Annotated in this window: 45 protein-coding genes and 2 pseudogenes (1 of these 47 running past the window's edge); 20 read left to right on the top strand and 27 right to left on the bottom strand. The window is 72.4% G+C overall.

Going from position 1 to position 57,671, the window contains the following annotated elements:
* Nucleotides 1-168 precede the first annotated feature (168 nt).
* From OF852_RS10645 to OF852_RS10635, 3 genes and pseudogenes are all read right to left on the bottom strand, one after another.
* A complete protein-coding gene (locus OF852_RS10645; protein WP_271119134.1) occupies nucleotides 169-498 on the bottom strand; it encodes a chorismate mutase in 330 nt (109 codons plus the stop codon).
* A 63-nt stretch (nucleotides 499-561) separates the two neighbouring features.
* Nucleotides 562-1,902, bottom strand: a complete 1,341-nt coding sequence (locus tag OF852_RS10640; RefSeq protein WP_271119133.1) for an FtsX-like permease family protein — start codon at nucleotides 1,900-1,902, stop codon at nucleotides 562-564.
* Nucleotides 1,899-2,468 (bottom strand): annotated as a pseudogene (locus tag OF852_RS10635) (ABC transporter ATP-binding protein); the annotation flags it as partial. The pseudogene OF852_RS10635 and the gene OF852_RS10640, both read right to left, overlap by 4 nt.
* A 275-nt stretch (nucleotides 2,469-2,743) precedes the next feature.
* Here OF852_RS10635 and OF852_RS10630 point away from each other — a divergent pair.
* The 12 genes and pseudogenes from OF852_RS10630 to OF852_RS10580 all read left to right on the top strand — a co-directional run bounded on the left by OF852_RS10630 (nucleotide 2,744) and on the right by OF852_RS10580 (nucleotide 13,510).
* On the top strand, nucleotides 2,744-4,291 hold the full coding sequence (locus OF852_RS10630) for a serine/threonine-protein kinase (RefSeq protein ID WP_271119132.1): 1,548 nt from the start codon (nucleotides 2,744-2,746) through the stop codon (nucleotides 4,289-4,291).
* A gap of 37 nt (nucleotides 4,292-4,328) precedes the next feature.
* Entirely contained in the window at nucleotides 4,329-4,454 is a 126-nt protein-coding gene (locus OF852_RS10625; protein WP_271119131.1) for a hypothetical protein, read from the top strand.
* A gap of 99 nt (nucleotides 4,455-4,553) precedes the next feature.
* Nucleotides 4,554-6,338 carry a DEAD/DEAH box helicase gene (locus tag OF852_RS10620; RefSeq protein WP_271119130.1) on the top strand — a complete coding sequence of 595 codons (1,785 nt, stop codon included), beginning with the start codon at nucleotides 4,554-4,556 and terminating at the stop codon, nucleotides 6,336-6,338.
* On the top strand, nucleotides 6,331-6,558 hold the full coding sequence (locus tag OF852_RS10615) for a hypothetical protein (protein WP_271119129.1): 228 nt from the start codon (nucleotides 6,331-6,333) through the stop codon (nucleotides 6,556-6,558). The genes OF852_RS10620 and OF852_RS10615 overlap by 8 nt, the downstream gene beginning before the upstream one ends.
* Nucleotides 6,555-7,061, top strand: coding sequence for a hypothetical protein (locus OF852_RS10610; RefSeq protein WP_271119128.1), 507 nt, complete (start codon nucleotides 6,555-6,557; stop codon nucleotides 7,059-7,061). Before OF852_RS10615 ends, OF852_RS10610 begins: the two co-directional genes overlap by 4 nt.
* Nucleotides 7,062-7,067: 6 nt before the next feature.
* The gene (locus OF852_RS10605) at nucleotides 7,068-8,396 is read left to right on the top strand and encodes a hypothetical protein (protein WP_271119127.1); all 1,329 of its coding nucleotides are present in this window, start codon (nucleotides 7,068-7,070) and stop codon (nucleotides 8,394-8,396) included.
* A 4-nt stretch (nucleotides 8,397-8,400) separates the two neighbouring features.
* Complete coding sequence (locus OF852_RS10600) at nucleotides 8,401-9,186, top strand: recombinase family protein (RefSeq protein WP_271119126.1); 786 nt, start codon at nucleotides 8,401-8,403, stop codon at nucleotides 9,184-9,186.
* A 93-nt stretch (nucleotides 9,187-9,279) separates the two neighbouring features.
* Nucleotides 9,280-9,399, top strand: a pseudogene (locus OF852_RS14035) (hypothetical protein); the annotation flags it as partial.
* A 30-nt stretch (nucleotides 9,400-9,429) separates the two neighbouring features.
* A complete protein-coding gene (locus OF852_RS10595; RefSeq protein WP_271119125.1) occupies nucleotides 9,430-9,849 on the top strand; it encodes a hypothetical protein in 420 nt (139 codons plus the stop codon).
* A 75-nt stretch (nucleotides 9,850-9,924) separates the two neighbouring features.
* Nucleotides 9,925-11,211, top strand: coding sequence for a recombinase family protein (locus OF852_RS10590; protein WP_333781474.1), 1,287 nt, complete (start codon nucleotides 9,925-9,927; stop codon nucleotides 11,209-11,211).
* 120 nt (nucleotides 11,212-11,331) lie between these two features.
* The gene (locus tag OF852_RS10585; RefSeq protein ID WP_271119124.1) at nucleotides 11,332-12,417 is read left to right on the top strand and encodes a helix-turn-helix domain-containing protein; all 1,086 of its coding nucleotides are present in this window, start codon (nucleotides 11,332-11,334) and stop codon (nucleotides 12,415-12,417) included.
* Nucleotides 12,418-12,487: 70 nt separating this feature from the next.
* Nucleotides 12,488-13,510: a hypothetical protein gene (locus OF852_RS10580; protein ID WP_271119123.1), complete on the top strand. Its 1,023-nt coding sequence runs from the start codon at nucleotides 12,488-12,490 to the stop codon at nucleotides 13,508-13,510.
* Here OF852_RS10580 and OF852_RS10575 read toward each other — a convergent pair.
* From OF852_RS10575 to OF852_RS10555, 5 genes are all read right to left on the bottom strand, one after another.
* Nucleotides 13,500-14,102 carry a hypothetical protein gene (locus tag OF852_RS10575; protein ID WP_271119122.1) on the bottom strand — a complete coding sequence of 201 codons (603 nt, stop codon included), beginning with the start codon at nucleotides 14,100-14,102 and terminating at the stop codon, nucleotides 13,500-13,502. The two genes, OF852_RS10580 and OF852_RS10575, sit on opposite strands and share 11 nt — an antisense overlap.
* A complete protein-coding gene (locus OF852_RS10570; RefSeq protein WP_271119121.1) occupies nucleotides 14,099-14,449 on the bottom strand; it encodes a hypothetical protein in 351 nt (116 codons plus the stop codon). Before OF852_RS10570 ends, OF852_RS10575 begins: the two co-directional genes overlap by 4 nt.
* Before the next feature lie 59 nt (nucleotides 14,450-14,508).
* A complete protein-coding gene (locus OF852_RS14030) occupies nucleotides 14,509-14,706 on the bottom strand; it encodes an ATP-binding cassette domain-containing protein (protein ID WP_442908623.1) in 198 nt (65 codons plus the stop codon).
* Nucleotides 14,707-14,851: 145 nt separating this feature from the next.
* Complete coding sequence (locus OF852_RS10560) at nucleotides 14,852-15,505, bottom strand: GNAT family N-acetyltransferase (protein ID WP_271119120.1); 654 nt, start codon at nucleotides 15,503-15,505, stop codon at nucleotides 14,852-14,854.
* Nucleotides 15,506-15,625: 120 nt separating this feature from the next.
* Nucleotides 15,626-16,912, bottom strand: coding sequence for an adenylosuccinate synthase (locus tag OF852_RS10555; RefSeq protein ID WP_271119119.1), 1,287 nt, complete (start codon nucleotides 16,910-16,912; stop codon nucleotides 15,626-15,628).
* Nucleotides 16,913-17,002: 90 nt separating this feature from the next.
* On the opposite strand from OF852_RS10555, the gene OF852_RS10550 reads away from it, so the two are divergent.
* Genes OF852_RS10550 through OF852_RS10540 form a run of 3 tightly spaced genes read left to right on the top strand, consistent with a single transcriptional unit; the run spans nucleotide 17,003 to nucleotide 20,314 of the window.
* The gene (locus tag OF852_RS10550; RefSeq protein WP_271119118.1) at nucleotides 17,003-17,698 is read left to right on the top strand and encodes a TetR/AcrR family transcriptional regulator; all 696 of its coding nucleotides are present in this window, start codon (nucleotides 17,003-17,005) and stop codon (nucleotides 17,696-17,698) included.
* Nucleotides 17,695-18,360, top strand: coding sequence for a hypothetical protein (locus OF852_RS10545; protein ID WP_271119117.1), 666 nt, complete (start codon nucleotides 17,695-17,697; stop codon nucleotides 18,358-18,360). The genes OF852_RS10550 and OF852_RS10545 overlap by 4 nt, the downstream gene beginning before the upstream one ends.
* 52 nt (nucleotides 18,361-18,412) lie before the next feature.
* On the top strand, nucleotides 18,413-20,314 hold the full coding sequence (locus OF852_RS10540; RefSeq protein WP_271119116.1) for a YhgE/Pip domain-containing protein: 1,902 nt from the start codon (nucleotides 18,413-18,415) through the stop codon (nucleotides 20,312-20,314).
* A 310-nt stretch (nucleotides 20,315-20,624) separates the two neighbouring features.
* Here the strand turns inward: OF852_RS10540 and OF852_RS10535 are convergent, their stop codons facing one another.
* The 6 genes from OF852_RS10535 to OF852_RS10510 all read right to left on the bottom strand — a co-directional run bounded on the left by OF852_RS10535 (nucleotide 20,625) and on the right by OF852_RS10510 (nucleotide 38,021).
* Complete coding sequence (locus tag OF852_RS10535) at nucleotides 20,625-21,110, bottom strand: hypothetical protein (protein WP_271119115.1); 486 nt, start codon at nucleotides 21,108-21,110, stop codon at nucleotides 20,625-20,627.
* Entirely contained in the window at nucleotides 21,107-35,314 is a 14,208-nt protein-coding gene (locus OF852_RS10530) for a DUF7507 domain-containing protein (RefSeq protein ID WP_271119114.1), read from the bottom strand. The genes OF852_RS10535 and OF852_RS10530 overlap by 4 nt, the downstream gene beginning before the upstream one ends.
* Nucleotides 35,315-35,604: 290 nt before the next feature.
* A complete protein-coding gene (locus tag OF852_RS10525; protein WP_271119113.1) occupies nucleotides 35,605-36,249 on the bottom strand; it encodes a TrmH family RNA methyltransferase in 645 nt (214 codons plus the stop codon).
* The gene (locus OF852_RS10520; protein ID WP_271119112.1) at nucleotides 36,246-36,704 is read right to left on the bottom strand and encodes a hypothetical protein; all 459 of its coding nucleotides are present in this window, start codon (nucleotides 36,702-36,704) and stop codon (nucleotides 36,246-36,248) included. Before OF852_RS10520 ends, OF852_RS10525 begins: the two co-directional genes overlap by 4 nt.
* Before the next feature lie 5 nt (nucleotides 36,705-36,709).
* Entirely contained in the window at nucleotides 36,710-37,114 is a 405-nt protein-coding gene (locus OF852_RS10515) for a hypothetical protein (RefSeq protein WP_271119111.1), read from the bottom strand.
* 130 nt (nucleotides 37,115-37,244) lie between these two features.
* Nucleotides 37,245-38,021 carry a nucleotidyltransferase domain-containing protein gene (locus tag OF852_RS10510; RefSeq protein ID WP_271119110.1) on the bottom strand — a complete coding sequence of 259 codons (777 nt, stop codon included), beginning with the start codon at nucleotides 38,019-38,021 and terminating at the stop codon, nucleotides 37,245-37,247.
* A gap of 145 nt (nucleotides 38,022-38,166) precedes the next feature.
* Between OF852_RS10510 and OF852_RS10505 the strand changes: the two genes are divergently transcribed.
* A complete protein-coding gene (locus OF852_RS10505) occupies nucleotides 38,167-38,967 on the top strand; it encodes an HAD-IIA family hydrolase (protein ID WP_271119109.1) in 801 nt (266 codons plus the stop codon).
* Here OF852_RS10505 and OF852_RS10500 read toward each other — a convergent pair whose 3' ends face one another.
* From OF852_RS10500 to OF852_RS10490, 3 genes are all read right to left on the bottom strand, one after another.
* Entirely contained in the window at nucleotides 38,968-40,212 is a 1,245-nt protein-coding gene (locus OF852_RS10500) for a hypothetical protein (protein ID WP_271119108.1), read from the bottom strand.
* A complete protein-coding gene (gene pyrE, locus OF852_RS10495) occupies nucleotides 40,209-40,763 on the bottom strand; it encodes an orotate phosphoribosyltransferase (RefSeq protein ID WP_271119107.1) in 555 nt (184 codons plus the stop codon). Before pyrE ends, OF852_RS10500 begins: the two co-directional genes overlap by 4 nt.
* Nucleotides 40,764-40,864: 101 nt before the next feature.
* A complete protein-coding gene (locus OF852_RS10490) occupies nucleotides 40,865-42,796 on the bottom strand; it encodes an adenylyl cyclase (RefSeq protein WP_271119106.1) in 1,932 nt (643 codons plus the stop codon).
* Between the two features lie 304 nt (nucleotides 42,797-43,100).
* Here OF852_RS10490 and OF852_RS10485 point away from each other — a divergent pair, with 304 nt between their 5' ends.
* On the top strand, nucleotides 43,101-43,940 hold the full coding sequence (locus tag OF852_RS10485) for an exodeoxyribonuclease III (protein WP_271119105.1): 840 nt from the start codon (nucleotides 43,101-43,103) through the stop codon (nucleotides 43,938-43,940).
* A gap of 17 nt (nucleotides 43,941-43,957) precedes the next feature.
* Complete coding sequence (locus tag OF852_RS10480) at nucleotides 43,958-44,368, top strand: hypothetical protein (protein ID WP_271119104.1); 411 nt, start codon at nucleotides 43,958-43,960, stop codon at nucleotides 44,366-44,368.
* Here OF852_RS10480 and OF852_RS10475 read toward each other — a convergent pair whose 3' ends face one another.
* From OF852_RS10475 to OF852_RS10435, 9 genes are all read right to left on the bottom strand, one after another.
* Nucleotides 44,369-46,411 carry a hypothetical protein gene (locus OF852_RS10475; RefSeq protein WP_271119103.1) on the bottom strand — a complete coding sequence of 681 codons (2,043 nt, stop codon included), beginning with the start codon at nucleotides 46,409-46,411 and terminating at the stop codon, nucleotides 44,369-44,371. It abuts the gene before it with no gap.
* Nucleotides 46,412-46,447: 36 nt separating this feature from the next.
* Nucleotides 46,448-47,509 (bottom strand): glycoside hydrolase family 130 protein, encoded by a 1,062-nt coding sequence (locus OF852_RS10470; RefSeq protein ID WP_271119102.1) that lies wholly within the window; start codon nucleotides 47,507-47,509, stop codon nucleotides 46,448-46,450.
* A 2-nt stretch (nucleotides 47,510-47,511) separates the two neighbouring features.
* Complete coding sequence (locus OF852_RS10465; RefSeq protein WP_271121163.1) at nucleotides 47,512-48,345, bottom strand: carbohydrate ABC transporter permease; 834 nt, start codon at nucleotides 48,343-48,345, stop codon at nucleotides 47,512-47,514.
* 62 nt (nucleotides 48,346-48,407) lie between these two features.
* A complete protein-coding gene (locus OF852_RS10460; RefSeq protein WP_271119101.1) occupies nucleotides 48,408-49,346 on the bottom strand; it encodes a carbohydrate ABC transporter permease in 939 nt (312 codons plus the stop codon).
* A gap of 7 nt (nucleotides 49,347-49,353) precedes the next feature.
* Nucleotides 49,354-50,655 (bottom strand): extracellular solute-binding protein, encoded by a 1,302-nt coding sequence (locus OF852_RS10455; protein ID WP_271119100.1) that lies wholly within the window; start codon nucleotides 50,653-50,655, stop codon nucleotides 49,354-49,356.
* A 30-nt stretch (nucleotides 50,656-50,685) separates the two neighbouring features.
* Nucleotides 50,686-51,708, bottom strand: coding sequence for a LacI family DNA-binding transcriptional regulator (locus OF852_RS10450; RefSeq protein WP_271119099.1), 1,023 nt, complete (start codon nucleotides 51,706-51,708; stop codon nucleotides 50,686-50,688).
* A 108-nt stretch (nucleotides 51,709-51,816) separates the two neighbouring features.
* Nucleotides 51,817-52,746, bottom strand: coding sequence for an AEC family transporter (locus OF852_RS10445; protein WP_271121162.1), 930 nt, complete (start codon nucleotides 52,744-52,746; stop codon nucleotides 51,817-51,819).
* Nucleotides 52,747-52,891: 145 nt separating this feature from the next.
* Nucleotides 52,892-54,649 (bottom strand): ATP-binding cassette domain-containing protein, encoded by a 1,758-nt coding sequence (locus OF852_RS10440; protein WP_271119098.1) that lies wholly within the window; start codon nucleotides 54,647-54,649, stop codon nucleotides 52,892-52,894.
* On the bottom strand, nucleotides 54,646-56,295 hold the full coding sequence (locus OF852_RS10435) for an ABC transporter transmembrane domain-containing protein (RefSeq protein ID WP_271119097.1): 1,650 nt from the start codon (nucleotides 56,293-56,295) through the stop codon (nucleotides 54,646-54,648). Before OF852_RS10435 ends, OF852_RS10440 begins: the two co-directional genes overlap by 4 nt.
* A 224-nt stretch (nucleotides 56,296-56,519) precedes the next feature.
* Here OF852_RS10435 and OF852_RS10430 point away from each other — a divergent pair, with 224 nt between their 5' ends.
* Nucleotides 56,520-56,876 carry a hypothetical protein gene (locus tag OF852_RS10430; protein WP_271119096.1) on the top strand — a complete coding sequence of 119 codons (357 nt, stop codon included), beginning with the start codon at nucleotides 56,520-56,522 and terminating at the stop codon, nucleotides 56,874-56,876.
* A 6-nt stretch (nucleotides 56,877-56,882) separates the two neighbouring features.
* On the opposite strand, the gene OF852_RS10425 is transcribed toward OF852_RS10430, so the two are convergent.
* Complete coding sequence (locus tag OF852_RS10425) at nucleotides 56,883-57,311, bottom strand: Lrp/AsnC family transcriptional regulator (protein ID WP_271119095.1); 429 nt, start codon at nucleotides 57,309-57,311, stop codon at nucleotides 56,883-56,885.
* 125 nt (nucleotides 57,312-57,436) lie between these two features.
* Here OF852_RS10425 and OF852_RS10420 point away from each other — a divergent pair, with 125 nt between their 5' ends.
* Nucleotides 57,437-57,671 carry the 5' portion of an arginase family protein gene (locus tag OF852_RS10420; protein WP_271119094.1) on the top strand. The gene runs 587 nt beyond the window's last position, so 235 of the gene's 822 nt are visible here — the first part of the coding sequence; the start codon lies at nucleotides 57,437-57,439; its stop codon lies beyond the right edge, outside the window.

Genomic DNA, 57,671 nt, shown 5'->3' with positions numbered 1-57,671 from the left:
TTTCGGAAGGGGACGGGGGATGCGGGGTCTGCCCCGGGCATCGCCACTTCCGAAATGCAGGACGGGGAGACGCCAGGTGCCGTCATCGCGGTCGCGACGGGCCGTCTCGGGCGGGTTCATCCTGCATTTCGGAAGGGGTGAGAAGGGGAGAGGCCCCCGGAGCGGCGGCTAGGCCTCCGGCTGCTCCGCCGCGAGGCGCTCGTGGTGGTGGATGACCTCCGCGACCACGAAGTTGAACCACTTCTCGGCGAAGGCCGGGTCGAGCTGCGCCGCCTCCGCGAGCGAGCGGAGCCGCGCGATCTGCACGCGCTCGCGGTCCGGATCGCTCGGCGGGAGGCCGTGAGTCGCCTTGAGGAGGCCGACCCGCTGCGTGAACCTGAAGCGCTCCGCGAGGAGGTGCACGAGGGCCGCGTCGATGTTGTCGATGCTCGAGCGGATGTCGAGGAGCTGCGCGCGGGCGGCGTCCTGCTCGGCGGTGGTGGGGTCCTGCGCTGCCATGCACCGACTGTATCGGGCGGGTGCGCCAGGACGCGTCGGCTGCGGCGGCTGCGGCGGCGCTCCTCAGCCGGCGGAGGCGACGGTCGCCCGCAGCAGCGGCCGCGTGGCGCGGATCGCTCCCACCACGAGCAGGACCCCGACGCCGATCGACGACACCACGAGCAGCAGCGTGCCCGTGTTGAAGATGAGCGCGATCCCGGCGAGCGGGAACACGACGATCGCCGCCGAGGCCGCCGCCCAGACGGAGGTCGCGAGCAGCGGGACGAGGACCGCCCCACGCCGCGCCGCATCCGCCGTCGACAGGGGCACCCCCATGCGGTCGAGGCTCACGTTGAGCTCGCGCCGGTCGAGGATGCCGGCCGCCTGGTTGACGCCCACCGAGCACGCCACCGTGAGGAACGCGCCGACGACCGTCACGATGACGCCCGTCCGGATGTCGACGAGCAGCATCCCGCCCTCCGGATCGCTCGGGTCGATGCCGCCCGCCAGCTCGAGCACGGCGACGCCGATGCCCGTGAACACGGCCGTGAACGTCGCCATCGCGACGCCCGAGACCTGACGCCAGGCGTCCTTCGGGGAGTCGAGGATGCGGCGGGCCGCGAGCAGGCGGGCCGGCGTCGAGGCACGGCGGAGGCGGACGCGCGCGACGATCCGCAGCATCCACGGCCCCACCAGATCGAGCACGGCGAGCGTCGCCGCGAAGGCGCCGATGCCGACCGTCATCGCGGCCCCCGACACGAGCCCGCCGATCATGCTCGTCGCCGTGACCGCGAGCGCCAGCACCGCGAGGCCGACGACCGCGACCGGCCAGCTCGAGCGCTCGGCGTCGCTCCGCATCCGCACGCCCAGGGGCGACAGCGACACGCGCCGGAGGCCGAGCATGGCGCTCGCGAGGCCGACGACCGACACCCCGAGCACCACGAGCGTCGCGATCCCCGGGTGCAGGATGACGGCCTCTGCCGTGAGCGGCGCGCCGCGGAAGTGGATGAGGCCGATCGCGGGCGTCAGCGCCAGCGCGCCCGCCCAGCCGAGCAGCCCGCCGATGAGCGCCTGCGCGCCCGTCTCGAGGACGGTGATCGCGGAGACCGTGCCGGTGCTCGCGCCGAGGAGGCGCAGTGTGGCGAGCCGGTCGTCGCGGCGGCGCGTCGCGAGCCGTGCGGCGGAGGCGCCGAGCGACAGCAGCGGGACGACGAGGATCGCGAGCGCGAGGGCCGCGAGGAAGGCGTAGATGACGCGCTCGTCCCCGGCGCCGTCCCCGGCGCCGCCGCCCCAGAAGGCCTGGGCGCCGCCGAGCACCGTCATGATGAGCGTCGTCGTCACCGCGAAGGCGGCGACGGGGAGGACGGCGAGGCCGAGCGATCCGCGCCCCGGCCGCCCCAGCATCCAGGCCAGGCGGGCGATCACGCCGACACCTCGTCGAGGATGCGGCCGTCGGCCATGTGCACGGTGCGGTCGCAGCGCGCCGCGACCGCCGCGTCGTGGGTGACGACGACGAGCGTTCGCCCGTCGCCGGTGGTGGCGCCGAGCAGCGCGTCCATGACCTCGCCCGAGGTGCGCGAGTCGAGCGCGCCCGTCGGCTCGTCGGCGAAGACGACGCCGGCGCCGGTCACCTGGGCTCGCGCGATGGCGACGCGCTGCGCCTGGCCGCCGGAGAGCTGGCCGATGCGCCGATCCTCCATGCCGCCGAGACCGAGGCGGGCGAGCCACTCGCCGCCGCGGCGCTCCGCCTCGGCACGGCGGATGCCGGTCACCATGAGCGCGAGGGCGACGTTCTCGATCGCGGTGAGCTCGGGCACGAGGAAGCCCTGCTGGAAGACGAAACCGAAGGCCTCGCGACGCAGGCGCGAGCGCTCGCGGTCGGAGAGGGAGGCGACGTCCGGCACCTGCGCGCCGGGGAGGGCGAGGCGGATGCCGCCCGCGTCGGGCACCGTGATGCCGGCGAGCGCGTGGAGCAGGGTGGTCTTCGCTGCAATTCCCCCTACATTTTTCCCCCAGAAGTACTGCTTGATCTGGGTTTATGTGGCTCCGCCCGGCCGCATGGACGCTTGCTTTACGCCTCCACTCGCCTCCGCGCGAGCCCACTGAACGGGCGCGGCAGCGAGCCCTCCGCCCACGGGCCAACGACCTGGTTCGGGCAATCACCCGTGAGCTTCGACTCGATTCACTAATAGTTGATCATAACCAAACCATTTCCGTGATATACTTGTCATATGGACAACAATTTCGATCATGGGAGGAGCGGAGCATGAGGCTCGGCGGACTGAGCGAGGTCGCGGAAGAACTGGGAGTGACGCCCCAGCGGATCGCCGCGCTGCGCCAGCGACCCGACTTCCCGGATGCGGTCGGTGAGATCGCTCAAGGCCCCATTTGGGATCTGGACGTCGTCAAGGCCTGGAACGGATCCGGCCTGCGGCAGAGGAAAGCCGGACGCCCGAAGTCCGACCTCACCGTCCGGACCCTGGGTGGACGGTTCATCCTCGAACTTCCGGCGATCGGAAGCGGCGGATTCGCCGACGTCTTCCGCGCAACCGACCGGAAGACCGGGAACCTCGTTGCGGTCAAGGTCCTGCGGGACACGGCAACCGTGGACCCGGAGGCGATCAGCCGCTTCAAGCGAGAACTACGGCTGCTGGAAGGGCTTACCCATCCCAACGTGATCTCCGTGATCGCGCAGGGCGAGACCGACGAGCAGGACGTCTGGTACGCGATGCCGTTGGCGCAGGGCAGCCTGGCCGACTTCATCGAGAAGGTCGACGGCAACCCACCACTGATCGTGGACATCATGCGCCAGATCTGCGCCGGACTCACATACATCCACAGCAACGGCGTCTACCACCGCGATCTGAAGCCGGCGAACGTGCTCCGTCTCGAGAGCGGGGAATGGGCCGTCTCCGACTTCGGCCTGGCGGTTGAGGCCGAGCGGGGCACCACACCTCTGACATCGACGCTCCGGGCAGGCATGGGCTCCTGGGTCTACGCGGCCCCCGAGCAGTGGGCGCGAGCGCGCAGCGCCGATCACCGCTCGGACGTCTACAGCCTCGGCAAGATCCTGCAGGAACTCGTGACCCAGGAGTACCCGGTGAACACCGAGATGGCGGCAGGGCCCCTGCGACCCGTCGTCGAGCGCGCCACCGCGAACAACCCTGCCAGCCGGTACGGTTCTGTCGCCGAGTTCCTCGAGGCCGTCGAGCGTTCGCTCGGCACTCACCAGGAGTACGAGAACTGGGAATCCCGCGAACAGACCGCTGAACGGCTCCGCGACCGGATGCTGAGCCCGTCAACGACACCGGCCGATCTGATCGAGATGCTCGAGTGGGCCACTCTTCTCGACGAATCCGACGAGGACGACATGAAGGCGCTCAGCCGCGTGCTGCCGTGGTGCACCTCGTCGTCCATCGAGTTCCTCTGGAACCGGGACCGTGGCGCGTTCCGTCGTCTGTTCGAGCGGTTCACCGACTACGTCAAGCGCACGGGCTTCTCGTTCGAGTACTGCGACGTGCTCGCGAACTTCATGCGCCGCGCCGTCGATGTCACCGGCGACTCCAGCATCCTGCGCATGGCGGTCGCTGCCCTCGCCGTCCTTGGCCCGGACCACAACCGTTGGCACGTGCGGGACGTGCTGGTCTCGGTCCTGCAGGACGTCAAGTCGGAAGAGATGTCGATGGCCGCCATCGAAGGGTTGCGCTCGGTGAGCCGCAGCCAGGTCGCCTGGTCGATCACCGACTTCACCGTTCGCACGCTGCCGCCGGCGATCCGGATCGGCATCGCCGACTGGATAAGCGAGGCCAGCTGATGACCCTCGCACGACCTCAAGGAAAGAGGTGACAGACATGCCCAAGGGAAGACCGGCCGCGTCACGCGGCCACGCGCGCAGCGCCGTCTCGGGACGCTTCGTGAAGCTCAGCTACGCGAAGCGCAACCCGAGAACGACGGTGGTCCACAAGAACAAGAGCTGAGCGGCTGAGACTTCGCGTGAACCAAGCGGGGCCGCCTTGGCGGGCGGTCCCGCTCCCAGCATAAACACCAACCCATCACCATCATGTTCGGAGCAGTAAGTGAAGACCGACCAGTACGTCGTCGCGCACCCCACGGTTGCCGGCAATCCCGAGCTGCGCGAGCCGCAGATCCTCGCCTATGAGGCGATCGAAAACCACGACTTTCAAGCTGCCGACGGCCGCGAGGTGTCGGTCGTCCTGCCAGTCGGGTGCGGCAAGTCCGGACTCCTCGCCCTTGCGCCCTTCGCCGTGAAGTCGAGGCGCACGCTACTGGTTGCGCCGAACCTGAAGATCGCCGACCAGCTGCTTGGCGACCTCACACCGAGCAACCCGAACTACTTCTACACGAAGCGGAAGGTTCTCGACCGCGAGGCGTTCCCTGAGCCCGCGGAGATTCGCGGGGCCTCGAGCAACGTCGGCGACCTTGAGGAAGCCGACATCGTCGTCACGAATATCCAGCAGTTGCAGCGCGAGAACAACAAGTGGCTCGCGAAGCTCCCCAGCGACTTCTTTGACCTGATCCTCTTCGACGAGGGCCACCACAACGTCGCCGAGAGCTGGGACGTGCTGCGACGCAAGTTCCCCGATGCGCGAATCCTGAACGTGAGCGCGACCCCGGCTCGAGCAGACGGGAAAGTGATGACCGGCGAGGTCATCTACAGCTACCCGATCTCCAAGGCCGTCGAGAAGGGGTACGTCAAGCGCATCAACGGATACCGACTGAACCCGACGACGCTGCACTACGTTCGCCACGAGGGAGACGCCGAGGTCGAGGTCTCTCTGGATGAGGTGCGCCGTCTCGGCGAGGAGGATGCCGGCTTCCGACGCAGCATCGTCAGCTCCGAGGCCACCCTCACCACGATCGCCGAAGCATCCATCCGCAAGCTTCAGGAGATGCGAGAGGCCACCGGACAGCCCCGCCTGAAGATCATCGCCTCCGCTCTCAACATGGAGCACTGCAAGCAGGTCGTCGCGAAGTACCGCGAACTGGGGATGCGTGCCGACTTCGTCCATAGCCAGCTCGCGGAGAAGGCGAACGAACGGATCCACGAGAAGCTCGACAACCACGAGCTCGACGTCATCGTGCAGGTGCGGAAGCTTGGCGAAGGCTTCGATCACCCGTACCTCAGCGTCGCCGCGGTGTTCAGCATCTTCAGCAACCTTGGCCCGTTCATGCAGTTCGTCGGCCGCATCATGCGTACCATCCCCGGCGTAGACCCCTTCGACACCGTCAACGACGGAGTGGTGGTCTTCCATGTTGGAGGCAACATCACCGGGGTCTGGACGGACTTCCAGCAGTTCGCCGAAGCGGACCAGGCGTTCTTCGCCAACCTGATCGACGAAGACCTCATCGAACCCACCCCGACCCGCGAACCCTGCCCCGGAGGCAACGGCGGAGGCGGCAGCCTCCCAGTGATCACCGCTCAAGACGATGTCCTGCTCGAGAGCCTCACCCTGCTCACCGCCGACCCCAAGGTCGCAGCGGCGCTCGCAGTCCTGAAAGATGCCGGTATCAGCACGGGTGAGCAGTTCGACCGCCTGCAGCGGATCACCCCCACCAAGCAGGCGTCCCGTAAGGCGAAGCGGGCGCTTCTCGACGAGCTCGTGAAGACCGCCGTCGGCAAACTCCTCGCCAAGCACAGCCTCAAGCACGCCGGCCGCGACTTCGATAGGACCCGTGAGAACTTCAAGGTCGTGAAGTCCGCGATCGACCTCCGGATCAGGAAGACGGTCCCCAGCGGCGCAACCACCCGCAGCGAGTACTCCGCCGCAGACCTGGACCATCTCATCAACGAACTGCCGAAGATCGTCGACAGCGTGGAAGAGGAGCTGCGTCATGGGTAGCCAACGATCTCTGCTCAAGTCGCTCACTGCCGGTGTCGCCGGCAAGAAGCACTACTGCAAAGGGAACAAGCGCCACGTCCTCCTCAAGGGCGACCGGATCTTGGTGATCAAGATCGAACGCGACAACTTTCACTACTGCCTCGACTGCGGGCTCAAGTTCATCGCCACCGCCCGGAAAGACCTCGCCGCGCTTGAGACCGACCTGCAGGCCACCTTATGACATTCGACCCCCACCCGACAGCCTGGACCTTCGCGCTCGACCAACGAGCCACGCACTCGTCAATCGTCGCGACCGGCAATGAGTCAGGCCCGATCTTCATGACCCCTGAGACGGTGTCAGTACACGCCCAAACCTTCGCGCGCACGACGAGCACCCCCGCCGATGTAGCCGCGCTCCTTCAACTGTCCGTCGACCTGCTCGGAACGAGCGTTATCCACTACGAGTTCGCGGCCCTCGCGATGGAGAAGAGTTTGCAGGCTGTCGAGGCCGCTCTTCGTTACCGTTTCACCGCGGGCAAGAACACCACATTCAGCCGACTAGTTGCACGCTTCGAACGAGAGACTGACCCTGAGCCCGATGTAGTGGAGACGCTGACGTTTGCCCGAGAGTTGAGGAACATGGCTGCGCACCCGATGACTGCCCCAGCCTTTCCGATCGTCGTTACCGTTTCCTCCGTTCGCCGCTCCCACGACCTCGTGGCTGAGATCTTTCCTGAGCTCTGAGGTGCCATGAACGTCGTCCTTTATCGCGTCGCGGACAGCGCCGAGCTGGATGCCTTCCACCGGCGCGCTCAGTCGTCGGAACGCATGACCGTCGCCCTGCGTCGGGATGAAGTTCCTGGTGCCGGCAGCGTGCGGCTATGCATCGTGCTCGCTGACTCGGATGCGATGGAGTACTCCGACTGGGGCGCCGCCCCGTCGCCTGGGGCTTACATCGTGGGTGCCGGCGTCATGCGACCCGCGGGTCGCGCCACTACCGTGCAGACACGGTATGCATTCGATCCGCTGATCATGTTCGACTTCTTGCTCGATGTCGATGAACTGCGAGCAGAGATCGATCTCACGACAGACCAGAAGCGCGTCTTCGAGGAGGGGCTCGACGGTCGACTCCTGTCGCCGAAAACCTCGCAGCGGGTTTGGGACGGACTTCTTCGAATCGCGGAGCCCACCCGCGCGAGGCTGAGGTTCTTGTCTGATTCCGTTCGTCCCTTCACGCCCCCAAGCGCTGCAGAAGGGCGCATCCTTCTCCAGGAACGCGACGCTGTGATGGTCGCCACGGAGATTTTCGGAGGCAGCACCAATCTTCGAGGGGGCCTGCGATACATGTCGCGGGAGACCTCCTCGGCCCCCTTTCTCGCCCGGCTTGCGGATGCTCATCAGCTTGAAGACCAAGTGATCGATAAGGACGCCCGGAACTTCCTGGACTGGGTTGGCCTCGAGACAGAGCACGCAGCGGCGATGACCTTTCATAGCGGGCAGCGGACGCTGACTGTGGTGAACGCAAACAAAGGTCCGATCGAAAAGGCAACCGGCGCCGATCTCATCTACTACAACCACTCGAACGAATCGTTCGTGCTCGTCCAGTACAAGATGATGGAGCACCGCGCCGCCGAGTGGGTCTACTACCCCGACCAACAATTCGAGCTCGAGCGCCAGCGGCTTGTCGCAGTGGAGTCGATCCATCAGCAGGCCGCATTCGACTCGTCGAACCACTTGAACTACCGGCTGGGCGCACCCGTCACCTACTTCAAGTTCTGCCGCCGAAATGCGGCATTCGACGTAAACGATCTCAAGCTGATGCCGGGCAGCTACGTGCCCACCGACTATGTTCAATCGCTCATGGCGTCCATGCACGGCGAAAGAGGCGCCGCCCGCATCGTAGAAGGACCACTCAAGGCGAGATCTCTGGGCAACACATCCTTCGCTGCGCTGGTCAGCACGGGACTTATCGGGACACGCGGAACGGCAACCGACGACCTTGTATCCGTCGTCCAAAGCGCTCTCGACGCTGGCCGTAGCATCGTCATCGGGGTAGAGACCGGGGCACCGGACTCATGATCACGTGAACGACTTGAACCCGGACAGGGCGGAACGGGCCGCTGCGGCGGTGTATCTGCGGATCTCGCAGGATCGCGCCGGGGTCCGTGGCGGGGTGCTGCGCCAGCAGGAGGACTGCCTGGCCTTGGCGGCGCGGTTGGGTTTCGATGATCCGCCGGTATTCATCGACAACGACGTCTCGGCATTCGACGGGGGCCGGCGCCCCGGCTATGACGCCCTCATCGCGCAGGTGGAGGGCGGTGTTACGCACATCGTGGTGTGGCATGTCGATCGCCTCTACCGGCAGCCGCGTGAGCTGGAGAGCCTCATCGATCTGGTCGAGCATCACCCGGTGCGGATCGAGTCGGTGCAAGGAGGCGGGTTCGATCTGAACACGAACGAGGGCCGGCTGATGGCCAGGCAGCTCGTCGCGATCGCCGCCTACGAGTCCGGACACAAGTCCGATCGGGTCAAACGCGCGAACCAGCGTCTCGCGGAGCAGGGCCGCTGGCATGGGCCGTCCCGCTACGGCTACGGGCCGGGCGGGGTGCTCATCCCGGAGCAGGCGGCGGTGATCCGGCAGATGGCCGACCGCTTCCTCGCCGGCGAGTCGATCCGGTCGATCACCGCCTGGCTGAACCGCTCACAGATCCCGCCGCTGCGCGCCGGGAGCGGCACGTCGGGGCTGTGGCACCCTTACACGGTGCGCAGCCTGCTGGCCTCCGCGCGCATCTCCGGGCAGCGCGCGTACTCCCCCGGCACCCGCGCGGATCCCGCCGGCGGGCGGGAAATCCTCGGTCCTGGTGATTGAGAGCCGATCATCACCCCGGAAGAGACGGCGCGGATTCGTGCGATCCTCGCCGACCCGGCCCGGCGCCGCACCACGACGGCGCGGCCGAGCCTGTTGGGCGGGATCGCACGGTGCGGCAAGTGCGGTGCAGGCCTGACCATCGCCGGCCACACATCCGCCCCCGGCGCGAACCCAACCCTCCGATACGTCTGCCAGAAGGACCCTTCTCATCCGGAACGGGGCGGTCTGAGCATCAGCGCCCCGTTGCTTGACGACGAGGTCACCAGGCGCATCCTCCACCGGCTCGGGCGGCCCCGGGCTGCCTCCGACACCTCGCCGATCAGTGTGCTGCTGGAACAGATCGTGGGGATCAACCAGCGGATCGCGTTGCTCGAGGAAGATCACGTCGCAAGGCGCATCACCTCAAGTGAACGCGTGGTCGGGCAACGCGCGGCAGAGGAAGCGCTGCAAGCGGCACACCACCAGCTCGCAGCCGCCGGCGCCGTCGCGCTGCGGACCGTGCCGGTCGGCGATCCTGCCGGCCTGGATTCCTGGTGGCGGCGTCTTGACGTAGCCGATCGACGTGAGGTGATCACAACGCTGATCCGCAAGCTCACCATCGCGCCTGGCCGCCCGGGTCGCGGCTTCGACCCTGCCCGGATCCGCATCACCTACACGTCCTGACCTCGCGCCGCCACGCACCCTCGCGTCCCACAGCGGAGTGGCGGCCAGGAGTGCGCTGCGGCACCGGAGCCTACCATCCAGCCCGAGACCGCCCTGATCTACCTGCGAATCTCTGCCACCAGCGAGCACGCGTCCATCCAGCAACAGCGCGAGGATTGCACCGCCCTCGCCGCCCGCCTCGGCTATACCCGCACGATCGAGTTCGTCGACGAAGCCGTCTCCGCCTACGGGGAGCGAGCCCGTCCCGGCTACCAGCAGCTCTTGCAACGGATCGGGGACGCGCAGGCGGTGACCGTGATCGTCTGGCATCTCGACCGGCTCTACTGGCGCCCGAACGAGCTCGAGCAGCTCCTGGACCTGCTCGACACCAGCCCGGTCCGGATCGAGGCCGTCCAGGGCGGCTCGTTCGACCTGAACCGGCACGAAGGGCGACTGTTCGCGCGGCAGCTCGTCGCGTTCGCGAACTACGAGTCCGCCCACCGAGGCGCTCGCGTCGCCCGTGCCCAGCAGCAGCGAGCCGGAAGCGGGCTGCTGCACGGCGGAAGCCACTCCGGCTACCGGAACGACGGCACGCTCGAGCCGCTCCAGTCCGGGATTGTGCGCCGAATCGTCGACGACTACCTCATCGGCCTCTCCCACACCGCGATCGCTCACGAGTTGGCCGGGGACGGCGTGCCGGCCCCGCGAGCGGACCGCTGGAATGCCACAACCATCGTCGCGATCCTCTCCAGCGACCGGCTCCATCACCGGCGCTTCCAGCGCCCGGCCGCGAAACCCATCGACGCGGCCTGGGAGCGGCTCATCTCCGACGAGGAGTCGGCGCTCGTCCAGCTGGGACTACTTCTCCCGCCGCGCGATGCCGGCCGCTTGTCGACCAGCCTGCTGGGCGGCATCCTGCGCTGCCGACGATGCGGTCGGCGGATGGTCGCTGGGGTGACCCGCTTCGGACGCCGGATCTACGGCTGTCGCACCGCGACCGCGAGATGTCCCGGCCCGTCCTTCGACGCCGACCTGCTGGACGCCCAGGTCGCCGCCGTCACGCTGGAGCAGTACACGATCGCGGCCGCGCCGTGCCTATCTTCTCCTCGCGATCTGCTTCCCGCCGTTCGTCTTGCGCACCAACGGCTCTCTGCTCTCGCTGCCGCCTTCGGCACCGGACATCTCGATCACTCCGCGTACCTCGCAGCGCGCGAGCCACTTGAGCGAGCGCTGCTCGATGGCGCGCTCGCGTTCACCGCGTACCGCCGGGCCCGAATCTTCGGCCTCGAGGCGATTGACTTCCATCATCGATGGGCGGCATCACTGCCGTTCCGGCGGGCGGTCATCTGTGGGTTCCTGCCGACCCAACCGCCTGGCGCTTGATGGTGCGGCCAGAGCTGAATTCCCTGGCCGCCATCGCCGCTCGTCAAAGTCAGTGGCATTGCCCGTGTCACAACTCCCGGCAAATCTTGCGTCTGCTATTCTTGTGGCGGAAGGAGAGCCATGGCCGGGATGCAGTCGATGGTTACCCTCCTCCGCGAGGCGCGGGGGTGGACGCAGACGGAGCTCGCTGAGCGGGCGACGATGAGCCAGGCCGTCATCTCGAAGGTGGAGACGGGAGCGATCGAGCTCGACCCCGAGCGCCTGCAGCGCCTGGCTGAGGCACTCGACTGCCGTCCCGAGTCGCTGGAGCACAACGCAGCCCTGCCTTCGATCGAGATCACCTGCCTGCACCGCCGTCGGGCCAGCACGATGAGCGTGAGCACGATGAAGCGCATCGAGGCCGTGACGCACCTGTCGCGGATCAGTGTCGAAGGGCTTCTCGATGGCATCGAGCTCGCGCCAGCGCGGACACTCGAGCGCATCGAAGTGCTACCGGGCCGTGGGCCCGCCGAAGTCGCCCGCGAGCTTCGGTATCGATGGAATGTGCCGTCGGGCCCCATCGCGAACCTGATCGGCCTCGTCGAGTCGGCGGGCGTGGTGGTGGTGTTCCGCTCGTTCGGCACCACGGGACAAGACGCGGTCAGCACCTGGCCGCAGGATTCGCAACGGCCCCCGATGATGCTCGTCAACGCCGATCTCTCCGCCGATCGGTTGCGGTTCACGGTGGCGCACGAGCTCGGCCACCTCGCTATGCACGCGCTTCCGGTCGATAGCCAGGAGGCCGAGGCGAACATATTCGCCGGTGAGTTCCTGGCTCCGGCCGGCGAGATCCGAGAGAAGCTGGAAGGGCTGACGACCAGTGACTTCCGGCGCTTGATGGCATTGAAGACCCAGTGGGGCATGTCGATGGCTGCGCTCATTCGGCGGGCCCACGATCTGGAGACGATCAGCGACCGGCAGTACCGCGAGTTTCAGGTCCGGCTCGGAAAGCTCGGCTGGCGCACCAGCGAGCCAGGGGATGTCGCCCGGGAGAACCCCTCGGTTGTCGACAAGATCATCGCGTTGCAGCGCAGCGAGCACGACTACTCCGACGACGATCTCGCTCGCCTCGCGGGCATGACGGAGGCCGCGTTCCGGCGGCACTACCTCGCAGCACCCGAATTTGCCGCCACCCGCCCCCCGCTCAGATTGGCCCTCGATGAGTAACCCGACTCTTCTTCGACGCCCGGTCCCCCCGTCGCTGCGCCCGGCGGCAGGGATCGGTGAGTCGTTCTTCGTGCACGCCCCCAACGCCCGCGTCCGGGCAGTCGCGCAGCTGTGTGCGGCCGAGACTGTCGGCGCGATCTACACCATGCCCGTCGGCAAGTCCCGCGACACCACACTCGAGAAGACCCTTGCCACGCACCGTGAGATCGCCGGGGAGTCCGCCACTGCGCTTGCCGACGCGAACCGGTACTACGGCACCAACCGCGTCTCGGCCAGCGCTCCCTTGAGCCTCGAGTGGCTGCAGCGGCAGTGGGACGCCGGGATCCCCTGGGCCATCACCGACAGCGGCTACGTCGACCGCAATGCCGACGACGACCTGACGGCGCTGTTCGCCGGTGGCGACGAGCTGGCTCGGAAGGCCACGGGCCGGTTCTTCCTCGCCATCCCGGCGGACAAACATTGGGTCACCACCCGCGCAGCAGACCTGCGGGCCGCCGTCGAAGCTCACGGCATCCCGGTGATCTACCTCTTCGGATCCACCGGTGACCCGCTGGCCTCCAAGAAGGCCGTGGATGGCCTGCTCTACCTTCTCGATTCCGCAGTGCCGTCCGCGATCATGCGCACCGACCAGGCCGCGATCGGCGCGCTGGCCGGCAATGCCGTGTTCGGAGCGATGGGGACCAACACCAGCCTCCGCCACATCTACCCGCCCAGGCCCGGCGGCGGGTTCCGGACCACTGGCTTCCCCTCCGCATTCCTGCCGCGGGGACTCAGCTTCCACCGCACGGATACGCTCAGCCGCGCAATCGCGCTCAGCCCCGACGAGCTGCACTGGCTCTGCTCCTGCGACCGGTGCGGCGGCATGCGGCTGGATTCGATACTCGACGAGACCCATGCCTTCACCCACAGCCTGCTCTCCCTGACCGAGGTCGCTCGACACGTCCTGTCCGGCGGCGACCGCGAAAAGAGCCTGGCGTCCTGGAGCTCCATGTGCAGGAGCGCGCAGTTCACCCACATCGACATCGAGACGACCACGGGGATGAAGTGGGACTACCCGGACTTCCTCGGCGCCTGGGGTGGCGTCACGCCGTAGAGGTCGGAAGAGAGTCCGTCTTCATCGCCCAGTCGAACAGCTGCTCCTCGTAGAAGCGTCGCCAGACGGGAGACATTGCCGATCCTCTGCGGATGCCGGCATCCCCGTCGACGAGAACCTGCAGCTCTTCTTCCAACGAGACCACCGCGGTCCCTTGAAGATCGAACTCCGCCAACGCCAGCGACGATGCCGCCGCCCAGCGCGGTGTCATCGCCACAGTCCGCCCCATCGACCGCAGCCCCGCTAGTTCTTCGCGCGCCTGCGACAGGGGCGCAACACCGATGAACCCCACCATGGAAAGAACGCTCGGGTAGTCCCTGCACCAGCCCGAGCGACTCAGCACCTCACCGACCGCGGCGGGATGCAGGAGCGGACTCAACCCGCGGTCGAGCCGCATCCACAGAGAATCCGACCGCCACTCCACGACCGGAAACACCAAAGCCCCGGCAAAGCGGGTGAGCGGCAGCGTCTCACCCGGCCCGACCACGTTCGAGACGACGCTCCGAGCGGCCTCGGCGAGATCGATCGATCGCCACCTTCGTGCGGCCGTCGACGTCCACGACGTCTTGCGAAGTTGATGAACCGTCGTCACGGGTCCACCCGCTCCGCTGACCGTGCCACCTCAAAAGTCTGGCGCGGCGACATCATCTCAAGCACCGTCCTGTCCTCTCGAGCACGTACGTAGACCGACCGATCTGAATCCAGGTTCAACACGGTCATCAGTGAGGTAGGTAGGACCAGCTGGCCGACGGATGAAACCGAGGCGCTGAAGCCCTGCCCGACGCCCATGGCGGTGATCAAGATCGTCTCGCGAGCGCCCTCGTCCGCCGACAACGCTACCTTCACGGGCGGCTCGAGCCCGACCGAGCGCAGAAGCGCACGCGGCAGACCGACGATCCTCCGCGAGCTCACCTGCCTCGGACCGGTAACCAGGGACATCCCACGATCGTCTCATCTATCTTAACTTTAAGACAATGTGAACTCGGACGATAGTGGCGTCATTTGTCACACGTGGTCTTGCCGGAGCCGGAGGCGCCCATGATCGCGAGGGACTCGCCGGCCGCGACGTCCAGGTTCACGCCCGCGAGCGCGGTCGTCATGCCGTAGCGCTTCGCGAGGCCGCGGGCCGCGAGCACGACGGGGCGGGGGCCGCCGGCGGCCGCGGCGGGCTGGACGGAGGTCTGGTGGTCGGTCATGCCCCCAGCTTCCGCCGGGCTGACGGGACGGGGCGTCGGCCGCGGGGGCGAACCGGGTCATCCGGGGGGATGACGCGGGCATCGAGACGGTCCGTGGAGCGGCTCAGACGAGCGGGCTCGGCGCTGACCGCCGGGCGGCGGCGTCTCAGCCGCGGGACGGCCCGGGCTCGCGGAAGGCGACCGCCGCCTCCCCGTGCCGGGCCAGCCGCGCCTCGAGGCCGGCGCGCAGCTCGGGCCACTCCTCGACGACGATCGAGAAGATCGCGGCGTCGCGCCAGCTGCCGTCGGCACGCAGCTGGTCGCGGCGGCGGATGCCCTCGAAGTGCGCGCCGAGACCCGCGATCGCGGCGCGGGAGCGGCTGTTGAGCGCGTCGGCCTGCAGCTTCACGCGGCCGAAGCCGTGCGCGAAGGCGTGGCCGAGGATGAGCAGTTTCGCCTCGGCGTTGACCTGGGTTCCCCAGACGCGCGGGTCGTAGGCGGTCCAGCCGAGGTGGGCGCGCTCGCGCCGGGTGTCGAAGTCGCTGAGGCTCGAGGTGCCGACGATCTCGCCGTCGTGCTCGCCGCCGTGGAGGCGCACGACGAAGGGGCGCCCGTGCTCGAGCGGAAGGTAGGCCGGCAGCCAGGAGCGGAAGGCGGCCTCGTCGGCGGGGAGGCCGGCGGGCCCGCCGCCCCAGCCGCCCGCGAAGACCTCGGGGCGCCCGAGCGCCGCCCAGAGGCCGGGCAGGTGCTCGGCGCGGTACGGCTCGAGCCGCACCCAGCGCCCCTCGAGCGCCTGCTCCTCGGGAACCCTCGCCGTCATCCCGTGCCCTCCTTCCGCCATAGACATGTCTACTGCACCGGGGAGGGCGGGATGCGGCTGTCCACGGGTCGGTTCGGGTGTCCGTACGGGAGCGGCGCGGAGCGCGGGCGGCGTGCCCGCTCAGTCGAGGAGGTCGTGCCGGACGACGATCGCGTCGCGACCCGGGCCGACGCCGATCGCCGACATGCGCGAGCCCGACATCTCCTCGAGCGCGAGCACGTAGCGCTGCGCCGCCGCGGGCAGGTCGCCGAACTCGCGGACGCCCGTGATGTCCTCGCTCCAGCCCTCGAGCTCCTCGTAGATCGGGGTCGCGTGGTGGAAGTCCGACTGCGAGACCGGGACCTCCTCGTGGCGCACGCCGTCGACGTCGTAGGCGACGCAGACGGGGATGCGCTCGAGGCCGGTGAGGACGTCGAGCTTCGTGAGCACGAAGTCGGTGACGCCGTTGATGCGCGCCGTGTAGCGGGCGATGGGGGCGTCGTACCAGCCGGTGCGGCGCGGGCGGCCGGTCGTGGTGCCGAACTCGAACCCGGCGGAGCGGAGGAACTCTCCCGAGTCGTCGAAGAGCTCGGTCGGGAAGGGCCCCGCGCCGACGCGCGTCGTGTACGCCTTGACGACCGCGATCACCCGGTCGAAGCGGTTGGGGGCGACGCCGGAGCCGGTGGAGGCGCCGCCGCTCGTCGCGTTCGAGGAGGTGACGAAGGGGTAGGTGCCGTGGTCCACGTCGAGCATGGTCGCCTGGCCGCCCTCGAAGAGCACGATCTTGCCGGCATCCAGCGCCCGGTTGAGCTCGAGCGAGGTGTCGGCGACCATGGGGCGCAGCCGGTCGACGTAGGAGAGCAGGTCGTCGACGATCTCCTCGGCCTGGATGGCGCGGCGGTTGTAGATCTTGACGAGCAGGTGGTTCTTGCTCTCGAGGGCGCCCTCGACCTTCTGGCGGAGGATGTTCTCGTCGAAGAGGTCCTGGATGCGGATGCCGACCCGGTTGATCTTGTCGGCGTAGGTGGGCCCGATCCCGCGGCCGGTGGTGCCGATCTGGCGCTTCCCGAGGAAGCGTTCGGTGACCTTGTCGAGGGTTCGGTGGTAGCCGGTGATGACGTGCGCGTTGGCGCTCACGAGCAGCCGGGAGGTGTCGATGCCCCGGGCGTTCAGCGCGGTCAGCTCGTCGAAGAGCACCTCGATGTCGACGACGACGCCGTTCGCGATGACGGGGGTGACGCCGGGGGTCAGGATGCCGGAGGGCAGCAGGTGCAGGGCGTACTTCTCGTCGCCGATGACGACGGTGTGCCCGGCGTTGTTGCCGCCGTTGAACTTGACGACGTAGTCGGTGCGGCTGCCGAGCAGGTCGGTCGCCTTGCCTTTGCCTTCGTCGCCCCACTGGGCGCCGATGAGGACGATCGCGGGCATGGCGTCTCCCTTTCAATCGGGACGGGATTGCACCCGATCCTATCGGGTCCCAATCTTGCACAACGCTGTGCAATTTCGTATCATCGTGACATGACCGCGCCTCGAGCCCCGCATCACGGCCGCGCCCCGCGACGCGACGCCGCCCTCAACCGGGAGTCGATCCTCGACGCCGCGCGCGCCCTCCTCGGGCACGACCCCGCCGCATCCCTCGAGGCCATCGCCGCCGAGGCCGGGCTCAGCCGCCGCAGCGTCTACGGCCACTTCGCGAGCCGCGACGCCCTCCTCGAGGAGCTCACGGTGCGCGGCACCGAGCGCGTGCTCACGGCGGTCGCGGCCGTCGACGACGAGGACCCGGTCGTCCGCATCGCGCTCATCGCCGCCGCCGCGTGGGACGACATCGAGCACGTCCGCGCCATGACCCTCGCGACCGTGCGCAGCCCGCGCGCCGCCCTCGTCGACGACCGCCTGGGCCCCCTCCGCGCGCGCCTCGTCGAGACGATCGAGGAGGGTCGGGATGCCGGATCGATCCGCGCGGACGTCGCCCCCGAGCGACTCGCCCGACTCCTCGTCGCCGTCGTGCTCGACGTCTTCACCGAGTCCGCGACGAGCCCGCTCGACCGCGACGCCGGCCGCGAGCTCGTCGTCGCCATGACGCTCTCCACGATCGGCCTCAGCGCGCGCGAGGCCGCCGAGGTCGTCGCGCGCCGACCCGAGCTCACCGCGCCCCGCCCGCACGTCGACCCGCTCTGGCCGCCGACCGAGGCGATCCAGGTCGTGCGCTCGTGAGGGTCCGGCTGCGCGGCGCCGGCATCGGGCGCGGCCCCGCCGCCGCCCTGCCGCCCGTGGATGCGCTCCTGCGCCCCGGCGCACCCGTCGCGATCGCGGTCGAGGGCCCCGAGCGGGCGCAGCTGCTCTCGCTCCTGCTCGGGGGCCGCATCCCGGCGGACGTCGGCGAGGTGCTCGTCGACGAGCCGGCGGGCACGGCCGGGCGCGGTGCCGCCGCCGCCCTCCGCCGTCGCGTCGCCGTCGTCGACGCGCCCGCCGCCTCCGAGCCCGGCCCCGGCATCCCGCTCGGCGTCGTCGTCGCCGAGGAGCTCGCCTTCGCGGGGCGGCCCGCCGGCCGCCGGCACGTGCGGGCGCTGCTCGCCGAGCACGGGCTCGAGTCCTGGCGCCGCGCGCGCACGGCCGCCGTCCCGGCCGCCGCGCGCATCCGCCTCCTCACCGCGCTCGCCGCCCGGCGGCCCGGCGTCGAGGCGCTCGTCCTCTGCTCGCCCGAGCGGCACGGCGGCGATCCCGCCGACTGGCTGCCGCACCTCCTCGACCTCGCTCGCGACGGCCTCGCCATCGCGATCGCCACCGACGCCCCCACCGCCGCCGCCCTCCGCGGGCTCGGCGCCGAAGGCGCACTCGAGCCCGCCGGCACCCCGCCGCCGCTCTTCGAGCTCTGACCGCACCGGCCGCCGACCGCGGCCCCCGCATCCATCCCGCACCGGAGACCCCATGCGATTCCTCACCGCCGTGCGCGCCGAGCTGGCGCGCCTCACCGCCACCCGCATCGGCGTGGCCGCGCTCGTCGCGCTCATGACGATCCCCGTCGCCTACGGCGGCCTCTACCTGTGGGGCAACCACGACCCCTACGGCGCGCTCGACCGGGTGCCGGCGGGCATCGTCGTCGAGGACCGCGGCGCGAGCATCGACGGCGAACAGCGGGAGCTGGGGCGGGATGCCGCCGACGCGGTCATCGACGACGCCTCCTTCGGCTGGCGCGAGCTCGGCAGCGCCGCCCAGGCGCGCGCGGCCGTCCGCGACGGGGAGGTCGACTTCGCGCTCGTGTTCCCGCGCGACTTCTCCGCCGACCTCGCCTCCGCCTCGGGCGACGAGCCGGCGACGGCGCAGCTCGGGCTCCTCACCTCCGACACGAACAGCGCGCTCTCGACGACGCTCGCCGAGCAGGCGGCGCGCTCGGTGCGCGAGGAGGTCACGGCCGAGCTCGGGCGCGAGGCGTCGCTGACCCTCCTCGACGGGGTCGCGCAGCTGCGCGAGGGGCTCGTCGACGCCGCCGACGGCGCCGGCGAGCTCGCGGGCGGGGCGGCCTCGCTCGAGGACGGGACGGGATCGCTCGCGAGCGGCACCGCCTCCCTCGCCTCGGGCGCCGGTCGGCTCTCGGGCGGTCTCCGTGAGCTGCGCGACGGCACGCGCGAGCTGCCCGCGCAGACCGCGCGACTCGCCTCCGGCGTCCACGAGGTGCGCGGCGCGGTCGACGAGGCGGCGGCCGCGGTCGAACGCCTCGAGGGCGTCGTCGGCGAGGCGTCGAGCGCGGCGGATGCGGCGCGCGCGGACCTCGTCGCCGCCCTGGACGCGGCGGGCGTCCCGGCGGAGCAGCAGGCGCCGATCCTCGCGCGGCTCGACGGCCTCCGGCAGGCGGCCGCCGGCGCCGCGGGCGAGGCGCAGACGGCGGCCGCCCGACTTCCCGAGCTGCAGCGCGGTGCGGCCGAGCTCGACGACGGCGCCGCGCGCCTCGCCGCCGCGAGCCCGGCGCTCGCGAGCGGCATCGCGGAGGCCTCGACGGGGGCGGATGCGCTCGCGAGCGGCGCGGGGACGGCCGCCTCGGGCGCCGCCCGGCTCGACGACGGCGCCGGCGAGCTCGTCTCGGGCGCGCGGGAGCTGCGCGACGGCCTCCGGGACGGCGTCGAGGAGACGCCCGCCACGACGGCCGCGGAGCGGACCGCGAGCGCCGACGCGATCGCCGAGCCCGTCGAGGTCGCACAGGACGCCCTCACCGAGGCCGCCGACTACGGCGCGGGCCTCGCGCCCTTCTTCATCAGCCTCGCCGCCTGGATCGGCATCTACGCGCTGTTCCTGCTCGTCCGCCCGCTCTCGCGCCGCGCGCTCACCGCGGGACGGCATCCCGTCTCCACCGCGCTCGCCGGCTGGGCGACGCCGGCCGCGCTGGGCGCGATCCAGATGCTCGGGCTGTTCCTCGTCGTCGTGCTGGCGCTCGGCCTCGCCCCCGCGAACCCGCTCGGGATGCTCGGCTTCATGGTGCTCGTCTCGGCCGCCTTCGCGGCGATCGTGCTCGCCCTCAACGTGCTGCTCGGGAGCGTCGGCCAGTTCCTCGGCCTGGTGCTCATGATCCTGCAGCTCGTGACGGCGGGCGGCACCTTCCCCTGGCAGACGCTGCCGGAGCCGCTCGCGGCCCTCCACCAGGTGCTGCCGATGGCGCACGCGGTGGACGGGCTCCGCATCCTCGTCTACGGCGGGGATGCGGCGGCCCTGCCCGGCGCGATCCTCCCGATCGCGGGCTGGCTGGTCGCGGGGCTCGCGCTCGCGGCGGCGGGCGCCGCGCGGCAGAGCCGCACCCGGCTCCTCCGGGAGCTGCGGCCCTCGCCGCTCGGCGGCTGAGCCGCCGGCCCGGCGCGGCCCGCCGTGCCGCGTCTCGGAGAGACCCGGTCCGGCGACGCTTCCGGGTGCCACACAGGCTCGGATCTCCGAGTCCCGGGACGGGCGCGGGGTGGATGCGGGGCGCGACCGCCCAGGCTTGCGGCCGCGGTGGACCGGGACTCGGAGATCCGCGCCCGGAGGCGCTTCCGGCGGCCGCACGGGGCCGGATCTCCGAGTCCCGGGACGGACGAGTGCCTGCGCACGCAGACGAGCGCGCCGCCCGTCGGGGATGCGGCGCGCTCGTCGTGCGGTCGGCGTGCGGTGCGGCGGCTCAGCCGTCCGAGCCGTCGCCGTTGCCGGCGTCGTCGCCGGCCCCGGCCTCGTAGCGCTCGACGCGCGGCACGCAGCTGAGGTCGTCCTCCGCGATGTCGACCGACTCGGACCAGTCGTCGCTCGCGCCCGCCGCGACGCCGTCGACGTCGATCTGGGTGAGGCCGCGGGTGTCGCCCGCGGCGTCGAGGAGCGAGATGTAGATCCGGTAGTCGGAGGTGCTCGTCGCCGAGTTCGTCACGGTGCCGCCGAGCGACCACTTGTCGCCCTGACGCTCGCAGGTCGCGATCTCGAGGTCCTCCAGCGCACCCACGAGGCCCTCCCCCGAGCCGGGCGCGTCGTCGATGTCGGTGACCCCCGCGGGCTTGTCGGCGGAGGCGCTCGGGGTGGGCTCGGGCTCGGGGGAGCCGGTGCAGCCCGCGAGCGAAAGGGCGAGCGCTCCGGCGGCCGCGGCGGAGGCGAGGAGCGGGGTGCGGCGGGGGATCATGCAGTCTCCTTCCGGCGTCGGCGGGTGCCGACGACGATGATCACGAGTCCAGAGAGTAGGAGCGCCAGCGCCGAGAGCCCTGAGAGGGCGGCGTCGGTGCCGGTGCTCGCGAGCCCGCCCGGCGTGGTGGGCGTCGTCGGGTCGGCCGGGCCGGGCACGACGGGCATCGCGGGCAGCGCGATCGGCGCCTGCGCCTCGTCGGTCACCGTGGTGGCGCCGCCGTCGGCGAAGCCGATCGCCTGCGAGGTCCCGGGCACCATCCTCCCCGCGTCCTCGGCGATGATCGCGTAGTACGCGACCGCCGTGACGGACTGCCCGGGGGCGAGGACGCCGAGCTCGCCCGGCCAGTCGAGATACTCGAACGCCCCGAGCCGCGGGTGGTCGTCGGCCACGCGCACGCCGGTCAGCGTCCGATCGCCGGTGTTGGTGATGACGTAGGTGTACTGGAGGCGGTCGCCCGGGAAGCCGGCCCGGCCGTCCGCGATCCTCACCGACATGACGATGCCGATCGCGGGGCGGTTCGGCACCGCGACGGTCGCCGAGTCGGTGTCGCCGACGGTGCCGCCGACGGAGGCCGGCGGGGCCCCGGTGACGGAGGCCGTGTTGGCGATGCTGCCCGCGTCGACGTCGGCGGCGGTGACCGTGTAGGTCGCCGTGCCGATGACCCGAGCGCCCGGGGCGAGGACGCCCGCGACGGCGGTCGGCCAGGTGACCTGGAGGCCGTCGAGCCCGGGCAGCGGGTCGGCCAGCTCGACGCCCGTGAGCGTCACGTTGCCCGTGTTCTCGGCGACGAGCCGGTAGGCGATGACCGTGCCCTCGCGTGCCGGCGCGGTGTGGCTCCGCGTCTTCTCGAGCTCGACGGCCGCACGCTGGACGAGGTCGACCGAGCCGCTCGCCGCATCCTGCGGGGCCCCGCCGCCGCGTGCCGTGGAGGTGACGACCGCGTCGGAGGCGACGGTGCCGGCGTCGAGGTCGTCCTGCGTGAGGACGTACGTCGCGGTCCCGCGGACCTCCCGGCCCGGGGCCAGGGTGCCCTCGGCGCCCGTGCCCCAGTCGACGACGATGCCGCTCAGGCGCTGCTGCTCGTCCGCGACGCGGACGTCGTCGAGCGTGACGGTGCCGGTGTTCTTCACCGTGAAGGCGTAGCTGACGCGGTCGCCCACCTTGCCCGTCGAGCCGCTCGGGAGCGTCTGCGTCTTCGTCAGCGTGATCGCCGGAGCCCGGGTCGCGAGCGGGACCGTGATGGAGGCCGCGGCCTGCGTCACGGGCGTGCCGCCGAAGCCGCTCGCGTCCGCCGTCGCCGAGTTCGCGATGCTGCCGCGATCGATATCCGCCTGGGTGACCCGGTAGACCGCGGTCGCCGTCACATCCTGCCCGGGCGCGAGCACGCCCTCGGCGTCGGTCGGCCACCGGCCCATCTCGAGGGCGCCGAGGTCCTCCATCGTGTCGGCCATGCGGGCATCCCGCACGGTCGCCTCGCCCGTGTTGGCGAGCGTGAGCGTGAAGGTCACGCGGTCGCCCGCCTTCGCGCCCGTCGCCGGCTCGGCCGTCTTGGTGAGGCCGATGCGGCTCACGGGCGCGTCGAGCGGCACGGTCTCGGTCGTGGGACCGCCGGTGACGAGCCCGCCGCCCGGCGCGCGGCCGGTGCCGCGCAGCTCGTTGACGACGCGTCCGGCATCCACCTCGGCCTGCGTGACGCGGTGGGTGCCGCGCACGGTGAGCGTGCCGTTCGGGTCGAGCTGGCCCTCGACGCCCGACCAGGTGAGGGTCGGGTCCTCGAGGCCGACGACGCTCGCGCGGTACGCCGGGTCCGTGAGCGTCACGTTGCCGGTGTTGCGGAGCACGAACTCGAACTCGACCGGGTCGCCGAGCTTGCCGGCGAACAGCGGGTCGGTGGTCGCCCTCTGCGAGACCGCGATCGCGGGGGCCGCGGCGGCGGGCACGAGCCGGTAGCGGTTCGACTCCTGCGTCACGGTCGCGCCGCCCGGGGTGCGCGCGGTGGCGCTCACCCAGTTCACGACCGAGCCGCGGTCCACGTCCGTCTGCGTGAGGCGGTACGTCGCGGTCGCGGTCGCGACCGCGCGCGGGGCGAGGGATGCGGCGCCGGCCGGGTAGACGACGGTCGGCTTGCTCGCGCCCGCCAGCTGCTCGGTGAGGTCGATCGCGGAGAGCGACACGTTGCCGGTGTTCTCGATCCGGAAGGTCCAGCGCACCTGGTCGCCGGCGACGCCGGTGCCGGGCGCGACGACCGAGCCGGACTTCGCGACCGTGTACGCGGGCGCCGCCGCGGCCGTGGCGATCCGCGACTGCGGCGAGACGGCGAGCTGGTCGTCGCCGCGCGCGTCCGTCGCGGCGACGGTCGCGGTGTTGAGCACCTCGCCCGCGTCGACGTCCTTCTGCGCGATCTGGTACGAGGCGGTCGCGACCGCGGAGCGGCCCGGCGGGATGACGCCCTCGACGCCCTCCGGCCAGGTGATGCGCGGGACGGTGAGGCCGTCGAGCGCGTCCGTGAGCTCGACCTCGCGGAGCGTGAGCGTGCCCTCGTTGAACATCTCGATCCGGTAGTCGATCGTGTCCCCGACGCGGTCCGCCCCGGCGACGCGGAGCGCGCCCGTCTTCTCGACGCGGAGCGAACTCGATCCGGCGAGCGGCACCGTGGCGGGGGCGCTCGCGGTCGCGTCGGCGCCCACCGGGGGCGTGCCGGTCGCGGTGACGAGGCTCGACACGGAGCCGGCGTCGACGTCGGCCTGCGTGACCGTGTAGGTCGCGGTGATGGTCGCCTCGGCTCCCGGCGCGAGGCGCGGCGGCGTGCCGCCCGGGTACACCGGGCTGCCAACGCCGGCCGTCGCATCCTCGACCGTCGTCGGGTCGAGGGTCACGTTGCCCTCGTTCTTCACGAGGTAGGTGAAGGTGACGATCGAGCCCTCGCGGCCGTCGCCGCTCGTGACGGCACCGGAGGCGCGGACCGAGATCGCGGGCGCGGCGGCGCGCGTCGGGACGCTCGTCTCGGCCGTGTTGCTCGTGACCGAGTCGGGTCCGCGCGCGGGGACGCCCGTGGCGACGACGCGGTTGGGCACGCTGCCGCGGTCGACGTCCGCCTGGGTGATGGTCGTCGTGCCGCGGTAGGTGACGGTCGCGCCCGCCGCGAGGGTGCCGGGGATGCCGCCCTGCCAGGTGACGGACTCGTCCGTGAGGGCGAGGCCGCGATCCACGTCCATCGCGCTAACGGTCACATTGGAGTCGTTGCGGACCGTGATCGTCCACTCGACGGTGTCGCCGACGATGCCCGTGCCGGAGCGGACGCCCCGGATGGCGGCGGCGAGCTGCGTCGAGGGCTCGACCGTCGGGATGACGATCTCATCCGAGTACGCGTCGACGCGGGTCGCGGGGGTGAGGTCCGGCGAGGAGTACCCCGCGACGTGCGCCCTGTTCTCGATCTGGCCCGCGTCGATGTCCTCGGGCTGGATCGTGTACTGCGCGGTGCCGACGACGACGCCGCCGACCGGCACGTAGCCGGGGCGCGCCGGGTCCGGCCAGACGACCGTGAGCGGGCCGAGGTGCGGCATGGGGTCGACGAGGCGGCCGCCGTAGAGCGACACGTTGCCGGTGTTCGTCACCTCGAGGCGGTAGTCGACCTCGTCGCCGACGCGGCCCCGACCGCCGGCGGCGTAGGCGCCGGTCTTGACGACGTCGAGCGCGCGCTGCGGCGTGATCTCGACGCGCGCGGTCGCCTCGTCGTCGACGTCGTCGCCGCGCGGCGGGGTGCCGACGACGCCGACCGCGCTGATCGCCTCGCCCGCATCGGCCTGCGCCTGCGTGAGGATCGTGCGCGCGGTGACCGTCACCTCGGTGCCCGGCGCGAGGCGGAACGGCCTCGCGGGGTCGGGCCAGGCGCTGTACTCGAGCTCGCCCGACAGCGGGAGCCGCTCGGTGATCTCGAGACCCGTGAGGGTCGTCGTGCCGGTGTTGCGGACGATGTAGGTCCAGACGAGGGCATCGCCCGCACGCCCGGTCGCACCGGGCGCGAGGGTGCCGCGGTCGGTGACGGCGATGGACGCCGTCTGGCCGACGACGCTCGTCACGACCGTGTCGGAGCCCTCCGCCGTCGCGTCGCCGCCGGGCGCCGCGCGGACGCCCACCGCGGTCGCGTCGACCGTGTTCACGACCTCGCCGGCATCCACGTCCGCCTGCGTGACGCGGTAGGTGGTGTCGACGTACAGCGTCTGGCCGGGGCGCAGGGTCTCGTCGGTCACGCCGTCGGGCCAGGTGGTCACGAGGTCGGTGCGTCCGGGCAGGACGTCGCGCACGTCGATGTCGCCGACCGTGACGTTGCCCGTGTTCTGCACCGCGATCCGGTAGGAGATCGTCTGGCCGAGGGTCGCGCCGCCGGCAGGTGTCGAGGCCTTCGAGACGGCGATCGCGGGGCGCGCCGCGGCGACGGTCGTGCGCACCTCGCTCGTCGACCACTCCATGAGGTCGCCGACCGGCGGCTTGCCCCGCGCGACGGCGGTGTTCGCGATGTAGCCGCGGTCGAGGTCGGCCTGCGTCACGCGGTACTCGGCGGTCGCCGTGAGGCGGGCGCCGGGCTCGAGGGTGCCGGGGGTGCCGGGCCACTGCATGTCGGGCGCCGTGACGCCGACGAGCTGGTCCTCGAGGTCGACGAGCGTGAGCGTCACGTTGCCGGTGTTCTCGACCGCGAACTCGTAGTCGACGAGCGAGCCCAGCTCGCCGCTGCCGGCGCTCGTGCCCTCCTTGACGACCGTCGCCGCGGGACGGGCCGCGATCGTGACGCCGTCCGCGTCCTGGACCACGAGGGTCGCGCCGCGCGGCGGCGTGCCGCGGCCGACGACCGCGCTGCGCACGCTCCCGCGGTCGACATCGGCCTGCGTCAGGCGGTACTGCGCCGTGCCGGTGACGGTCGCGCCCGGGGCGAGCTGCCCGGCCGGCTGCCCGGCCGGCCAGGTGTAGGCCACGCCGTCGACCATGGGCAGCTGGTCGGCGAGGGTGACGCCCGTGAGCGTCACGTTGCCCTCGTTGGTGAGCGTGTACTCCCAGGTGACGAGGTCGCCCTGCTCGCTCGCGCCGTCCGCCCGCGCGACCTTCTCGATCACGAGGGTCGGCGAGGAGCCGACGGTGGGCACGGTGCCGGCCGCGGTCGACGGCGCGGGGCCGGTGCCGCGGACGGCAGCGCCCGTGCCGGTCGCCGCGAGCACGACCGAGCCGGCGTCGACGTCGGCCTGCGTGACGAGGGAGGTGCCGCGGACGATCAGGACCGCTCCCGCCGCGAGGCTGCCGGGCGTCCCCGGCCAGGTGGTGCGGACGTCCTCGAGCGGGAACCCGCCCCAGTCGAGCTCGGCATCCGTCACGGTCACGTTGCCCGTGTTCTCGAGACGGATCTCCCAGTCGATGATGTCGCCCCGGCCGGCATCCCCGCGCGCGGCGCCCTGGACGGTCGTCTGGATGCGGGAGGCCGCCTGCTCGGTCACGATGACGACCGTGTTCGAGTCGCTCCCGGTCTCGACCCCCTCGCCCGGCGTGGGCGAGGTGAAGGCGCCCACGGAGGCGGTGTTCTCGATCCGGCCCTCGTCGAGGTCCTTCGGCTGGAGGTCGTAGAGCGCGGTCCCGACGACGGTCGCGCCGACCGGGACGTAGCCGACCCGCTCGGGGTCCGGCCACTGGATGACGAGGTCGCGGAGACCCTCCATCGGGTCCACGAGCGTGCCGCGGTACAGCGTGACGTTGCCGGTGTTCGTGATCTCGAGCCGGTATCGGATGGTCGATCCCAGCTCGCCGGCGCCGCTGATGTAGCTGCCGGACTTCACGGCCGTGAGCTCGGGCTCGATGTCGATCGGGAGCTCGGCGCGGTCGTCGTCGGTCGCGTCGGGACCCGAGGCGGGGGAGCCCGCCGTCGTGACCGTGCTGCGCACGACGCCGGCGTCGGCCTCAGCCTGGGTGAGCAGGTGGGTCGCGCGGACCGTCACCCGCTGGCCGGGGAGGAGGCGGCCAGGCCGGTCGGCGTCGGGCCATGCGCCGTAGCGGTAGCCGCCCGTGATCGCGAGCGCGGACTCCGTCACCGTGACGCCCTCGAGCGTGACGTTGCCGGTGTTCTCGACGACGTAGGTCCAGATGGTCTCGTCGCCGGCGCGGCCGGTGGCGGCGGGCGCGAGCGCGCCGCTGTCGACGACCTGGATGGTCGCGCGGCGCGTCTGGGTCTCGACGCGGACGGAGCCCTCCCCCGTCACCTCGTCGCCGTCGCGGCGGTCGACGCCGGTGGCGACGGCGTCGTTCGAGACGGAGCCCGCGTCGATGTCCGCCTGCGTGACGACGTACTCGGCGGTCGCGACGAGCTCCTCGCCCGGCGCGAGGACGCCCTCGGCGCCCGGCCAGGTGAGGCTGAGCTCGCCCAGGCCCTGCAGGCGGTCCGCGAGCTCGACGCCGTCGACGGTGATGTTGCCGGTGTTCGCGACCGAGATGCGGAACCGGATGACGTCGCCCAGGGCGGGTCGCTCGGGCGCGTCCGCCGTCTTCGTGACGGTCAGCTCCGGGTCGGCGGGCGCGAGCCCGGTGGTGAGCGTGTTCGACGGCTCGTCGAGGCGCGTGCCGCCGGGGGTCGTCGCGCCGACGCGCGCCGTGTTCTCGATGGCGCCCGCGTCGACGTCCGCCTGCCGGACCTCGTAGGTGGCGGTGGCGGTGACGGTCTCGCCGGGCGGCAGGACGCCGGCGGTGCCGGTCGGCCATGCGCCGTACTCGAGCTCGGAGAGCGACGGCAGCTCGTCCTGCACCTGCACGACGCGGAGCGTCGTCGTCCCGGTGTTCTCGGCGACGAAGGTGTAGCGCACGATCGAGCCGACCCCGCCGGAGCCCTCGACGAAGTCCGCCGACTTCACGAGCCCGATGCTCGAGGTCGACGGCACGGGACGGGTGTCGGCGCCCTGGCCGGTGACGGGCGCGCCGCCGTTCGGCGTGTCCGCGCGCGCGGTCGCGACGTTGAGGACGGAGCCGGCGTCCACATCCGCCTGCGTGATCCGGTAGGTGCCGGTCGCGGTCAGGGGGGCGTCACCGGGACGGATGGTGCCGAAGGTCGTGCGTGAGAGGTCCGCGAGCAGCGGGTCGCTCAGCGTCACGTTCGAGAGGGTCTGGTTCCCGCCGTTCGACACGGTGATCGTGTAGTCGACGATCGAGCCCAGCGCCGCGGTGCCGCCGCCTCGGACGACGCCCTGCTTCAGGACCGAGACGACCGGGTCCTTCGCCTGCAGGGTCGTGATGACCTGCGGGGAGACGTCGTCGACGACCTCGCCGCCGACGGTCTGCGCGCTGACGAGGGCGCGGTTCGTCACGATGCCGCGGTCGACGTCCTCCTGGGTGATCGTGTACGTCGCGGTGGCCGTGCCGGTGCCGCCGTTCGGGCCGAGCGAGCGCGGCGCATCCGGGCCGCCGGGCCAGCTCGGGCTGTACGTCACGGGCCCGAGGCCCTCGAGCTCGATGTCGCTGACCTCGACGTCCGTGAGGTTCACGTTGCCCGTGTTGACGACCGTGAAGGTGTAGGTGATCGTGTCGCCGACGCCGCGCGCGCCCGAGACGACCGCGGTCTTGCCGATCTCGATCATGGGGCGGGTGTCGCCGGTCGCGACGACGACCGGGCGCGTCGTGGAGGTCGCGTTCGGCGTGCCCGCGGGGCCGCTCGCGTCGACGCTCGCCGTGTTCGTCACGCGGCCGCGGTCGAAGTCGTCCTGCGTGATCGTGTAGACGGCGGCGCCGGTCACGACGTCCCCCGGGCGCAGCGTGCCCGCGGTGCCGCTCGCCCAGGTGCCGTACTGCACGGCGACGTCGGCGGCGGCGAGCAGCGGGTCCGCGACGAAGGCGTCGCGGAGCGTCACGGTGCCCGTGTTCGTCAGCGTGAAGCGGTAGGTGATCGTGCTCCCGACCCCGCCCTCGCCGGACTCCGTGAGCTGGCCGGTCTTCTCGAGCACGATCGCGGGACCGCGGTTGATCGGCACGGTCGCCGTGTCGGTGTCGCTCGCGTTCCCGCGCGCCGAGGTGCCGGTGACGGAGGCGACGTCCTGGATCGCGCCCGAGTCGACGTCCGCCTGCGTCAGGGTGTAGGTCGCCGTGCCGGTGACGGTGTCGCCCGGTCGGAGCTGCCCGACCGTGCCGGACGGCCAGGCGCCGTAGGCGATCGGCGAGATGCCGGGCAGCGAGCGCGTCACCTCCTGCGTCCCCGACAGCGTCACGTTGCCGTCGTTCGTCAGCGTGAACGTGAAGGTGACCGTCTCGCCCGCGCGCCCCGGCGATCCGCTCGGGAGCGCGCCGGTCTGCACGAGGTCGATCGAGGGTCGCGCCGGCTGGACGGCCGTCGTGATCGGCCCTGAGGAGCCCTCCGTCGAGCCGCCGGACGGGGTCCGGGCGGTCGTCGTGGCGGTGTTCTGCACGGTGCCCGCGTCGACGTCCGCCTGCGTGATGATCTTGACCGCCGTCGCCGTCACGCTCTGCGAGGGCTGCAGGGTCCCGGCGACGCCGGACGGCCAGGTGCCGTAGCTGAGCTGGGATGCGGTGAACATCGGGTCCGCGACCGTCACGCCCGTCAGCGTCGTGTTCCCGGTGTTCTCGGCGACGATCGTGTAGGTGATGGTGTCGCCGACGCCGCCCGCGCCGGAGACGGCCGCCGTCTTCGTCGTCGTGACGGCCGGGGCGGGCGTCACGGTGTCGCGGCGCTCGGTGTCGGTCGCCGAGACGGGCGTGCCGCCCGGGGTGCGCCCGCTGGCCGTCGCCGTGTTCGCGACGACGCCGGCGTTCACGTCCGCCTGCGTCACGGTGTAGTCGGCGACGCCGGTCACGGTCTCGCCCACCCGGAGCGTGTTGGGGGTCTGCCAGCCGCTGTAGGCGATCGTGCCGAGGCCCGCGCGCGGATCGGTGACGCCGACGCCCGTCAGGGTCACGTTGCCGGTGTTCGTGGCGGTGAAGGTGTAGCGGATGACGCTGCCGACCGTGCCCGGCCCCGTGCCGGTGCCGGGCCGGTAGGCCGAGGCCTTGTCGAACTCCAGCGCGCCGTTCGAGGCGAGCGGCACGGTCTGCGGCGTCGACGTCGCGATGCGCGCGCCCGTCGGGGGCGCCGCCGAGGCGCTCGCCGTGTTGACGACCGCGCCCGCGTCGATGTCGCTCTGCTTCACGATGTAGAACGCGGTCGCCTCGAGTGTCTGGTTCGGCGCGAGGGTGCGGTTGGCGCCGACGTACGCGAAGTCCTGGAGATCGGTCATCGGGTCGGCGATCTGCGCGGTCGTGAGCGTCACGTTGCCGGTGTTGCGCAGCGTGAAGCGGTAGTCGATCCGGTCGCCGACGGCGGGGGTCCCGGTCTGGACGCGCGTCCCCGTCTTGACGAGCTCGAGCGAGGGCGCGGCCTGCTGGGTCGGGACGGCGATCGTGGCGGCGCCCTGCACGTTCGCGGTGCCGAAGGAGCCGCGCGTCGTGCCCGTGTTCGTCACGGCGCCCGCATCGACATCCGCCTGGCGGACCGTGTAGGCGCCGACCACCGTGACCGTCGCATCCGGGGCGAGCGTGCCCGCACTCGCCTGACCGGCCGACCAGGTCGTGCTCGTGACGGCGAAGCCCTGGCCGGCGAGGGAGTCGACGACGTCGACGCTCGAGAGCGTCACGTTGCCGGTGTTGCGGCCGACGATCGTGAAGGTGATCTGCTGGCCGAGCTGGACGGGCCCCGCCGTGCTCGCCGTCTTCGTCGTGGTGAGGCGCGGATTGGCGGCGTTCGTGCCGGTGACGACCTCGTTGGAGTCGGAGCGGATCGTCGCGCCGGACTGCGTGCGGCCCTCGACCCGGGCCTGGTTGCGCACCTCGCCGGCGTCGAGGTCGGCCTGGCGGATCGGGTAGCTCGCGGTGGCCGTGACGCTGTCGCCGGGGCGGAGCGTGCCGGCGGTGCCCGAGGGCCAGCCGTTCGCGGGGACGGTCGGCGCCGTCATCCCGTTCGCGGTCTTCGGATCGGCGACCACGACCTCCGTGAGCGTCAGGTTGCCCGTGTTCGTCACGACGAAGCTGTAGTCGACCGGATTGCCGAGGCCGCCCTGTCCGGCGGTGCGCAGCGCGCCCGACTTCACGATCGAGAGCGAGCCGCGGGGCGTGAGGGGCACGGTCGCGGGCGCCGAGGCGGTCGCCGGGCTCGGGGTCACGCCCGCCGGCGGCGTGCCGCGCACGGTCGCCGGGTCGACGACGGAGCCGCTGTCGACATCCGACTGCGTGACGACATAGGTCGCGGTCGCCGTCACCGACTGCCCGGGCTGGAGGGTGCCGGCGGTGCCGCTCGGCCAGGTGCCGTAGCTCACCGTCGAGATGCCCTGCAGCGTCGGCTGGATGACGACGCCGGAGAGCGTCGTGGTGCCGTTGTTCGTCGCGACGAAGCTCCAGGTGACGACGTCGCCCGCCTTGCCGGTCGAGCCCTGGGGCAGGGCGCCGGTCTGCGTGAGGCCGATGACGGCGCTGCGCGCGACCGTCGGGGTGTTCGCCGTCGAGGTGCGGGTGAGGGTCGCCCCCGACGAGGTCGTCGAGGTCGCCGTCGCGGTGTTCGAGATCGAGCCCGCGTTCACGTCGCTCTGCTTGATCGTGTAGTTCGCGGTCGCGACGACGGAGTCGCCGGGGCGGAGCGTGCCGACCGTGCCGGAGGCCCAGGAGGCGGCCGGGATGGTCGGGGTCGAGAGGCCGTTCGCGGTCATCGGGTCGGTGACGCCGACGCCCGTGAGCGTCGTGTTGCCGGTGTTCGCGATCGTGAACGTGTAGTTGACGACGTCGCCCGCGTTGCCCGCGGCGCCGCCGGCGCGCGTGCCGGTCTTCACGAGCGTCATGTCGGGTGCCCGCGTGACGGTGCTCACGCTGATCTGCCCGGAGGTCGCGGTCGGCGTGGAGGCGCCCGCGGGGGTGCGCCCGACGACCGTCGCGGTGTTGAGGACGGTGCCGCGGTCCACATCCGTCTGGCGGATCGTGTACGTCGCGGAGCCGGTCGCCTTCCCGCCGGGCGCGAGGGTGCCCGCCGTGCCGCCCTGCCAGGTGAGGCTCGGGGTCGACAGGCCGGGGAGGGAGTCCGTGAGCGCGATCTGCGAGAGCGTCACGTTGCCCGTGTTCTCGATCTCGAAGTCGAAGCGGACCGTGCCGCCGACGCCCGCGTTCGAGCCGACGACGGCACCGGTCTTCTTCACCGTGAGCGTGCCGGTGGGCGCGATCGGCAGCGTGCTCGTGCCCGACCCGGTCACGTTGGCACCCGTCGGCGGCTTGCCGGTCGCGGTGGCGGTGTTGATGACGGAGCCGGCATCCACATCCGACTGCTTGAGCGCGTAGGAGGCCGTGCCGGTCACGACGTCGCCGGGGCGGAGCGTGCCGACCGTGCCCGACTGCCAGCCGGAGGCGGCGGTCGGGAACGCGATCGCCGAGAGCCCGCTCATCGGGTCGCTCGCGCCGACGCCCGTGAGGGTCACGTTGCCGGTGTTCTCGATGCGGAAGCTGTAGCTCACGGCGTCGCCGGCGCGACCCGTCGCCCCCGCGGCGAGCGTGCCCGTCTTCGTGAGCTGGATGCGGGGGGCGGCGGCCGCCGTCGGCGTCACGACCTGCCCGGAGCCGGCCGTGATGGTCGCGCCAGCCGGCGTGCGCCCGCTCGTCGTCGCCGTGTTGCGGATCGCGCCCGCGTCGACATCGGACTGCTTCACGACGTAGGTCGCCGTCACGACGACCTGCTGGCCGGGCGCGAGGGTGCCCGCCGTCTGGTTCGCGGGCCACTGCGTGTTCGTGACGGTGAGGCCGTTCGCCGTCATCGGATCCGTGACCGCGACGTTCGTGAGCGTCACGTTGCCCGAGTTCCGGCCGGTGATCGTGTAGGTGACGGTGCTGCCGACGGCCGCGCCCGTCGCCGGGCTCGCGGTCTTCGTCGTCGTGAGCGCGGGCGCCGCGGCCGTCGTGTTGACGGTCACCTCGCTCGAGCTCGCGGTCGTCGTCGTGTTCGTCGGGGTGCGGCCGGAGACCGAGGCGAGGTTCTTCACGCTGCCCGCGTCGACATCCGCCTGCTGGATCAGGTAGAACGCGGAGGCGGTCACGGTCTGCCCGGGCTGCAGGGTGCCCGTGGTGCCGCTCGGCCAGGTGCCGTAGGCGAGGCCCTGGAGGCCGGCGAGGCGGTCGGTGACGGCGACGCCCGTGAGCGTCACGTTGCCGGTGTTCTGGACGGTGAAGCCGTAGTTGATGCGGTCGCCGACGACGCCCGTCGCGCCCGAGGCGAGCGCGCCGGTCTTCGCGATCGAGAGGCCGGGGGCCGAGGTGATCGGCTGCGTCCGGCTCGCGGTCGCGGTCGGCCTGGTGCCGCCGTCCGAGTCGGTGCCCGTCGCGGAGGCGGTGTTCACGACGGAGCCGCTGTTCACATCCGACTGCTTGAGCACGTAGCTCGCGGTGCCCGTCGCCGACTGGCCGGCGGCGAGCGCCCCCGAGGCGCCGGGCCAGGTGATCTGGATCGCGGACATGCCGCTCGAGGTCATGGGGTCGGTGATCGCGACGCCCGTGAGGGGCCCGTCGCCCCGGTTCGTCACGACGAAGGTGTAGTTGACGGTCTCGCCGACCCTGCCGGTCGCGCCCGCGGCGAGCGAGCTCGTCTTCGTCAGGCCGATGGCGGTCAGGCCGACGCGCGTCGAGTCGCTGCCCTGCGCGAGATAGTCGCCGACGACCGTCCTCGCGGTCGCCGTCGCCGTCGAGGTGTACCCGGTCGCCGAGCCGGCCGCCGCCGTGCAGGTGTACTCGTACGACTGCTGAGCCGCGAGCGTCGTCCCGGACGGCAGCGTCCGGGCGCAGCTCGCCTGATCGTCGGCGACCTGAATGTTGCGGAGCACGCCGGCCCCGACGTTCGTGAGGCGGATCGTGAAGGTCGCCGGCTCGTTGGCGGTCCGGTACTGGATGTCGTCCGTGCCGTTGAAGGTCTTCTCGACCTTGAGGCCCGCCGTCGGCACCGACAGGATCGAGTTCGTGAGCAGGTAGGAGTCGCCACTCGTCGCGAGCTGGAGCCGCACGTTCGAGTCGCCCGCGACGACGCGCGACAGCGTCGTCGTCGTGACGTCGACGCTCTGGTTCGTGAAGGTGCTCGTGTCCTGCGTCTGCGTGTAGCGGACCGAGCCCGCCGCGCGGCCGATGCCGAAGTTGCCGGTCGCGCCCGCCGAGTTCGGGATCTCGGTGTACGCCGTGTCGGCGCCGCGCCGGTACGAGGCGGTGTCGCCGGTGATGCCGCGGTCGCCCTCGTAGAGCGAGAACCCCGCACGCGTGCCGGTGTCGACCGCGGTGAAGCCGTTGAAGTCGACCGTCAGCGGGGTGTCCTGAGCGCCCTGACGGACATGGCCCTCGTAGTAGACGACCTTGTGCGGGGTCGAGGCGGCGTTGCCGTTCACATAGGTGCCGAAGTCGTACACGACGGTGGCCGACCAGCCGGCGTAGCATCCGGTGCCGGTCGGCGCCCAGATGTTGCCGGCGCTCAGGGTGAGCGCACTGCCCGTCGTCGCGTTCTGGAAGGCGCTCGTGACATCCGCCGTCGCCGAGTAGTACCGGGCCTGCGACTGCGTCGTCGCATCCTCGAGCACCTGGTACGGGCTGTACGACTGGATCGAGCCGCCGCCCACCTTGAACTGGATCGCGCGCGTCTGGTAGCCGGTCGCGCTGCCCGCGGGGAGGGTGGCCGCGCCGAACCCGCTCGCGCCGCAGAAGGCCGAGGTCGTGCCGGAGTAGGTGCCCGTGTTCGCCGACCAGTTGAGGAACGCCTTCACGACCGTCGCGCCCTGCGGGATCGTGAGGTTCGCGCTCGACGAGTTCGTGGTGAAGCCGGTGACGGTGTTCGAGTTGACCATCTTGAACGCGTCGTTGACGTTCGCGTTCTGGTTGCCGGTCGGGTTGTTCGCGGAGTGCAGCTGCGCGCACGTGCCGTAGCCGGCCTGGTTGCCGATCGAGTCGCAGGCGAGGACGCCGTTGCCGGCCATCAGGAAGTCGCCGTTGACGTCGATCTCGTAGCTCGGGTCCTGGCCGTCGTTCTGGCCCCACTGGACGACGACGGCGTTCGCGGCGCCCGTGGGCACGAGCGCGAGGCTGAAGCCGCCGACGACCACCACGAGCACCATGGCGATCGCGCGCGCGAGGCGCGTGAAATACGACGCGCCGGGCTCACCCCACTCGCGTCGATTCGCGAGCACCCCGTTGCGCAGTCCGCGGGCCCGACCCCGCGGACGGATTGCCGTCCCCACTGCTGTTTCCCCCCACGCCCGAGCGCCCGAACGCCCGATATCGCGCTCCGCCCGGTGCTTCGGAACCGGCCGCGACGCCGGTTCGCCCCGCATCGGCAGAGTCCTTGATCCGGAACCCACGATAGGTCAGGCTCCCCCGGATTGATACAGGCTCGGGTATGAGGACCGGGTGAGACGAGCCCCAGAGCGGGTGCCCCTCGCAGAGGGACCCCCGGTCGGGCGGGGGATGCGGAAGCGGCTCAGCCGGGTCCGGCCGCGTCGCCCGGCGTCCCGGATCGGGCGTTGCGGCGCACCCACTCGTGCATGACGACCGCCGCCGCGGCCGCCGCGTTGATGGAGCGCGTCGAGCCGAACTGCCGGATCTCGACCACGAGATCCGCCGCGGCGAGGGCCTCGGCGCTCAGGCCCGGGCCCTCCTGCCCGAAGAGCAGGAGGCAGCGCTCGGGGAGGTCCGCGGCATCCACCGGGATCGAGCCCTCGACGTTGTCGACGGCGACGATCGGGAGGCCCCGCTCGCGCGACCAGGCGAGGAGCGCCGCCACGTCCTCGTGGTGGACGACGTGCTGGTAGCGCTCCGTCACCATCGCACCCCGCCGGTTCCAGCGCCGCCGCCCCACGATGTGCACCGCCTCCGCGAGGAACGCGTTCGCGCTGCGGACGATCGAGCCGATGTTGAGGTCGTGCTGCCAGTTCTCGATCGCGACGTGGAAGGGATGCCGGTGCCGGTCGAGCTCGGCGGTGATCGCCTCCACGCGCCAGTAGCGGAAGCGGTCGACGACGTTGCGCCGGTCGCCCTCGGCGAGGAGCTCGGGGTCGTAGCGCTCGTCGTCGGGCCAGGCGGCGGGGCCCCCGGGCCACGAGCCGACGCCGACCTCGTCGCTCATGCCCCCGGTGTCGCGTCCTCGATGACCGCGACCGCCGCGTAGAACACCTTCGAGAAGTCGAGCCGCTCGTCGCGCATGAGCGTGTTGTCGACGACGTAGGCGATCCCGACCGCGAGGTCCTTCATCCCCTGGTACAGCCGCTCGCCGGCGACGCGGGGCGTCACGACCACCGCCCACACCTGCAGGTCGACGGTGCCGTCCTCGTGGAGCGTGTAGAGCTGCGGGTCCGCCGCGGCGACGTTCACGCCAGCGCCCACGAGCACCGCCTGCGTCGTCTTGAAGCGGATGGGGTGGTCCTTCACGACCGCGAGCGCGTAATCGGGGCGGTCGGGGCCCGGCATGAAGCGGTGCAGCTCGGCCGTGAGCGGCACCTGCGACTGCAGGTCGTCCGGTCCGAGCTCGACGCGCGTGACGCGGAAGGCGGCTCGGGCGGGGTTCGGGTTCTCGCTCGACATGACGGTCACTCTGCCATGCGCGGCTCCGCGCCGCCGCCCCCACTTCGCGACGGATGCGGCGGGACGGCGGCGGCCTCTCCCGCGTTGACGTGCCAGAGCACCGCGGAAGGCTCGTCGACGAGCCCCTCCGCCCAGTCGACGTCGAGCCGCCGACCCCGGCCGCTCGGCTCCTGGATCTCGTCCATGATCACGTCGGCGAGGAACTCAGGGCTCCGGGGCCTGAAGCCGCGGGAGAACACGGGCAGATCGACGAGCATGCCGCTGAGCCAATCCGCGCCCTCCTCTTTGTAGACGATCACGACGACCTGCCCCCTGACCGCCGTCTTCAGCAGCGTCGGCGGATGGAGCACCTCGGTCGGCGAGGCCCGGAGTCGGTGCAGCTCGGCCTCGAACCGCTTCGCGTCGCTCATCGTGTCCCTGCCGATGGGACGTCGAGGAACTCGGTGACCTCGGTTCGCATCCGCGCACCCTACGTCCATCTCGAGGCGCGACGCGCGGGTTGTCCACAGCGGCAACGCGCTCACCCGTGGCACCGTCCCCTCAGACGAGCAGGCGGCGGGCCGCGATCGCGGCATCCGTCGCGAGGGTCTCGACCGCGACGCATGCCGCCTTGAGGCCGGCGGCGTCGTCCTCGACCCGGGTGAGCACGACATCCACGCCCCGGAGCCCGGCCCGATCGAGCAGCGTCCTCTCGTTCGCGATCCACTCGCCGCGCGCCGCGAGCACCGCGTGCGCCGTCTGCGTGACGGCGACGCCCAGCATCGCGAGCGTCTGGGTCGCGCGCCCCGCGGGCGCATGAGCCGTGCGGGCGTAGGCGAGGGTGAGCTGCGCGTCGCCCCACCAGCGCGCGAAGGCGGCGTGCCGCAGCGCGGCCGGATACTCGGGCGCGGCCGGCAGGGCGCCGTGGAGCACGCGCCCGAGCGCGAGCTCCGCGACGAGCAGGTAGCTGGGGATGCCGGCCAGATGGAACATGAGCGGCTCGATCGCGAACTCGCCCGCCTCGGCACGGGTGAGTTCCCGCTCGAGCACCGCGACATCCCGGTAGTGGACGTCGACCGCCCGCTCGCCGATGCGGAGCCAGGCGCCGCCGTCGAAGACGCCGCCGCCCCAGCCGCCGAGCTCCGAGACCTCGCCCGGGTGGCCGAGCGCGCGGAGGCTCGCCGGGTCGAAGCCGGCACGGTAGTGCAGGCCGAGATCCCAGTCCGAGTCGGGGCGGTGGGCGCCCTGCGCGCGGGAGCCGCCGAGGCTCACCGCGACGACGCCGTCGAGGCCCGCGAGCTCGCCCGCGAGCTCGGCGAGGAAGGCGGCGTCGTCCATGCCGCGAGCGTAGCCGCGCGGCATGTGCGCGAGGTCGGAGGAACCGGGCTCCCGGGGCGGATCCGGTGCCGATCGGCAGGATTCTCCGACGTCGCGCACACGCCCGCCCGCGCGCCCGCCGGCGCCGCGGCAATACGATCGACGCATGGCGACGAACCGCGACGAGGTCGAGTGCTGGCTGACCGACATGGACGGCGTGCTCGTCCACGAGAACCACGCCCTCCCGGGGGCCGCCGAGCTGATCCAGCAGTGGCGCGACGCGGGCACCCCGTTCCTCGTGCTCACGAACAACTCGATCTTCACGCCGCGCGACCTCGCGGCCAGGCTCCGCGCCTCCGGACTCGACGTCCCGGAGGAGTCGATCTGGACGAGCGCGCTCGCGACCGCCGACTTCTGCGCCTCCCAGATGCCGGGCGGCAGCGCCTTCGTGATCGGCGAGGCCGGCATCACGACGGCCCTCCACGAGGCCGGCTTCATCATGACGGAGACGAACCCGGACTACGTCGTCGTCGGCGAGACCCGCAACTACAGCTTCGAGGCGATCACGAAGGCGATCCGCCTCATCCGCGACGGCGCCCGCTTCATCGTCACCAATCCGGATGCGACCGGCCCCTCCGCCGAGGGCGTGCTCCCCGCGACGGGTGCGATCGCGGCGCTCATCACGAAGGCCACCGGCCGCGAGCCCTACGTGGTCGGCAAGCCGAACCCGATGATGTTCCGCAGCGCGATGAACAAGATCGGCGCGCACAGTGAGAACACCGGCATGATCGGGGACCGCATGGACACCGACATCGTCGCCGGGATCGAGGCCGGCCTCCACACGGTGCTCGTCATGACGGGCATCAGCGACCGGGCCGAGATCGAGCGCTACCCGTTCCGCCCCGGCGAGATCCTCCAGGGCGTGCACGAGCTCGTCGCCTCGGGCCCCACCGAGTCGGAGCTGTAGCTACTCGCCCTCGGACTCCTGCTGCCGCGCGAAGGCCTTCTCGGCCGCCGCCACGAGGGAGGCCTGGCGGCCGCCGATGATGCTGGCCTCCAGCTCGCCCGACTCGCGCGAGGCGACGCACCCGGCGTAGCGCGGCACGCTGCCCCATTCCGACTCGACCGGGAAGAAGGGCTGGAGCTGCACGTCGTCGTAGTCGCCGGCGACGGCCATGTCGAGCACGCCGGAGCCGGCGCACGACTTCGCCAGCGTGGACCCGAGCGAGTCGACGCCGGGGTAGGCGCTCTCCGGGTCGACGTCCTTCAGCGTCTGCAGCATCACGAGCTGGGCGGCGTGCGGCTCGGCGCAGTCGACGACCGTCGCGACGGAGGCCCAGGGGTCGGCGGAGGTGAGGCACTCGCCGCCTCGCAGATCCGCCCAGGCGGTCTCGCCCGGCTCGACGGGCCCGGGCAGCAGCGCCGGCTGCGCCTCCTCCGGCTCGGCGGAGGCGGAGGGGGTCGGCGCGGGGACCGCCTGCGGCGCGGACTGCCCGCTCCGCAGGCCGAGGACGAAGATGATGACGAGCGCGAGGAGGGCGATGGCGCCGCCCGCGACCCACATGAGGATCCGCTGCCGACGGCTGAGCGGGTCGGCGGGGGCCTTCGGCGGCGCGACCGCGGTCGCGGCGGCGGCACCCGCGGCACCGGCGGCACCCGCACCAGCGGGGCCGGCGGCGCGGCGACCGGACGCGGGTGCGGCGATGTCCGGCTCGTCCTCGTAGTCGGCGAAGTTGCCCTCCGCGAAGAGCTCGTCGAGGGCGGTCGGCTCCTCGGGGAGCTCGGCGGGCACGTCCTCCGGGAAGGCCTCGTCCTTCGGCGTGAGCCGCGAGAACCAGAGCGGGTCCGACTGCGGCGGCTCGGAGAGCGCAGGCTCGGCCGGCAGCGCCGGACCGGGGGATGCGGGCGAGGCCGCCCCCGGCTGGATCGCGGCCGGCTGGGTGGGTTCCGGCTCGACCTGCGACATGGGCTGGGTCGACTCGGGGCTCCCCGGCACCGAGCTGCCCGGCACCGCGCTCGCCGGCACCGAGCCGACGGGTCCGGGCTCCACGAGCGCGGGGGGCTCGACGGCCTCCGTCGGCGGGGCGGGCTCGGCGGGCGCCGGGCTCGCGGGATCCGCCGGCGCCGACTCGGCATCCCCGTCCTCGCCGAACTGCGCGCTCAGCCAGTCCCGGGCGTCGTCCTCGTCGCCCGGCTCCCGCCGATCCGTCATGACGGCCCCAGCCCCAGGTCCTCGAGCTCAATCGCCGCGAGGTACGGGTAGCCCGCGGCCTCGATGCGCTCGCGCGCGCCCGTCGCGCGGTCCACGACGACCGCGACCCCGACGACCTCGGCGCCGACCTTCTCGAGCGCCTCGATCGCGGCGAGCGGCGAGCCGCCCGTCGTGGAGGTGTCCTCGAGCACGACGACCCGCTTGCCCTCGAGATCCGGTCCCTCGACCTGCCGGCCGCGGCCGTGATCCTTCGGCTCCTTGCGCACGACGAAGGCGTCGTAGTCACGGCCGAGGGCGGCGCCCTGGTGCAGCACCGCGGAGGCGATCGGGTCGGCGCCCATGGTCAGGCCGCCCACCGCGTCCACATCGGCGATCGTGTCGACGAGCTCGACCATGACGCGGCCGATGAGCGGTGCGACGCGGTGGTCGAGGCTCACCTTGCGCAGATCGACGTAGTAGCTGGCCCGCTTGCCGCTCGTGAGGGTGAAGTCGCCGTGGAAGACGGCATCCCGCGAGATGTGGGCGATGAGCTGCTGACGGTCGTCGGTCACGCCCGACAGCCTACCGAGCGCACGGCAGGTGCCCGCCCCCGCCCGGTCCGGGATGGCGGACCGGGCCGGAGCGGGCACCTGTGGAGGAGGAGCGGGATCCCTCAGCCGACCGGGTAGGCCGGGAGCCAGTGCGTCTCCTCGCCGGCCACGCCGTGCACGACATCCCCCACCCCGTTGATGGTGTGGCTGATCTCGCCGTTGCCGTTGAGGAAGCGGGTCACGATCCGCTCGAAGCGCACCCCGGGCCGCTCGGGCGCCGTGATCGCGTCGTCGAGGATCGGCCCGTCCTGGATGAAGTAGGAGTAGACGCCCATGCCGGTCGCATGGTGCTCCTGCACGCCCGGGTCGACGGCGTAGGCCTCATAGCCGTTGCCGGTGCCGTCGGTCCACGCCTCGCGTGTGGGCGGGTCGTAGGGGATCTCGTTCTGGTAGAACACGACGCGGCCGCGCTCGCCCCGCCAGATCGTCTGCTCCTGCTGATAGTGCTCGACGAAGAGGCCGGTCGCGGTCACGTCGTCGCCGTTGACGACGACGCCGTGCGCGCCCGTGTTCGAATCCCAGCCGATCCCGTTGCCGTGGTCGCCGCGCCAGGCCCAGATGTTGTCGAGCAGCACGTCGTCGCTGTTGACCTCGATCGAGGTCTCCGCCTTGCCGGCGTGGTGGCCGCCGATCCGCACGAAGACGTCGGTGAGCGTCGTCGGGTCGGAGGCCGCGTCCGCGGACGACCCCGTCGGCCCGACCTCGATGAGCTTGTCGGACTCCTGCAGCCCCGCGTCGATCGTGATGCCCGAGAGCTGGACGCCCGCGACGTCCGCGATCTCGATCGCCCGGTTGCCGGCCGTCGGGATGACGGAGGCCATGCCCATGCCGAGCACGACCGTCCCCGGCTCCGTGATGCGCAGCGGCTCGGCCGTCTCGTAGATGCCGGGCGTCAGCACGAGGTGCTTGCCCGCCGCGAGCGCGTCGTTGATCGACGAGGTCGAGTCGCCGGGCTTCGCGATGTGCACCTGGTCGATGGGGATGCGGCGGCCGTCGGCCTCGCTCGTCCCCCAGTCGACACCCCGGCTGTCGCGCTTCGCGTTCGGCGCGAAGAGCGAGTAGGCGCCGTGCTCGTCGACCGTGAGGAACGGGGCCTCGCGGCTCAGCGGCGTCTGCTCGACGACCGTGTTCGGCACGATCATCGGGTCCTCGACGCGCGGCCCGGGGTAGGTCGGGGCGGGTGCGCCCTCGACGCCCGAGAAGACCATGTTCCAGACGCCGCCCTCCCAGTTCCCGATCTCGCTGTTGCGCGTGAAGTACTGCTGCTGCGAGCCCGAGTACACCGTGCCCGCGACCTTCGAGTTCGCGAGGTAGCCGCCGCTCGAGAAGGCGCCGTAGCGGCCGAACAGGGTGATGCCGCCCTGGATGTCCATGCGGCGCATGGGCGCGGCCTGCGAGACGGCCCAGCGGAAGGCGTGCGGCTGCTCGACGACGCCCTCCGGGTGGGCGCGCGCCGCATCCGCGCCGATGGGACGCTGGATCGGGTTGATCTGCAGGTTCGACATCGAGCGCCAGAAGCGGGTGAGCGAGCCGGGGTCGTTCGCGTTCCACGGCTCGGTCGCGCTGCCCTGCACGGGCTCGACGTGGAGCGAGCCGTTGATGTGGACGTCGCCCGGCTGGCCGCCGAGACCCGCGATGCTCGTGTAGTAGCCGACATCGGCGTTGACGATGTCGGTCGCGTTCAGCGGGTCGTCCTGGCCGGCGGCGCTGCCGTAGCTGCCGGGCTTGAAGAGCACGGCGTGGCGGTTCTCGCTGAACTCGGGCTCGTCTGCGAGGCCCGCGAGGGTGGTGTTGATGCGGTCGGTCGACCAGCTGGGGTCGATGATCGTGACGTTCGGCCCGAAGTCGGGGTCGCCGGCGGCGTTCGCGGCGCCGGCGGCGGTGATGAGGCCGCCGCCCGCGAGGAGCGCGGTCGTGGCGATGCCGGCGCCGAGGAGGCGGCCGGTGCGGCGGCGGAAGGCGCTCCGCGGCGGGGCGTGCTCTGGGGTTCTCACGTGATCTCCTTCGATCGCGGGGGACCCTGCCGCGTCCCGGGTCGATCCGGAAACGTTTACGGCATCCCGCGTGCTCAGCGTACGTCCCCCGAACGGGGGCCGTCAACGCTTCCGTACGCGCCCCCTCCCCGCCTCTTCTTCCGAAATGCAGGATCAGACCCCGCCGCGCCGCGCACGAGCCCCGTCATCCCGGGGTGGAGGCTCCGCGCGTCCTGCATTTCGGAAGGGGCGGGTGGGTGGGCGGGTGGGGAGGGGCTCGGGTGATCGCCGCGGCGCGTCGGCGGGCGGCGATAGCGTGGACGCCATGCGCATCGCGACCTGGAACGTCAACTCCGTGCGCGCCCGGGTGGGGCGCATCGTCGACTGGCTCGGTCGCGAGGAGGTCGACGTGCTGGCCATGCAGGAGATCAAGTGCAAGGACGAGCAGTTCCCGCACGAGGCCTTCGAGGAGGCCGGCTACGAGGTCGTCACCCACGGGCTCAGCCAGTGGAACGGCGTCGCGATCGCCAGCCGGCATCCGCTCGAGGACATCGAGACGACCTTCGCCGGCATGCCCGGCTTCCTCAAGGGCCACGAGGGGCCCGACCTCCCGCTCGAGGCGCGCGCCATCGCCGCGACCACCGGCGGCATCCGCATCTGGAGCCTGTACGTGCCCAACGGCCGCGGCCTCCAGGACCCGCACTACGCGTACAAGCTCGACTGGCTCGAGGCCCTGCGCGCCAGCACCGCCGAGCGGCTCGCCGCGCACCCCGAGGAGCTGCTCGCGCTCACCGGCGACTTCAACATCGCGCCCCTCGACGGCGACGTCGGCGACCCCACCGTCATCGAGGGCGTCACCACCCACGTCTCCCCCGCCGAGCGCGAGGCCTTCCGCGCCTTCGAGCAGATCGGACTCGCCGACGTCGTGCGGCCGCTCCTCCCCGAGGGCTACACCTACTGGGACTACAAGCAGCTCCGCTTCCCGCGGAACGAGGGGCTGCGGATCGACTTCGTCCTCGGCTCGAAGCCGCTGCAGGATGCGGTGGCCGGCGCGAGCATCCACCGCGAGGAGCGCAAGGGCGACGCCCCCAGCGACCACGTGCCCGTCGTCGTCGACCTCGACCTGGAGGACGAGGACGACGACGACCGGCCCATGATCTTCTGAGCCGGCCGGAGCCGCTGATGCTCGGGGAGCGGATGCCGGGATGGCTGCTCGCCGTCCTCGGCGGGCTCATCGCGGGGGTGGGCCTCTTCCTCGTGCAGCACGATCCCGCAGATCCCATCGGCTGGCTCGTGACGCTGTTCTTCGGCGCCTGCGCGCTCATGGGCGTGGTCGACGAGATCGCCCGGTCGCGGGCGCGGCGCGGCGCACGCGGCGAGCACGTGCCCGAGGGGGACCCCGCTCGGCCGCTGGAGATCCTCGCCTTCGTGCTCGGCGCGGTCGCGTGCGCGGGGATCGCGCTCGGGGTCGCCTCGGGCGAGCTTCCGCCCGACCGCGAGTGGGGGATGCTCGTCGTGCCGATCGCCGGCGTCGCAGCCCTCCTCCTCGCGGGCGGGGCGATCGGGATGCTGCTCGGCCGGCGCCGGCGCTGATCAGCGCGTGACGATCGCGAACTCCCCGGGGCGGAGCTCGATGCGCGTCTCGCCGCGGATGCCGCGCTCGCTCCGCGTCGAGCCGTCCGCCTTCACGACGAGCACGGTCGCACGCTCGCCGCGCCAGCCGACCTCGACGCGCTGCGTCGTCCGCGCGCTCGAGGCGAGCAGCTGCGTCGCGCCCTCGCCTCCGAGTTCGGCGCGGGCGACGAGCGGCCGCACGAGGAGCGCGTCGACCCGCAGCGCGGTGAGCGCCCGCACCTCGACGACCTCGCGGCCCGCCGCGAGCGGCCGCGTCAGCAGCTCGGGGCGCAGCACGCCCGGCACCTCGCTGACGCCCTGCGCGGGACCCCGGGCCGCCGTGGCCCCGAGGGTCCCGCGGAGGCCGCGGCCGTCCGTCCACAGCGCCCCCGCCGTCCGACCGGGCTCGAGCCAGAGGATCGGCTCGATCCAGCGCGGCTGCGTCGAGGGCTCGAGCGCGAAGCGCGCCCGGTCGCCGCGGGCGAGGTCGCGGTAGGCGCCGCCGCTGTAGCCGGACTCCCCCGTCCACGACGACTCCGGCACGACCGCCTCGCCGTCGCCCGTCGCATCCTCGGCCTCCACGACCTGGAGGCCGTCGCGCACGCGCTCGGTCGCGACCGCCTGGGCGCGCGCCGCGACCTCGGGATGCGCGTCGAGGGCGATCATCGACAGCAGGCCGTGGATCGTCGACTCGGCGCCGCTGTTGCGGTTGATGGAGCCGTCGGCCTGGAGGCCGTCGAAGGTGACGCCCGTCTCGGGCACGTACATGGCCTCCCCGGCCCGGTTCGCGCCGAAGTACCACGCTGCCTCGATCGCGGCGAGCTGCTCGAGGCCCGCGGAGCGGCGGGCGTCGGCGACCGCGAGCCAGGACTGCAGGCGCGAGTCGGCGCCGTAGGCGATCTGCACGCGCTCGATCGGCGAGGGGTACCAGGCGTTGTCGGGGCCGCCGGAGGCGAGCAGGAGCGGGCCGAAAGAGCTCGCCTCGCGCGCGGCCGGGGCGAGCAGCCGGCGGTCGCCGAGCACCTCGGAGGCCGCGGCGAGCGCCGCCGGCATTTGCGAGGACCAGGCGTGCCACATGCTCGTCGAGCGCGTCCAGGGGCGGATCGCGCCGTACGGCCAGGCGCGCTCGTCGCCGACCGACATCGCGGCGATGCCCTCGGAGAGCTTGCGGAGCGCATCGCGCGCGTCCGCCGAGGCCCGGCGCGGGGCGGCGTCGACGTAGGCGGCGAGCCCGAGCACGGCCTCCGCGGAGGCGTCGGCGCCGTCGACAATGAGCCACGCGGGCACCTTCACGCCGTCGGAGCGCTCCCACGTGCCGTACTCGTCGAGGACCTGCCGGTCGACCGCCTCGACCGCGAGGTCGAGGCGCTCGCGGAGGAACGCGGCGAAGCGCGCATCCTCGGCCGAGCCGCCCGCGAAGGCCGCGTAGCCCTCGCCGTAGGCCCAGATCGTGCGGGCGAGCCAGTAGCTCTCGGCCGAGTCGGAGGGATCGGGCAGCTCGACCGGCTCGGCGCTCGGGTTGAGCTCGCCGGAGGGCTGCATCCACAGCACGACGTTGCCGGCATCCGGTCCCTCGACCGTCTGGAAGTAGGCGAGCGCGCGGAGCAGCTCGTAGGCGGCGTCGCGACTCGAGTCGGCGCCGGTCTGCTGCCAGTGGCGCAGGTAGACGACGGCGGCGCGCGAGACGTCGTCGGCGTTGTACGCGCCCTGCGTCCAGTCGCCGGTCTCCGGGTCGCGCTGGCCGCCGCCGATGCGCTCGAAGGTGCCGCCGTCGCGGGCGTCGGCGTAGGTCCACGGGAGCGTCAGCTCGGGCTCCTCGGCGAGGCGATAGGTGGTGTGACCGGGCACCTCGCCGGGGCTCGCGGTGTCCATCAGCCAGTCGAGGTGGTCGAGGTTCGCGAGCGGCGCGGCGGGGGCGGGGGATGCGGGGGTCGCCACCGCGGGGGCGGCCACCGTGAGCGCGCCCGCGGCGAGGGCGAGCGTGGCGAGGGCGGCGAGGGGTCGCCGCGTCGTGGGCTTCATCGTCGAAGTCCTTCCGTGTGGGATCGGGCGGGGGGGTCAGGTGCGGTCGAGGCGGGCGACGCCGATCTTGGAGTCGGCCATGCCGTAGAACACCCAGTGGGTGCCGTCGATCTCCTCGATCGCGGTCGGGAAGACGACGTTCGGCACGATGCCGCTCCGCTCGTCGTCCGTCTCCGGCTGGAGGAGCGGCTCGCTCGTGCGCGACACGACCTCCCAGGGCCGCTCGGCATCCAGGATCATGGCGCCGGCGGCGTAGTTGACGTGCTGCTGCTGCTCCATGACGCGGGCGAGCTTGCCGGTCACGCCGTGGTGGAGGAGCAGCCAGCCCTCGGGGACGCGGAGCGGTGCGGGGCCGCCGCCGATCTTGAGCGCCTCGAAGGGGTGCTCGGGGCCGGCGACGAAGCGGCTGCCGCGCCAGTGGGTGAGCGCCGACACGTCCTCCTCGACGTCGGCGAGCGGCACGAACGCGATCCAGATGCTCTGGCGCTCGTCCTCGATCCCCGCCGGGAGGTGGATCCCCTCCCCCGCCCGGATCTCGCCGAGATCCCACATCGGCCGGTGCAGCACGGCGAGCGAGCGCGTGCCGTCGGGGGCCGTCACGGGCTCCGGCAGGAACACGGTGTCCTTGTTGTGGAAGAGGTTGAGATCGGTGTCGACCTCCGGCGACCAGGCGAAGGTCACGGGGCCGAGGCGGCGCCACGTGCGGAGGTCCTCCGAGACGGCGATCGCGGTGCGCGGCCCGAGCGGGCCGTACGCGACGTAGGTCATGACGTGGAGGCCGAGGGCCTCGATCCAGGTGACCCGCGGATCCTCCGTGCCGGCGTTCGAGGCGCCGCGCTCGAAGCCGGTCTCGGGCTCGAGGACCACGCCCTCCCGCTCGACCGAGACGGGCACGCCGTCCTCGACGACCACGCGCGCGAGGCCCACGCGGGAGACGTTGCCGGCGGAGACGAGACGCGGCAGCAGGTAGAGCTCGCCGTCGGGACCGCGCCCGCTCGCCGGGTTGAGGACGCCCTCCGCCTCGAGCTCGTCGCCGGGCGCCGGCGTCATGACGACGCCCGCGCGGGTCAGCGAGTACGGGAAGGTGGTCTGGGGCATGGTCAGCCTTTCACTCCGGATCCGATGTCCGTCGACGTGAAGTACCGCTGGAACACGATGAACAGCACGACGACGGGGGCGGCGAGCACGACCGCGCCCGCCAGGGTCGCCCCGAACGGGTTCGCCGTCGAGGCGGCGACGTTCGAGATGTAGTTGGCGAGGGAGACCGCGAGCGGCTGCAGTGCGGCGTCCTTCGTCACGAGGAAGGGCCAGAGGAACTCGTTCCACGGGCCGATGAAGGTGAGCAGGATCACGGTGATGAGCGCCGGCCGCACGAGCGGCACCGCGATGCTCGTGAGCAGCTTCAGCTCGCTCGCGCCGTCGATCCGCGCCGCCTCGAAGAGCTCCTTCGGCAGCTGCAGGAAGTACTGCCGGAAGATGATGACCGCCGCCGAGTTGATGAAGAACGGCAGGATCATCCCGAGGTGCGAGTCGGCGAGCCCGTAGTCGCGCGCGATGAGCACGTAGAGCGGGATCATGAGCAGCTGGAACGGCACCACCTGCACGAGGAGCGCGAGGCCGAAGGTGAAGCCGCGGCCGCGCCACTGCAGCTGCGCGAGCGCGTAGCCGGCGAGGAGGCCGAACACGATCGTGCCGAGCAGCACGCCTCCCGTGAAGATCCCGGAGTTCACGAGGCCCTGGACGAGCCCGATCCGGTCGTTGATGTTCGCGTAGTTGTCGAGGGTGAGATTCGACGGCGCCGGGAACGCGCCCGCGAGCGTCGGGTCGGGCTTCGCCTGCAGCGAGCCGATGACCATGTAATAGAACGGGAAGAGGAAGGCGATCGCGCCGAGCGCGAGCACGACACCGCGGAGGATGCCCGCCCCGCGCGACATGTCGGGTGCACCCGAGCGGGTGCGGCGCCGCGGCGCGCGCCCGGGTCCGGTCTCGGCATCCATCAGCTCTCCCTCCCGACGAAACGGTTCTGCAGCCAGGCGATGATGAGCACCGCGATCACGAGCAGCACGCCGATCGCGGCCGCGACATCCGGCTGCCCCTGCTGCAGCCCGCGCTGGTACATGATCAGGACGGGGGATGCGGAGGCCCCGTTGGGCCCGCCGCCGCCCGTGAGCAGGTACGGCTCGGTGAAGAGGTTGGCGCCCGTGACGGTCGAGACGAGCAGCACCAGCACGGTCGCCGGGCGCACGCCCGGGACGGTCACCGACCAGAACTTCCGGATCGCCCCCGCGCCGTCCGTCGACGCCGACTCGTAGAGCTCCCTCGGCACCGCCTGGAGGGCGGCGAGGTACAGCAGGATGTAGAAGCCGAGCTGCTTCCAGGTCACGAAGATCGCGATCGTCGGCATCGCGAGGTGCTCGTTGATGAGCCACGAGGGGTCCGGCGCGAGCGGGCCGAGGAGCTGGTTGACGAGGCCGTTCCCGTTGAACAGGAAGAGCCACACCGCGACCACCGCGACGCTCGCGGTGACGTAGGGCACGTAGTAGCTCACCCGGAGGAAGGTCCGCGCGCGCACCACCTTGTCGAGCGCCGTCGCGAGGAGCAGCGAGAGCGCGACCGTGAGCGGCACGTTGATGAGCAGGAAGACGCCGACGTTGAGGAAGGAGCGCGCGACCGCCGGGTCGGCGATCGCGACCTGGAAGTTCTCGAACCCCACGAACGGCCGCTCGACCTGGGCGCCGGGCGCCGCGAAGAAGAAGTCGTGGAACGCGATCCAGACGCTGTAGATCATCGGCCACGCGAAGATCGCGAGGACGAAGACGAGGTACGGCGCGCTGAACAGCAGCCCCAGCGGGTTCCGCCCGAGGATGCGGCGCACCAGCGGCTCCCTCCGGCGGGCGGACCCGCCGGAGGAGCGCTGGGCCGTGGTCGCGGTCACGGTCGGCCTACGGCTGCGCCGCGAGCTCGTCGACCTTCGCCGCCGCGTCGTCGAGCGCGGCGTGCACGTCGCCCTCGCCGAAGATCACGCTCTTCGACCAGGCGTCGCGGAGGGTCTGCAGCATCTGCACGGTGTTCGGCCCGGCCGGCACCTCGACGGTGCGGGAGGCCTGGTCGCCGAAGGCCGCGTAGGCGGGGTTCGCCTCGAAGTAGTCGGCGTAGACGGTCGGGAGGTCCTGGCGGAGCGGCATCTGGCCGGTCATCTCGAGGAGCTGGCCGTCCTGCTCCTCGCTGGTGGAGAACTTCAGGACGTCCCACGCGGTCGCCTGGTTGTCGCAGGCCGAGTAGAGGCCGATGTTCTTCGCGTCGCTGAAGGTGTAGGTCTCCTCAGGTGCCGTGCCGGCGCTCGTCGGGACCGGGACCGCGCCCCAGTTCACGCTGTCGCCGTAGACCGAGATCGCCCAGGGGCCGACGATCGACATCGCCGCCTGGCCGTCGGCGAAGGCGTCGCCCTGGTACTGCTCCTGGCCGGCGAGGCCGTCGGCGTAGAGCTGGGCCCAGAAGTCGGCGGCCGCGTAGCCGGCGTCGTCCGCGAAGGTGGCCTTGCCGTCTTCGACGAGCTGCGCGCCCCCCGACTCCGCCGCGTAGAGCGGGTAGAAGTCGAACTGGGTCTGGAAGAACTCGCTCGTCGGGGCCGGGAGGATCGCGTTCGGCGCGACCCCGGCATCCACGAGCGTCTTCGAGGTCTCGAGGAACTCGTCGTAGGTCGACAGGGCCGGGTTCTCGGCGTCGAGGCCGGCCTGCTCGAACAGGTCCTTGTTGTAGAAGATCACGACCGGGTTCGACTTCCACGGCATCTGGAAGTAGGCGCCCTCGGCGTTCTGGTACTGCGTGGCGGTGTCGCCGGAGCGCTCCTCGATGTAGGAGGCGCCGTCCTCGAAGCTCGACAGGTCGACGAGGCCGCCCTGCTTCTCGAACTGGCCGACCGCGCTCGGGGCGGTGTTGTAGATGAGGCAGGGCGCGTTGCCGGCGGTGATGGCGGCGCCGATGACCTCCTCGCTGCTCTTGCCGGCGGGGATCTCCTGTGCGGTGATCTGCTCGTCGGGGTGGTCGGCGTTCCAGGCCTCCACCATCTGCTCGCCCCAGGCGACCTCCGACTCGTTGTTCGAGTACCAGATGGTGATGTCGCCGCGGCTGTCGTTCGCGGCGCCGGGCGTGCCGCCGCCACCGCCGCCGCACGCGCTGAGCGCGAGGGCGGAGGTCGCGGCGAGCGCGAGGAGGGGGAGGCTGCGTCGTGCGGGGGATCTCATGGTGCGACTCCTTCGTCGTGGTGCGGTGGGTCAGCGGGATGGGGCGGCGGTCGAGCCGCGGACGATGAGGCGGGCGGGCTCGAGCTCGAGCTCCTCGGGCTCGCCGCCGTCGACGCGCCGGAGGAGCGCGCGCGTCGCGGCGATCCCCCAGGTGGTGACGTCGGTCGAGACCGAGGTGAGGGGCGGGTAGAGGTACTGGCCGAGGTCGCTGCCGTCGAAGCCGGTGACGCTCAGCTGCTCGGGGACGCGCATCCCCCGCGACTGCGCGATCCCGATGCCGGCGATCGCCATCGGGTCGTTCGCGTAGACGATCGCGGTGGGCGGCTCGGCTGCGGCGAGGAGCCGCTCGGTGGCGCGGGCGCCGGCGGCGGCCGAGAAGTCGGTCGGCTCGACGAGCTCTCCCGGGAGGCCCGCGGCCGCGATCGCCTCCTCGAAGCAGCGTCGGCGGCGCGCGCCGTGGAGCAGCGCGTCGGGGCCCGCGACGTGGGCGATCCGGCGGTGCCCGAGGCCCGCGAGATGCTCGACGGCGTCGCGGATGCCGGGGCCGTCGTCGATCGCGACCGAGCTGTGCGGGCTCGCGGTCTCGGGCCGGCCGAGCGTCACGGCGGGGAGGCCGAGCTCGAGCGCGAGCTGGATGCGGGGGTCGCCCCGGCGGAGGTCGGTGATGAAGACGCCGTCGACGCGGCGGTCCCCGGCGAGCTGGCGGTAGGTCTGCAGCTCGCGCTCCTCGCTCGGCACCATCGCGAGGGTGAGGACGAGCCCGCGCGCCTGGAGCTCCTCCTCGACCCCCGCGATGAAGGCCGGGAAGAAGGGGTCGGCGGCGAGCACGCCCGGGTCGCGCGCGACGACGAGACCCAGCGAGAAGGAGCGGTCGACGCTGAGCGAGCGGGCTCGGAGGCTCGGCGTCCAGCCGAGCTCGGCGGCGACGTCGAGGATGCGGCCGCGGCTCGCGGCGGAGACGCCGGGCCGGTCGTTGAGGGCGAGCGAGACGAGGCCCTTGCTCACGCCGGCGCGCTGGGCGACGTCGTTGATGGTGGGGCGGCTGCTCGGCATCCCGGATCCTCTCTGAACCGGTTCAGGTGCCTTGCACGCTAAACCGGTTCAGGGCACGCGGTCGCGTATTGCCAGCCCATCCCCAGGTACGGCGCGGCGACGAAGGGGTCAGGCGCCGAGATGGAACAGCGCCGCGAGGATGAAGATCACCGGGACCGCGGCGGCCGTCGAGAGCAGCACCGCATCCCGCGCGAGGATCACGCCGCGGCCGTAGCGGACCGCGTAGTTGTTGACGTTCTGCGCCGCCGGGAGCGCCGCCATGATCGTCGCCGCGACGACCTGCTCGGCCGGCAGGTGGAACGCGAACTGCGCGAGCAGGTACGCGACCGCGGGCGCGACGACCGACTTGATGACCGTCGCCGCCACGATCGCGCGACGCCGCGATCCCGGCGCGAGGGGCCGCTGGCCGCGCAGCGACATCCCGAAAGCGAGGAGCATGAGCGGCACCGCCGCGCCGCCGAGGATCTCGAGCGGCGCCATGATCGGCTCCGGCACCTCGAGCCCGAGGATCGCGACGAGCACCCCGAGCGCCGAGCCGACGATGATCGGGTTCCGCAGCGGCTGCGTGAGGATCTTGCCGGGCGAGGCGTTGCCGAGCGCCGACACGTCGAGCAGGCCGAGCACGACGGGCGCGACCACGATGAGCTGGAACAGCATGACGGGCACGACGTACTGCACGTCGCCCACGACGTACACGGCGACCGGCAGGCCGATGTTGTTCGCGTTGACGTAGCCGGAGGCGGTCGCGCCGACGACGGTCTCCGGCATCGGCATCCGGAACAGGATGCGGGAGAGGGCGACGTAGAGGATCGCCGCCGCGACCGCCGTGAGCGCCGCCACGAGGAGGAAGCCTGAGAACACCTCGCGGAGGTCGGCCTCGGCGAGGATCGTGAACAGCAGCGCGGGGCTGGCGACGAAGAACGCGGTGCGGTTGAGCGCGATGCCCGCATCCTCGGGCACGATCCGGATCCGGGCGATCAGGTAGCCCGCCCCGATCACGACCGCGATGATCGCGAACCCCGTCAGCACCCCGATCATCGCCACCCATCATCCTCCTCCCCGACGGGCGACGGAAACCCGCCCCTCCCGCATCTCTCCGGGAGGGGTTTCAGCCGGCGGGCGGCGTGTCGCGCCCGGTCGGCCGGCGCGTCGCGCAGAAACCCTCCCGAAGGGGTGGACGGGGCTAGCGGCCGGCGCTCCAGGCCGACCAGAGGCGCGCGTAGGCGCCGTCCGCGGCGACGAGCTCGGCGTGCGCGCCGTCCTCGATCACGCGGCCGGCCTCCACGACGAGGATGCGGTCGGCGGCCGCCGCCTGCGAGAGCCGGTGGGCGATCGAGATGACGGTGCGCCCCGCGAGGGCCGCGCGCGCGGCGGACTCGAGCTCGCCCGCCTCGCGGCTGCCGGCATCCGCGGTCGCCTCATCGAGCACGACGACGCGCGCCCGGCCGAGCGCCGCCCGCGCGAGCGCGAGCCGATGCTGGTCGGCGGCCGGCAGGGCGAGCCCGGCGTCGCCGAGGACGGTGTCGAGGCCCGCGGGGAGGTGCTCGCGGTCGGCGGGGTCGAGGCCCGTCACGCGGAGGACCGCCGCGATGCGCGCGTCATCGGCCTCCGGCGCCGCGAGCGCGGCGTTGTCGCGGAGGGTGCCCGCGAAGACGTGCACGTCCTGGTCGAGCATCGCGACGAGGCCGGCGCGCTGCCGCTCCTCGAGCTCGGCGATGCGGGCGCCGTGCACCTCGACGACGCCGCCCTCGGGCGCGAGCATGCCCGCGACGAGCCGGGCGATCGTCGTCTTGCCGGAGCCGGAGGCGCCGACGACGGCGACGAGCTGGCCGGCCGGGATCTCCAGGTCCACGGGGGCGACGACCTGCGGGCCGTCCGGATAGGCGGCGGAGGCGGCGGCGAGCCGCACGGCGGGTGCGCTCGCCTGCACGGCCGGCCCGCCCGCCGGGGACTCCCCCGCATCCCCCTCCCCCGCGTCCCCGCGCGGCGGCTCGAGCGCCGTCACCCGCCGCAGCGAGGCGAGCGCCGACTGCAGCTCGTCGGCGAAGAACAGGAGCGCGCCGATCGGCGCGAAGAGCGCGAGCACGAGGAGCGCCGCCGTCGCCGCCTCGCCCAGGGTCGCCTGGCCCGCGGGCACGAGGAGCGCGCCGACGAGCAGCACCCCGAGCATCGCGACGAGCTCGGCGAGGTTCATGCGGAAGAACAGGCGACCGAGCTCGACCCGGGCCCGCACCGCCCAGCGCAGCGCCCCCAGCGAGCGGCCCTCGATGCGGCCCGAGGTCCGGCCGCTCAGCCCGAAGGCGAGCACCGCATCCCGCACCCGGACCGCGTCGAGCACGATCCGCGTGCGCCGGGCGATCGCGGCCCGCTCCGCCGCGTAGATCCGCGGCGAGCGCACGAGATGCACCCGCAGGGCGAGGATGTGGATCGGCACCGCGCACAGCATCGCGACCGCGAAGAGCGGGTGCAGCGCGAGCATGCCGCCGATCGTCGCCAGCACGGCCGCGGCGGAGGCGGCGACCGCCGGGATCGCGCCCGCGCCGGCGCGCTCGAGCGCCTCGATGTCGTCGGTCGCCCTCGAGACGAGCTCGCGGTCGGCGTCGCCCTCGCGCTGCAGCGCGGCCGCGACGAAGTCCTCGCGGAGTCGCGCGAGCACCGGGTCGATGAGGCGGGCGGCCGCCCAGATGCCGAGCGAGCCGAGCACGGCGCCGAGCACGACGCCCGCCACCGCGAGGGCGGCGGCGCCGAGCAGCTCGGGCGTCCCGCCCCCGCCGACCACGGCATCCACGATCCGGCCGAAGGCCATCGGCACGAGCAGGTTCGCGACGGCCGCGGCGGCGAAGAGCGCGGCGGCGAGCGGCAGGATCCGGCGGCGGCCGCGTGCGGCGAGGCCGAGGCGGCGGCGCGACTCGCGGGCGGTGGCGATCCCGAGGGCGCTCACGAGAGGGCCCCACGGTACTCGGCGTGGGCGGCGAGGAGCTCGGCGTGCGCGCCGACGTGCTCGATGCGGCCGTCCCGCACCCAGAGCACGCGATCGGCGACCGCGAGGAGCGCGGGCGCCGCCGCGATGAGGAGGACGGCGCGGTCGCGCACGGCGTGCCGGAGCCGCCCGGCGATCCTCGCCTCCGTCACGGGGTCGACCGCCGTCGTCGGATCGCGGAGCACGAGGACCCCGTCGCCGCTCGCGAGTGCGCGGGCGAGCGCGAGTCGTTGCCGCTCGCCGCCGGAGCGGATCGGGTCGCGGCCGGCGCCCTCGAGCGCGGCCGCCTCGAGCGCGGCGGCCGGCAGGTCGACCGGCAGGACCCCCTCGGCGTCGTGGGCGCGGCTCGGCGCGACGACGATGCGCTCGTGCCGCTCCCCCGCCGGGATGCCGGCGAGCGGCTCGGCGCCGAGCTCGACGGCGCCCGCGCCGGGCTGGACCCGGCCCGCGAGGATGCCGGCGAGCTCGCTCCCGGCCTCGACCCCGGCGAGGACGGCGACGAGCTCGCCGCGACGCACCTCGAGGTCCAGCCCGCGGAGCGCCTCGCCTGCGAGCGAGCGGATCGCGAGGGCGGGGTCGCCGGGCGCCGCGGCCCCGGCCGCGTCGGTGCGGGCGCCGTCGCCGTCGCGGGGATGCGCCCCCGGCGCCCGCAGGACCTCGAGCGAGCGGCGGGCGGAGGCGACCGCGACCGACCAGAGCTCCCCCACATCCACGGCGAGCGCCTCGAGCGGCCCCATGATGACCTGCACGATCCCGACGACGGCGATCACCTCGCCCGGCGTGAGCCGGCCCTGGAGCGCCTCGGCGCCGGCGGCGATCGCGATGCCGACCGAGAACAGCCCGCCCGCGGATCGCGCGACGGCCTCGAAGACGGCCTCCGCCCGGCGCACCGAGAGCGTCGCGGCGAGCGCCGCCCGGCTCGAGGCGCGGTAGCGGCCGATCATGACGCCGCGCGCGCCCAGCGCGCGGAGCGTCCGGTGGCCCTGCACCGCGTCGGCGGCGATCGTCGCGGTGCCGGCGACGGCCTCCTGCGCGCGCTCGGTGCGGCGGCGCAGCGTGCGCGAGACGCGGTCCATGGCGATGAGGAGCAGCGGGCCCGCCACGAGCACGGCGAGGCCGAGCGGGAGCGAGATGCCGAGCAGGATGACCGCCCCGACGACGACCGCCGCGCTCTGGCCGACGGGCCACATCCCGAGCAGGGCGCTCCGGCCGAGGTTGCCGGCGTCGGAGCCGGTGACGGTGAGCAGCTCGCCCGTCGAACGCGCCCCGTCGCGGAATCCGACGGGGTCGAGGATGCGGTCGACGAGCCGCATGCGGACGTCGTGCTGCGTGCGCTCCGTGGCCGAGACCGCGAAGCGCGCGCCGAGGCGGCCGAAGGTCGCGAGGGCGAGGAAGAGGACCACGAGGATGCCGAGCCAGAGCGCGATGCGGGCCGGCTCCCCCGTGCGGATGCCGAGGTCGACGACGGCGGCCGCGACGACCGGGACGAGCACCTCGCACACCTGGTGCCCCGTGGTGAAGAGGGTGCCGGGGAGGATGCGGCGGCGCGAGGACCAGACGGTCGAGGCGACGAGGCGGCGCGGGCTCGCCGCGAGGCGGGGTGGCACGGGTCTCCGATCAGGCGGCCGGGGTGCGCCGCCGAAGGATCAGCTTAGCCTGCCCTAAGTAAACGGGTCGCCCCGCCGCATGGTCCGCGTGCGGTTGTCCACAGGATCCGCCTCGCTCGCGCTCATGCCGCCCGGTCGGGCTATCGTGTCGTACCGATATAGGTGGGGTTGCTCTGGTGCGCCCCACCCCAGCATCCGTCCGAGCTGCCGAGGAGGCGCCGACCGTGACCGTCGCCATCGCCCTCGCCATCGGCGCCCTCCTCGGGGCGCTGCTGGGACTGACCGAGCCGCTCCGCCCCCGCTGGCCGATCCTGCTCGTCGTGGGCGCCGCCCTCGGCCTCGGCATCCTCGGCTTCGTGTCCCTGTTCCCCGGCGACCCGGTGCTGGGCTTCATCGCGCCGCTCACCGCGATCGTGGTCCGACCGCTCGCGGCCGCGCTCGCGTGGTCCGGGGCACCTGCCGCGGCGCCGCTGTCGTACCTCGAACGCGCCCGGCTCCTCGCACGCCACCCGAACGCCTTCCGCGACCCTGGCATCGGCTCGAGGACGGTGGCCCCGCCGAGGGACCAGCGCCGGCCCTGAGCTCGCTCAGCGCCCGGTGAGCGAGGTGAAGAGGAGGCTCGTCTCGGTGTCCCGGACGCCCGGGATCGTGCGGATGCGCTCGAGCGCGACGTCGAACTCCGTCATGGTGGCGGTGCGCAGCTGGATCACGAGATCCCAGCGGCCGAGCGTCGAGTGGATGTGCTCGACCTCGGGCAGGCCGCGCGCCGCGCGCACGATGTCCTGCCCGGCGCTCGGCTCGCTCCGCACCATCGTCACCCCGCGGACGGCATCGCGGTCCACCTCGTTCGCGAGCCGGACGGTGAACGCCTCGATCGCCCCCGAGGCGACCAGCCGCTCGATGCGCGAGGTGACGGTCGCGCGGTTGACCTGCAGCTCGCGCGCGAGCGCGGCGATCGGCATCCGGGCGTCGGCGCGGAGCAGGGAGACGAGGCGGCGGTCGAGGTCGTCGAGCATGCAGAAAGCGTACGTGCGAGCAGCAGAATGCTGTATCACTCGCCCGGATGTCGGCTCCACGCCGATTGATCCTCCATATCGCCGACTCGTACGCTCGAACCCCGCTCGACGGAAGGATCGCCATGATGCTCGCCCTCACCCGCATCGCCGGCCGGATCGGCGACCGCAACGGCCGCGCCATGACCGCCTCCGCGCTCCTCGCCGAAGCGCTGGGCCGGCGTCTCGCGACCGCGCCGACGACCGTCGGGCGCCCCGAGCCCGCGCTCGCCGCCGACTGGCGCGTCGAGCTCGACGCGGCGGCACCGCTGCTGCGTGAGGTCTCGGCGCGGATGCGGGAGGTCCTGCGGCGCGGCGAGCGCC

It is taken from the genome of Homoserinibacter sp. YIM 151385, assembly GCF_027912415.1.
Classification (GTDB): domain Bacteria; phylum Actinomycetota; class Actinomycetes; order Actinomycetales; family Microbacteriaceae; genus Schumannella.
This window is presented reverse-complemented; position numbering and strand designations above follow the sequence as displayed.

Bases quoted from the DNA above. Each gene is read 5' to 3' on its own strand.
- OF852_RS10505 (WP_271119109.1), top strand. From the start codon at position 38,167: ATGGCGACGAACCGCGACGAGGTCGAGTGCTGGCTGACCGACATGGAC.
- OF852_RS10515 (WP_271119111.1), bottom strand. From the start codon at position 37,114: ATGAGCGACGCGAAGCGGTTCGAGGCCGAGCTGCACCGACTCCGGGCC.
- OF852_RS10445 (WP_271121162.1), bottom strand. From the start codon at position 52,746: ATGATCGGGGTGCTGACGGGGTTCGCGATCATCGCGGTCGTGATCGGG.
- OF852_RS10500 (WP_271119108.1), bottom strand. From the start codon at position 40,212: ATGACGGATCGGCGGGAGCCGGGCGACGAGGACGACGCCCGGGACTGG.
- OF852_RS10525 (WP_271119113.1), bottom strand. From the start codon at position 36,249: ATGAGCGACGAGGTCGGCGTCGGCTCGTGGCCCGGGGGCCCCGCCGCC.
- OF852_RS10465 (WP_271121163.1), bottom strand. From the start codon at position 48,345: ATGTCGCGCGGGGCGGGCATCCTCCGCGGTGTCGTGCTCGCGCTCGGC.
- OF852_RS10485 (WP_271119105.1), top strand. From the start codon at position 43,101: ATGCGCATCGCGACCTGGAACGTCAACTCCGTGCGCGCCCGGGTGGGG.
- OF852_RS10560 (WP_271119120.1), bottom strand. From the start codon at position 15,505: ATGACGGCGAGGGTTCCCGAGGAGCAGGCGCTCGAGGGGCGCTGGGTG.
- OF852_RS10550 (WP_271119118.1), top strand. From the start codon at position 17,003: ATGACCGCGCCTCGAGCCCCGCATCACGGCCGCGCCCCGCGACGCGAC.
- OF852_RS10470 (WP_271119102.1), bottom strand. From the start codon at position 47,509: ATGCCCCAGACCACCTTCCCGTACTCGCTGACCCGCGCGGGCGTCGTC.
- OF852_RS10540 (WP_271119116.1), top strand. From the start codon at position 18,413: ATGCGATTCCTCACCGCCGTGCGCGCCGAGCTGGCGCGCCTCACCGCC.
- OF852_RS10555 (WP_271119119.1), bottom strand. From the start codon at position 16,912: ATGCCCGCGATCGTCCTCATCGGCGCCCAGTGGGGCGACGAAGGCAAA.
- OF852_RS10625 (WP_271119131.1), top strand. From the start codon at position 4,329: ATGCCCAAGGGAAGACCGGCCGCGTCACGCGGCCACGCGCGCAGCGCC.
- OF852_RS14030 (WP_442908623.1), bottom strand. From the start codon at position 14,706: ATGACCGACCACCAGACCTCCGTCCAGCCCGCCGCGGCCGCCGGCGGC.
- OF852_RS10645 (WP_271119134.1), bottom strand. From the start codon at position 498: ATGGCAGCGCAGGACCCCACCACCGCCGAGCAGGACGCCGCCCGCGCG.
- OF852_RS10570 (WP_271119121.1), bottom strand. From the start codon at position 14,449: ATGTCCCTGGTTACCGGTCCGAGGCAGGTGAGCTCGCGGAGGATCGTC.
- OF852_RS10450 (WP_271119099.1), bottom strand. From the start codon at position 51,708: ATGCCGAGCAGCCGCCCCACCATCAACGACGTCGCCCAGCGCGCCGGC.
- OF852_RS10510 (WP_271119110.1), bottom strand. From the start codon at position 38,021: ATGGACGACGCCGCCTTCCTCGCCGAGCTCGCGGGCGAGCTCGCGGGC.
- OF852_RS10535 (WP_271119115.1), bottom strand. From the start codon at position 21,110: ATGATCCCCCGCCGCACCCCGCTCCTCGCCTCCGCCGCGGCCGCCGGA.
- OF852_RS10455 (WP_271119100.1), bottom strand. From the start codon at position 50,655: ATGAGATCCCCCGCACGACGCAGCCTCCCCCTCCTCGCGCTCGCCGCG.
- OF852_RS10425 (WP_271119095.1), bottom strand. From the start codon at position 57,311: ATGCTCGACGACCTCGACCGCCGCCTCGTCTCCCTGCTCCGCGCCGAC.
- OF852_RS10610 (WP_271119128.1), top strand. From the start codon at position 6,555: ATGACATTCGACCCCCACCCGACAGCCTGGACCTTCGCGCTCGACCAA.
- OF852_RS10630 (WP_271119132.1), top strand. From the start codon at position 2,744: ATGAGGCTCGGCGGACTGAGCGAGGTCGCGGAAGAACTGGGAGTGACG.
- OF852_RS10605 (WP_271119127.1), top strand. From the start codon at position 7,068: ATGAACGTCGTCCTTTATCGCGTCGCGGACAGCGCCGAGCTGGATGCC.
- OF852_RS10520 (WP_271119112.1), bottom strand. From the start codon at position 36,704: ATGTCGAGCGAGAACCCGAACCCCGCCCGAGCCGCCTTCCGCGTCACG.
- OF852_RS10480 (WP_271119104.1), top strand. From the start codon at position 43,958: ATGCTCGGGGAGCGGATGCCGGGATGGCTGCTCGCCGTCCTCGGCGGG.
- OF852_RS10475 (WP_271119103.1), bottom strand. From the start codon at position 46,411: ATGAAGCCCACGACGCGGCGACCCCTCGCCGCCCTCGCCACGCTCGCC.
- OF852_RS10615 (WP_271119129.1), top strand. From the start codon at position 6,331: ATGGGTAGCCAACGATCTCTGCTCAAGTCGCTCACTGCCGGTGTCGCC.
- OF852_RS10585 (WP_271119124.1), top strand. From the start codon at position 11,332: ATGGCCGGGATGCAGTCGATGGTTACCCTCCTCCGCGAGGCGCGGGGG.